General features: G+C 69.6%; 51 protein-coding genes and 1 pseudogene (2 of these 52 cut by a window edge). 28 read left to right on the top strand and 24 right to left on the bottom strand.

Annotation, left to right across the window (positions count from 1 at the left end):
* On the bottom strand, positions 1 to 584 hold the 5' portion of the coding sequence (locus ACU6XJ_RS28405; RefSeq protein WP_476318286.1) for a DUF6319 family protein. Its footprint begins 136 nt before the window's first position; only the first 584 of its 720 coding nucleotides appear in the window; its start codon is at positions 582 to 584; the stop codon falls past the left edge of the window.
* A 174-nt stretch (positions 585 to 758) separates the two neighbouring features.
* Here ACU6XJ_RS28405 and ACU6XJ_RS28400 point away from each other — a divergent pair, with 174 nt between their 5' ends.
* Complete coding sequence (locus ACU6XJ_RS28400) at positions 759 to 1,964, top strand: MFS transporter (protein ID WP_476318284.1); 1,206 nt, start codon at positions 759 to 761, stop codon at positions 1,962 to 1,964.
* A 31-nt stretch (positions 1,965 to 1,995) separates the two neighbouring features.
* On the top strand, positions 1,996 to 3,168 hold the full coding sequence (locus ACU6XJ_RS28395; RefSeq protein WP_476318282.1) for a 4-hydroxybenzoate 3-monooxygenase: 1,173 nt from the start codon (positions 1,996 to 1,998) through the stop codon (positions 3,166 to 3,168).
* Here the strand turns inward: ACU6XJ_RS28395 and pcaC are convergent.
* From pcaC to ACU6XJ_RS28360, 7 genes are read right to left on the bottom strand one after another with little or no spacing between them, the layout of a single operon-like run.
* A complete protein-coding gene (gene pcaC / locus ACU6XJ_RS28390; RefSeq protein WP_476318280.1) occupies positions 3,144 to 3,566 on the bottom strand; it encodes a 4-carboxymuconolactone decarboxylase in 423 nt (140 codons plus the stop codon). The genes ACU6XJ_RS28395 and pcaC overlap by 25 nt on opposite strands.
* Positions 3,550 to 4,326: a 3-oxoadipate enol-lactonase gene (pcaD, locus tag ACU6XJ_RS28385; RefSeq protein ID WP_476318278.1), complete on the bottom strand. Its 777-nt coding sequence runs from the start codon at positions 4,324 to 4,326 to the stop codon at positions 3,550 to 3,552. Before pcaD ends, pcaC begins: the two co-directional genes overlap by 17 nt.
* A complete protein-coding gene (gene pcaB / locus ACU6XJ_RS28380; protein WP_476318276.1) occupies positions 4,323 to 5,660 on the bottom strand; it encodes a 3-carboxy-cis,cis-muconate cycloisomerase in 1,338 nt (445 codons plus the stop codon). The genes pcaD and pcaB overlap by 4 nt, the downstream gene beginning before the upstream one ends.
* A complete protein-coding gene (pcaG, locus tag ACU6XJ_RS28375) occupies positions 5,635 to 6,210 on the bottom strand; it encodes a protocatechuate 3,4-dioxygenase subunit alpha (RefSeq protein WP_476318274.1) in 576 nt (191 codons plus the stop codon). The genes pcaB and pcaG overlap by 26 nt, the downstream gene beginning before the upstream one ends.
* Complete coding sequence (gene pcaH / locus ACU6XJ_RS28370; RefSeq protein WP_476318272.1) at positions 6,203 to 6,940, bottom strand: protocatechuate 3,4-dioxygenase subunit beta; 738 nt, start codon at positions 6,938 to 6,940, stop codon at positions 6,203 to 6,205. Before pcaH ends, pcaG begins: the two co-directional genes overlap by 8 nt.
* On the bottom strand, positions 6,937 to 7,644 hold the full coding sequence (locus ACU6XJ_RS28365; protein ID WP_476318685.1) for a CoA-transferase subunit beta: 708 nt from the start codon (positions 7,642 to 7,644) through the stop codon (positions 6,937 to 6,939). The genes pcaH and ACU6XJ_RS28365 overlap by 4 nt, the downstream gene beginning before the upstream one ends.
* A gap of 17 nt (positions 7,645 to 7,661) precedes the next feature.
* Complete coding sequence (locus tag ACU6XJ_RS28360) at positions 7,662 to 8,465, bottom strand: CoA transferase subunit A (RefSeq protein ID WP_476318270.1); 804 nt, start codon at positions 8,463 to 8,465, stop codon at positions 7,662 to 7,664.
* A 128-nt stretch (positions 8,466 to 8,593) separates the two neighbouring features.
* Here ACU6XJ_RS28360 and ACU6XJ_RS28355 point away from each other — a divergent pair, with 128 nt between their 5' ends.
* From ACU6XJ_RS28355 to ACU6XJ_RS28340, 4 genes are all read left to right on the top strand, one after another.
* Entirely contained in the window at positions 8,594 to 9,364 is a 771-nt protein-coding gene (locus ACU6XJ_RS28355; protein ID WP_476318268.1) for an IclR family transcriptional regulator, read from the top strand.
* A 160-nt stretch (positions 9,365 to 9,524) separates the two neighbouring features.
* Positions 9,525 to 10,946 (top strand): MFS transporter, encoded by a 1,422-nt coding sequence (locus tag ACU6XJ_RS28350; RefSeq protein ID WP_476318266.1) that lies wholly within the window; start codon positions 9,525 to 9,527, stop codon positions 10,944 to 10,946.
* Complete coding sequence (locus ACU6XJ_RS28345; RefSeq protein ID WP_476318264.1) at positions 10,943 to 12,556, top strand: thiamine pyrophosphate-dependent enzyme; 1,614 nt, start codon at positions 10,943 to 10,945, stop codon at positions 12,554 to 12,556. Before ACU6XJ_RS28350 ends, ACU6XJ_RS28345 begins: the two co-directional genes overlap by 4 nt.
* Positions 12,557 to 12,579: 23 nt before the next feature.
* Complete coding sequence (locus ACU6XJ_RS28340) at positions 12,580 to 14,040, top strand: benzaldehyde dehydrogenase (RefSeq protein ID WP_476318262.1); 1,461 nt, start codon at positions 12,580 to 12,582, stop codon at positions 14,038 to 14,040.
* Between the two features lie 59 nt (positions 14,041 to 14,099).
* Here ACU6XJ_RS28340 and ACU6XJ_RS28335 read toward each other — a convergent pair whose 3' ends face one another.
* Positions 14,100 to 15,749 (bottom strand): glutamate--tRNA ligase, encoded by a 1,650-nt coding sequence (locus ACU6XJ_RS28335; protein WP_476318260.1) that lies wholly within the window; start codon positions 15,747 to 15,749, stop codon positions 14,100 to 14,102.
* 133 nt (positions 15,750 to 15,882) lie between these two features.
* A complete protein-coding gene (locus tag ACU6XJ_RS28330; protein WP_476318258.1) occupies positions 15,883 to 16,398 on the bottom strand; it encodes a lytic polysaccharide monooxygenase auxiliary activity family 9 protein in 516 nt (171 codons plus the stop codon).
* A 499-nt stretch (positions 16,399 to 16,897) separates the two neighbouring features.
* On the opposite strand from ACU6XJ_RS28330, the gene ACU6XJ_RS28325 reads away from it, so the two are divergent.
* Positions 16,898 to 17,320, top strand: coding sequence for a CBS domain-containing protein (locus ACU6XJ_RS28325; protein WP_476318256.1), 423 nt, complete (start codon positions 16,898 to 16,900; stop codon positions 17,318 to 17,320).
* Positions 17,321 to 17,401: 81 nt separating this feature from the next.
* Here ACU6XJ_RS28325 and bldD read toward each other — a convergent pair whose 3' ends face one another.
* Positions 17,402 to 17,890, bottom strand: coding sequence for a transcriptional regulator BldD (bldD, locus tag ACU6XJ_RS28320; protein WP_476318254.1), 489 nt, complete (start codon positions 17,888 to 17,890; stop codon positions 17,402 to 17,404).
* Between the two features lie 251 nt (positions 17,891 to 18,141).
* Between bldD and pyrR the strand changes: the two genes are divergently transcribed.
* Genes pyrR through carB form a run of 6 tightly spaced genes read left to right on the top strand, consistent with a single transcriptional unit; the run spans position 18,142 to position 25,914 of the window.
* Positions 18,142 to 18,732 (top strand): bifunctional pyr operon transcriptional regulator/uracil phosphoribosyltransferase PyrR, encoded by a 591-nt coding sequence (gene pyrR, locus ACU6XJ_RS28315; RefSeq protein WP_476318253.1) that lies wholly within the window; start codon positions 18,142 to 18,144, stop codon positions 18,730 to 18,732.
* A complete protein-coding gene (locus ACU6XJ_RS28310) occupies positions 18,729 to 19,667 on the top strand; it encodes an aspartate carbamoyltransferase catalytic subunit (protein WP_476318251.1) in 939 nt (312 codons plus the stop codon). Before pyrR ends, ACU6XJ_RS28310 begins: the two co-directional genes overlap by 4 nt.
* Entirely contained in the window at positions 19,664 to 20,971 is a 1,308-nt protein-coding gene (locus ACU6XJ_RS28305) for a dihydroorotase (RefSeq protein WP_476318249.1), read from the top strand. The genes ACU6XJ_RS28310 and ACU6XJ_RS28305 overlap by 4 nt, the downstream gene beginning before the upstream one ends.
* On the top strand, positions 20,968 to 21,495 hold the full coding sequence (locus ACU6XJ_RS28300) for a PH-like domain-containing protein (protein ID WP_476318247.1): 528 nt from the start codon (positions 20,968 to 20,970) through the stop codon (positions 21,493 to 21,495). Before ACU6XJ_RS28305 ends, ACU6XJ_RS28300 begins: the two co-directional genes overlap by 4 nt.
* On the top strand, positions 21,492 to 22,616 hold the full coding sequence (gene carA, locus ACU6XJ_RS28295; protein ID WP_476318245.1) for a glutamine-hydrolyzing carbamoyl-phosphate synthase small subunit: 1,125 nt from the start codon (positions 21,492 to 21,494) through the stop codon (positions 22,614 to 22,616). Before ACU6XJ_RS28300 ends, carA begins: the two co-directional genes overlap by 4 nt.
* Positions 22,609 to 25,914, top strand: a complete 3,306-nt coding sequence (gene carB / locus ACU6XJ_RS28290; protein ID WP_476318243.1) for a carbamoyl-phosphate synthase large subunit — start codon at positions 22,609 to 22,611, stop codon at positions 25,912 to 25,914. Before carA ends, carB begins: the two co-directional genes overlap by 8 nt.
* Positions 25,915 to 26,306: 392 nt before the next feature.
* Here the strand turns inward: carB and ACU6XJ_RS28285 are convergent, their stop codons facing one another.
* The 6 genes from ACU6XJ_RS28285 to ACU6XJ_RS28260 all read right to left on the bottom strand — a co-directional run bounded on the left by ACU6XJ_RS28285 (position 26,307) and on the right by ACU6XJ_RS28260 (position 32,447).
* On the bottom strand, positions 26,307 to 27,014 hold the full coding sequence (locus ACU6XJ_RS28285) for a FadR/GntR family transcriptional regulator (protein ID WP_476318242.1): 708 nt from the start codon (positions 27,012 to 27,014) through the stop codon (positions 26,307 to 26,309).
* Positions 27,011 to 27,778 carry a 3-oxoacyl-ACP reductase gene (locus tag ACU6XJ_RS28280; RefSeq protein WP_476318240.1) on the bottom strand — a complete coding sequence of 256 codons (768 nt, stop codon included), beginning with the start codon at positions 27,776 to 27,778 and terminating at the stop codon, positions 27,011 to 27,013. The genes ACU6XJ_RS28285 and ACU6XJ_RS28280 overlap by 4 nt, the downstream gene beginning before the upstream one ends.
* Positions 27,779 to 29,143: an aldehyde dehydrogenase family protein gene (locus ACU6XJ_RS28275; protein ID WP_476318238.1), complete on the bottom strand. Its 1,365-nt coding sequence runs from the start codon at positions 29,141 to 29,143 to the stop codon at positions 27,779 to 27,781.
* Entirely contained in the window at positions 29,140 to 29,868 is a 729-nt protein-coding gene (locus tag ACU6XJ_RS28270; protein ID WP_476318236.1) for a gamma-glutamyl-gamma-aminobutyrate hydrolase family protein, read from the bottom strand. The genes ACU6XJ_RS28275 and ACU6XJ_RS28270 overlap by 4 nt, the downstream gene beginning before the upstream one ends.
* Positions 29,849 to 31,213 carry a glutamine synthetase family protein gene (locus tag ACU6XJ_RS28265; RefSeq protein WP_476318234.1) on the bottom strand — a complete coding sequence of 455 codons (1,365 nt, stop codon included), beginning with the start codon at positions 31,211 to 31,213 and terminating at the stop codon, positions 29,849 to 29,851. Before ACU6XJ_RS28265 ends, ACU6XJ_RS28270 begins: the two co-directional genes overlap by 20 nt.
* A 151-nt stretch (positions 31,214 to 31,364) precedes the next feature.
* The gene (locus ACU6XJ_RS28260; RefSeq protein ID WP_476318232.1) at positions 31,365 to 32,447 is read right to left on the bottom strand and encodes an alpha/beta hydrolase; all 1,083 of its coding nucleotides are present in this window, start codon (positions 32,445 to 32,447) and stop codon (positions 31,365 to 31,367) included.
* 396 nt (positions 32,448 to 32,843) lie between these two features.
* On the opposite strand from ACU6XJ_RS28260, the gene ACU6XJ_RS28255 reads away from it, so the two are divergent.
* The 8 genes from ACU6XJ_RS28255 to metK all read left to right on the top strand — a co-directional run bounded on the left by ACU6XJ_RS28255 (position 32,844) and on the right by metK (position 41,709).
* Positions 32,844 to 35,678 (top strand): helix-turn-helix transcriptional regulator, encoded by a 2,835-nt coding sequence (locus ACU6XJ_RS28255; protein WP_476318230.1) that lies wholly within the window; start codon positions 32,844 to 32,846, stop codon positions 35,676 to 35,678.
* Between the two features lie 124 nt (positions 35,679 to 35,802).
* Positions 35,803 to 36,702 (top strand): hypothetical protein, encoded by a 900-nt coding sequence (locus tag ACU6XJ_RS28250; RefSeq protein ID WP_476318228.1) that lies wholly within the window; start codon positions 35,803 to 35,805, stop codon positions 36,700 to 36,702.
* On the top strand, positions 36,699 to 37,517 hold the full coding sequence (pyrF, locus tag ACU6XJ_RS28245) for an orotidine-5'-phosphate decarboxylase (RefSeq protein ID WP_476318226.1): 819 nt from the start codon (positions 36,699 to 36,701) through the stop codon (positions 37,515 to 37,517). Before ACU6XJ_RS28250 ends, pyrF begins: the two co-directional genes overlap by 4 nt.
* 272 nt (positions 37,518 to 37,789) lie before the next feature.
* Positions 37,790 to 38,107 (top strand): integration host factor, actinobacterial type, encoded by a 318-nt coding sequence (gene mihF / locus ACU6XJ_RS28240; protein ID WP_476318224.1) that lies wholly within the window; start codon positions 37,790 to 37,792, stop codon positions 38,105 to 38,107.
* An 8-nt stretch (positions 38,108 to 38,115) separates the two neighbouring features.
* Positions 38,116 to 38,718, top strand: a complete 603-nt coding sequence (gmk, locus tag ACU6XJ_RS28235) for a guanylate kinase (protein ID WP_476318683.1) — start codon at positions 38,116 to 38,118, stop codon at positions 38,716 to 38,718.
* A gap of 20 nt (positions 38,719 to 38,738) precedes the next feature.
* Positions 38,739 to 39,032: a DNA-directed RNA polymerase subunit omega gene (gene rpoZ / locus ACU6XJ_RS28230; RefSeq protein ID WP_476318222.1), complete on the top strand. Its 294-nt coding sequence runs from the start codon at positions 38,739 to 38,741 to the stop codon at positions 39,030 to 39,032.
* A gap of 161 nt (positions 39,033 to 39,193) precedes the next feature.
* On the top strand, positions 39,194 to 40,471 hold the full coding sequence (coaBC, locus tag ACU6XJ_RS28225; protein ID WP_476318220.1) for a bifunctional phosphopantothenoylcysteine decarboxylase/phosphopantothenate--cysteine ligase CoaBC: 1,278 nt from the start codon (positions 39,194 to 39,196) through the stop codon (positions 40,469 to 40,471).
* Between the two features lie 53 nt (positions 40,472 to 40,524).
* A complete protein-coding gene (gene metK / locus ACU6XJ_RS28220) occupies positions 40,525 to 41,709 on the top strand; it encodes a methionine adenosyltransferase (RefSeq protein ID WP_476318681.1) in 1,185 nt (394 codons plus the stop codon).
* 208 nt (positions 41,710 to 41,917) lie between these two features.
* Here the strand turns inward: metK and ACU6XJ_RS28215 are convergent, their stop codons facing one another.
* Together ACU6XJ_RS28215 and ACU6XJ_RS28210 are read right to left on the bottom strand one after the other, a co-directional pair.
* Entirely contained in the window at positions 41,918 to 43,135 is a 1,218-nt protein-coding gene (locus ACU6XJ_RS28215) for an NADH:flavin oxidoreductase/NADH oxidase family protein (protein ID WP_476318218.1), read from the bottom strand.
* Positions 43,132 to 43,932 (bottom strand): SDR family NAD(P)-dependent oxidoreductase, encoded by an 801-nt coding sequence (locus tag ACU6XJ_RS28210; RefSeq protein ID WP_476318216.1) that lies wholly within the window; start codon positions 43,930 to 43,932, stop codon positions 43,132 to 43,134. The genes ACU6XJ_RS28215 and ACU6XJ_RS28210 overlap by 4 nt, the downstream gene beginning before the upstream one ends.
* A 122-nt stretch (positions 43,933 to 44,054) precedes the next feature.
* On the opposite strand from ACU6XJ_RS28210, the gene ACU6XJ_RS28205 reads away from it, so the two are divergent.
* Positions 44,055 to 44,699 (top strand): TetR/AcrR family transcriptional regulator, encoded by a 645-nt coding sequence (locus tag ACU6XJ_RS28205; protein ID WP_476318214.1) that lies wholly within the window; start codon positions 44,055 to 44,057, stop codon positions 44,697 to 44,699.
* Here the strand turns inward: ACU6XJ_RS28205 and thpD are convergent.
* From thpD to ACU6XJ_RS28185, 4 genes and pseudogenes are all read right to left on the bottom strand, one after another.
* On the bottom strand, positions 44,692 to 45,600 hold the full coding sequence (gene thpD, locus ACU6XJ_RS28200; RefSeq protein ID WP_476318212.1) for an ectoine hydroxylase: 909 nt from the start codon (positions 45,598 to 45,600) through the stop codon (positions 44,692 to 44,694). The two genes, ACU6XJ_RS28205 and thpD, sit on opposite strands and share 8 nt — an antisense overlap.
* Positions 45,597 to 45,986, bottom strand: a pseudogene (locus ACU6XJ_RS28195) (ectoine synthase). Before ACU6XJ_RS28195 ends, thpD begins: the two are co-directional and overlap by 4 nt.
* Before the next feature lie 228 nt (positions 45,987 to 46,214).
* Positions 46,215 to 47,429 (bottom strand): M23 family metallopeptidase, encoded by a 1,215-nt coding sequence (locus tag ACU6XJ_RS28190; protein WP_476318210.1) that lies wholly within the window; start codon positions 47,427 to 47,429, stop codon positions 46,215 to 46,217.
* A gap of 342 nt (positions 47,430 to 47,771) precedes the next feature.
* On the bottom strand, positions 47,772 to 48,716 hold the full coding sequence (locus ACU6XJ_RS28185) for a M23 family metallopeptidase (RefSeq protein WP_476318208.1): 945 nt from the start codon (positions 48,714 to 48,716) through the stop codon (positions 47,772 to 47,774).
* 317 nt (positions 48,717 to 49,033) lie between these two features.
* On the opposite strand from ACU6XJ_RS28185, the gene ACU6XJ_RS28180 reads away from it, so the two are divergent.
* From ACU6XJ_RS28180 to ACU6XJ_RS28155, 6 genes are all read left to right on the top strand, one after another.
* A complete protein-coding gene (locus ACU6XJ_RS28180; RefSeq protein ID WP_476318206.1) occupies positions 49,034 to 49,930 on the top strand; it encodes a helix-turn-helix domain-containing protein in 897 nt (298 codons plus the stop codon).
* Between the two features lie 64 nt (positions 49,931 to 49,994).
* Positions 49,995 to 52,016, top strand: coding sequence for a primosomal protein N' (locus ACU6XJ_RS28175; RefSeq protein ID WP_476318204.1), 2,022 nt, complete (start codon positions 49,995 to 49,997; stop codon positions 52,014 to 52,016).
* 904 nt (positions 52,017 to 52,920) lie between these two features.
* On the top strand, positions 52,921 to 53,472 hold the full coding sequence (gene def / locus ACU6XJ_RS28170) for a peptide deformylase (RefSeq protein WP_476318202.1): 552 nt from the start codon (positions 52,921 to 52,923) through the stop codon (positions 53,470 to 53,472).
* Positions 53,473 to 53,477: 5 nt separating this feature from the next.
* On the top strand, positions 53,478 to 54,404 hold the full coding sequence (gene fmt / locus ACU6XJ_RS28165) for a methionyl-tRNA formyltransferase (RefSeq protein ID WP_476318200.1): 927 nt from the start codon (positions 53,478 to 53,480) through the stop codon (positions 54,402 to 54,404).
* Positions 54,405 to 54,537: 133 nt separating this feature from the next.
* Complete coding sequence (locus ACU6XJ_RS28160; protein ID WP_476318679.1) at positions 54,538 to 55,881, top strand: RsmB/NOP family class I SAM-dependent RNA methyltransferase; 1,344 nt, start codon at positions 54,538 to 54,540, stop codon at positions 55,879 to 55,881.
* Complete coding sequence (locus ACU6XJ_RS28155) at positions 55,881 to 56,510, top strand: GNAT family N-acetyltransferase (protein ID WP_476318198.1); 630 nt, start codon at positions 55,881 to 55,883, stop codon at positions 56,508 to 56,510. The genes ACU6XJ_RS28160 and ACU6XJ_RS28155 overlap by 1 nt, the downstream gene beginning before the upstream one ends.
* A gap of 382 nt (positions 56,511 to 56,892) precedes the next feature.
* Here the strand turns inward: ACU6XJ_RS28155 and ACU6XJ_RS28150 are convergent, their stop codons facing one another.
* A protein-coding gene (locus tag ACU6XJ_RS28150; protein ID WP_476318196.1) for a DUF3574 domain-containing protein crosses the window boundary here: on the bottom strand, positions 56,893 to 57,274 show its 3' portion. The gene runs 86 nt beyond the window's last position; only the last 382 of its 468 coding nucleotides appear in the window; its start codon lies off the right edge, out of view; it ends in the stop codon at positions 56,893 to 56,895.

Below are 57,274 nucleotides of genomic sequence, written 5' to 3'. Positions count from 1 at the left end.
TTGGCGATCTTGGACATGGCGGCGGGGGCGACCTGCACGGGCCGCACCTTCTTCCGCGCACCCGCCACCTCGGCCAGCCATTCGCCGTCCAAAGTGGAGCTCAGGGTGACGGTGAGTCCGGTGGCGGGCTGCTTGCGCACCGCCGGGGAGTCGCTCACCTGGGTCCTTCCGCCGCTGCGTGGTTTGCGTGCCGGTTTGTCCACCGGGGGATTGTCCGCCTGCTCCGGTTCCTCCGCAGCGGGAACCGCCGACACGGCAGGGGGAGCGGTCGGGGTGATGAGAGGTTCGCCTGGCGGCTCGTCCTGCCGCGCCTTGGCGGGGGTGCGCTTGGGTGCCGCGGCGGGCTTGCGCGCGGGCCGGTCCAGCGTCACCTCCTCGGGCGAGAACGACAGCACGTCCTTGGAGCCCGTCGGCCGCACCTGGATGTAGTCGCCCTCGGGGGGATCGCCGAAGGACAGCACCTTCGCCGAAGCGCCGGACTTCACACCGACGGCGGCCGCCGTGAACCAGACGGTCGGATTGCGCCCCGCGAGGACCTGCTCCCGCAGCAGCTGTTCTTCCTGACCGGACAGTGCACGCGCCATGGTTCACCTCGCAATCGAATTGGTGTGGTGCGCAGCTTGCCCTACACCCCTGACATTCCGCACAGCCGGGTCCGCGTGGCCGTCGAAATTGCGAGGATTGTTGCAGTTCAAGGCCATCAACGGTGACCATGCTCGCGTTGCCGCCGCTCGCGAGGCCTGCGTAAGGTCGGTGCGATGTCGCGCGGCGCCAAGGGTAGCGAACCGGCCCGTCGGGCCTCGCTCTGGTGGATCTTCTTCCTCAACGGCACGGTGCTCGCCGGCTGGGCGCCCCGCATCCCCCTTGTGAAGGAACACCTTCAGCTTTCCGATGCCATGCTGGGTTACGCCCTGTTCGGCGTCGCCGCGGGCTCGCTGCCCGCGCTGCTGCTCACCGGCCGCGCCCTGCGCACGGTGTCGGCCCGCCCCATCTGCCTCTGTTCCGCCGCCGTCCTCGCCGCGGGACTTCCGCTGATCGCACTGGCCACCGGCCCGTTCACGCTGGGTGCCGCGTTGTTCCTGATCGGAGCCGCCAGCGGCAGCCTGGACGTGGCGATGAACACCGCCGCGGTGCAGCTGGAACGCACTCAGCGCCGTACCCTGCTGCCCGCCATGCACGGCGGGTACAGCGCGGGTGTGCTGGTCGGTGCGGCGGCGGGGACCCTCGCCGCGGGCGCCCACCTCGGCATCGGTGTCCACTTCGGACTTGCCGCTGGCACGCTGCTGCTCCTGCTGGCGGCGGTGGCCAGGTCCGTGCCGGGCACCGAGCGGGTCGCGGCCGAACCCGGCAGGCGGCGCCGCGGCGTGAAACCGGCGCTGCCGGTGGTGTTGTTCGCCCTCGCCGCGTTGCTGGCCGAAGGCGTGGTCATCGACTGGGCCCCCGTGCTGGCCCGGCAGGAACGCGGCAGTAGCGCCTTCCTCGCCGCTGCCTGCGTCGCGGTGTTCAGCGCGGCGATGGCCGCCTCCCGGCTGCTCAGCCACCGCATCACCGGGCGCTTCGGTGTCGGCGCGACCGCGCTCGGCGGTGCCGCGTTGATCGCCGCGGCGCTGCCCGCCGCGGTGTGGCAGCCGAGCGTGCCCGTACTGCTGGTGGGGGTGCTGCTGGCCGGGCTGGGGGTGGGGCCGCTGTTCCCGCTGGCCATCAGCATCGCGGGCGCCGAGGCGGGCGACCGCGCGGGCGAGGTCACCGCGGCCTTGTCCGCCTGGGGATACCTGGCGCTGCTCGGCGGGCCGCCGCTGGTGGGCAGCCTGTCCGAGGCACTCCGGCTGCCCGCCGCGTTGTTGTCGGTCACGGCCGCGGCGGGCCTCCTGGCCGTGATCACGGGACTTTTCATACGGAAGCGCAGCCAATTCCTTCCGCACGTCGGAAGTCATGTCGTCGAAGAGCCCGACCCGGCAAGGTAGAAGAAGGCAACAGATCCGGAGGGAACGTCGCATGCGCACACAGGTGGGAATCGTGGGCGCCGGGCCCGCCGGGTTGCTGCTCTCGCACCTTCTGCACCTGCGGGGCATCTCCTCGGTGGTGCTGGAACGCCGCAGCCAGTCCTACATCCTCGGCCGGGTCCGCGCCGGCGTGCTGGAGCAGGGCACCGTCGAACTGCTCCGCGACGCGGGCCTGGCCGAACGCCTCGACCGGGAGGGCATGGTCCACCACGGCCTGGAACTGCGCTTCGGCGGTGTGGGACACCGCATCCCGCTGAGCGAACTCACCGGCGGTCGCACCATCACCATCTACGGCCAACAGGAGGTCGTCAAAGACCTCATCGCCGCCCGCCAAAATGCAGGCGGACAGCTGGCGTTCGAGGTGGACGACGTGAGCGTGCACGACCTCGACACCGGCTCCCCGCTGATCCGATACCAGGCCAACGGAAGACGCCAGCAGTTGGTGTGCGACTTCGTCGCGGGCTGTGACGGCTTCCACGGGGTGTGCCGTTCCGCCGTGCCGGATCTGCGCGGCTACCAGCGGGACTACCCCTACGGTTGGCTCGGGGTGCTCGCCGCGGTGGCGCCGTCCACGGAGGAGCTGATCTACGCCTACCACGAGCGCGGATTCGCCATGCACAGCATGCGTTCGCCGACGCTGAGCCGCTTCTACCTCCAGGTCGGATCGGACGACACCGTCGAGAACTGGCCGGACGACCGGATCTGGGACGAACTGGGCGTGCGGTTGGCCACTGTGGACGGTTGGGAACTGCGCAGCGGACCGGTGGTGGAGAAGAGCATCACCGCCATGCGCGGCTTCGTGGCCGAGCCGATGCGGCACGGGCGCCTGTTCCTGGCGGGCGACTCGGCGCACATCGTGCCGCCCGCGGGCGCCAAGGGCCTCAACCTCGCCGTCGCCGATGTCCGGCTATTGGCCAGGGCGCTGGGGGAGTACTACGCGAGGCGCGACACCACGCTGCTGGACAGCTACTCGCAGGACTGCCTGCGGCGGGTGTGGCGGGTACAGGACTTCGCGAACTGGATGACCACACTGCTGCACCGCGAACCCGGCGAACAGGGCGCCTTCGACGGGAAGCTGCAACTGGCCCGGCTGGCGGGCGTCGTCGGCTCGACCGCGGCGGCCACCGCGCTGGCCGAGAACTACGTCGGCCTGCCGCTGGACTGAGCACGTCCGTGGTCGGCGGCGGCCAAGCGCTCGGCTTCGGCGATCACCTTGGCCGCCACCGGGAACGCCGAGTTCGCGGCGGGCAGGCCCGCGTAGAGCCCGGTGTGCAGGAGGACCTCGGCGATTTCCTCTTGGCTCACCCCGTTGCGCAGGGCGGCTTTGACGTGCATCGCAAGCTCGGATTCGCGCCCCAACGCGGTGAGCACGGCCAGCGTGACGCAGCTTCGGGTGCGACGGTCCAGTCCCGGCCGGTCCCACACCTCGCCCCAGGCGTAGCGGGTGATGAAGTCCTGAAAGTCCGCGGTGAACGGCGTCGTCGCGGCGACGGCGTTGTCGACGTGCTCGTCGCCGAGCACCTCGCGGCGCACCCGCATGCCGCGGTCATGGGCGTCGGTCACGGTCTGCCTCCAGGTGTTCCAGCAGCAGCCTGGTCACCTGCTCTGGCTGCTCCACGTTGGCCAGGTGCGCCGCGCCGGGCACGATCTCCAGCCGCGCGTTCGGGATCGCCGAGGCGATGGCCTTGCCGTGCTCGGGTGGCAGCGCGATGTCGTCGGCGCCCGCGATGACCAGTGTCGGCGCGGCGATCAGCGGCAGCCTGCCACGCAGGTCCATCTCCCGCAGCGCGGCACAGCAGCCGAGGTAACCCTCGTCGGGGGTGGCGACCAGCATCCGCCGGTGCGCGGCGACCACCTCGGGGTCCCGCGTGCGGAACGCGGATGTGAACCAGCGCTCCAACGCCGCGTCCGCGATGCCTTCGGTGCCCTTCGCCCGCACCGCCTCCATCCGCCGTGTCCACGCCTCGGGCTGGTCGGGGAAGGCGGAGGTGCACATCAGCACCAGCCGGTCCACCCGCCATGGGGCGTGCGCGGCCAGCCACATGCCGGTCATGCCGCCCAGCGACAGGCCGCAGAACGAGGCCCGCACGATGTGCAGTTCGTTGAGCAGCGCCACCACATCGCGGCCGAGGTCCTCGATGGCGTACGGGCCTGGCGGCACCGGTGGACCGAGGTGCCCGCGGTGCTCGTAACGCAGCACCCGGAACCGGGCGGTCAAGGCCGCAAGCTGCGGCTCCCACAGGTCCGAGGTGGTGCCGATGGCGTTGGACAGCACCAGCACCGGAGCGTCCTGGGGCCCGTCCAACCGGTGTGCGGGGATCACGGCCGCTCCTGGTGGGCGGCCAGCACGCGGTCGATGAAGACCCCGGCAGAGCCGAGGTAGCCGGCGGGCCGCAGCGCGTCGTCCACTTCGGACGCATCCAGGTGCTCGGTGACGGTCTTGTCGGCGAGTAGCACCTCTCGCAACGGGAGGCGTTCGTGCTCGGCCTGCCTGCTCAGCGACGCGACGAGTTCCTCGGCGCTCGAGCGGCCCAGAGCGGGGGCGAGCAGCGACACGATCTTCTCCGCGAGCGGCAGACCGCCGGTGGCATCCACATTGACCCGCATCCGGGCCGCGTCCACCCGCAATCCGGGCAGTACCTCGCGCAGCCTGCGCGCGGCGCCCGCGACCAGCCGCAGCGCCTCGGCCAGCACCTCCCACTCGGCGTGCCAGGCTCCCGCGGCGCGCTCGTGCTCGGCGAGCATCGAGCCGTACAGGGTGGCGGCCAACGCGGGCACCCGCCGGGCGGCGGCGACCACCGCCACCGAGCCCGCGGGGTTGCGCTTGTGCGGCATGGTGGACGAGCCGCCGCCCGTACCTTCGGCGACCTCGCCGACCTCGGTCTGCGCCAGCAGCACGATATCCTGCGCGATCTTGCCCAGCGCGCCCGCCGTCTCGGCCAGCGCGGCGCCGAGACCGGTGACCGGCCAGCGGGTGCCGTGCCAGGGCAGGAGCGGCTCGGCCAGGTCCAACTCGGCGGCGAACGCCGACAGCACCGCGGGCCCCGCTTCGCCCAGGGAGGCCAACGTGCCCGACGCACCACCGAACTGAACCGGCAGCGCGGCAACCGCGTCGGCCAGGCTGGTGCAGGCGTGGTCCACACCGGACAGCCACACCGCGGCCTTGAAGCCGAAGGTGATCGGCACGGCGTTTTGCAGCAGTGTCCGGCCGGGCATCAGCGTGCCGCGGTGCTCCTGGGCCAGGTCGGCGCAGGCCGTGGCGATCGCGTCCAGGTCTTGGCGCACCGGCCCCAGCACCTCGCGGGCCAGCAGCACCATCGCGGTGTCCAGGATGTCCTGGCTGGTGGCGCCGCGGTGCACCGCGTCCGCCGCGTCCTCATCGACCTTGGCTCGCAGCGCCCACACCAGCGGCGGCACCGGGTTGCCCGTGGACGCCGCGGACCGCACGATCTCCGCGACGTCGAAGCCGTCGACGTCGCAGGCCGCGACGACCATGTCGGCGGCCTTGGCGTCGACCACGCCCGCCGTCTCGCATGCCCTGGCCAGCGCGGCCTCCACATCGAACAGCGCCCGCACCCAATCCGCCGCCGACAGGGCGGACGCACCGAAGACGCCGTCGAAGGGGCCGGGGTCAGAGGTCGAAGAAGGTGGTCTCATGAGCGCCCTGCAGTCGGATGTCGAAGCGGTAGCCGTCCTCCCAGACCTGTGCGACCAGACTGGAGCGGGCCTGCTCGTCCAGCGCGGACAGCACCGGGTCGGTGCGGTTGGCTTCGGGCTCGTCGCCGAAGTAGATCCTGGTCACGACCTGTTTGAGCAGGCCGCGGGCGAACACGGTGACCGCGATGTGCGGTGCCTCCAGCACCCCGCCGGGCGCGGGCACCCGGCCCGGTTTGACCGTGACGATCCGGTACCGCCCCGCAGTGTCGGTTCCGCAGCGGCCGAACCCGCACAGGCCGGGGGAGGGGCCGCGCGGGTCGTCGGGGTGGTCGAAGCGGCCGTGCTCGTCGGCCTGCCAGGTCTCCACCACGGCATCCGGGATCGGCTCGCCCGCACCGTCGATCACCAAGCCGGAGATGACGATCGCGCCGGGGTGGTCCGTCGGCACGACGAACGGCCCGTCCGGCCAGGTCAAGCCGATCGCGAAGTACGGTCCGACGGTCTGCGACGGGGTGACGGGCAGCTTCGATTGTCCACAGTGGTCAATCATCGTGCTCGTCCTCCATCGGGGTGGCCTCCCTGCCCCGCAGCACGATGTCGAACCGGTAGGCCAGCGCCCACTCCGGCACCGTGCGCTCATGGTCGAACTCGCAGATCAGGCGCTCGCGGACCGCCGGGTCGCGAACCGCGTTGAAGATCGGGTCCTGGGAGAACAGCGGATCGCCCGGGAAGTACATCTGGGTCACCAGCCGCTGGGTGAAGGAGCGGCCGAACACCGAGAAGTGAATGTGCGCGGGCCGCCACGCGTTGTGGTGGTTGGGCCAGGGATAGGCGCCGGGCCGGATCGTGGTGAACTCGAACTCGCCGTCCGCGCCGGTCAGGCACCGGCCCGCACCCGAGAAGTTGGGGTCTAGCGGCGCCGGGTGGTGGTCGCGGTGGTGGGCGTAGCGGCCCGCGGCGTTGGCCTGCCACACCTCCACCAGCGTGTGCGGCACCGGGCGGGCGTTCTCGTCCAGCACCCGGCCGTGCACGATGATCCGCTCGCCGATCGGCTGCCCCGCGTGCTGCCCGGTCAGGTCGTTGTCGCCGGGTGCGACCCGGTCCTCGCCCAGCACCGGACCGGTGATCTCGGTGAGCAGATGCGGCAGCGGCACCAGCGGTTTGCTGGGCACGCGCAGCAGGGTGGAGCGGTATTCGGTGACGTCGTAGGGCGGGTGGACCAGCGCGGACTCCCGGCGGTAGCCGGGCAGCCGCAGGCCGTTCAACGGGGTAGCCGTCATCGCCTTGCCTCCACAGAGGAGTTGTTCTCCGATGCGGTCTGAAGCTGCCGCAGCGTCAGCAGTTCCGCCTCGGACGGTACGGCGGTCCGATGCGGGTTCTCGGCAACGGCCAGTTGCCATTCGGTTGCGGAGCGGACCTGGTCCGGCTCGACGCCGGGGTGGATGTCGGTCAGGGTGAGCTCACCGGTGTCCTCATCCGGCCGCAGCACCCCGAGATCGGTGATCACCATCTGCGGTCGGCCCGCGGAGGTGACGAAGTCGACCTTCTCGACGAAGCTGCGTCTGCTGTGCCTGGTCACCACGATGACCTCCCGGCAGCAGGCCGCGATCTCCGGTGCGCCGCCCGCACCGGGCAGCCGCACCGCCGGGTCGCGGTAGGAGCCGATGACGGTGGTGTTGAGGTTGCCGAAGCGGTCCAGTTGCGCGGCGCCGAGGAACCCGATGTCGATGCGGCCGGGCTGCAACCAGTAGTTGAACATCTCCGGCACGCTGACCACCGCGTCGGCGGTCTCGGCAAGCACACCGTCCCCGATGGACAGTGGGAGCCGGGGCGGTTTGGCGCCGATCGTGCCGGATTCGTAGATCAGCACCAGGTCCGGAGCGTGCAGCCTGCGCGCCAGATTCGCCGCCGTGCTGGGCAGTCCGATGCCGACGAAACAGCGGGCGCCATTGCGCAGTTGCCGGGCGGCGGCGATGGTCATCATCTCGTCCGGGCGGTACTTCACGACCCCACCAGCTTCCGAAGCCAGCCACCGAACGCGGCGCGGTCCCGGCTGATCGCGTCCCACGCCCGGTAGAAGTCGTTGTCCCGCTCGGAATACCCGTGTGCGTACGACGGATGCGCCCCACCAGCCACTTCAGCCACATAGGTGAGCGCCCACGACGGCAGCACGACCGCACCGGGACGGTCGTCGAGGTGATCCACCACTTCCTCGACGGTGACCAGCGACCGCCGGGCGGCGAGCACGGCTTCCTTCTGCACGCCCGTGATGCCCCACAGCTGCACATTCCCGGCGCGGTCGGCGCGCTGCGCGTGCACGATGGTCACATCGGGGTTCAGCGCGGGCACCGCGGCGAGCCGTTCGCCGGTGAACGGGCAGGTGATCGGCTTGATCGTGTCGGTGTACGCGGGCAGGTCGGTGCCGTGGTAGCCGCGCAGCACCGCGAACGGCAGCCCGGACGCACCCGCGACGTAGCGGTTGGCCATGCCCGCGTGGCTGTGCTCCTCGATCTCCAGCGGCGCGGGCCAGCCGTGCTGCACGGCGTCGCGAAAGCGGTGCAGCGATCCCACACCGGGATTGCCGCCCCAGGAGAAGATCAGCTTCCTGGCGCAGCCCGCGCCGATCAGCTGGTCGTAGATGACGTCCGGGGTCATCCTGATCAGCGTCAGCCCGCGGCGCCCCTGCCGGATGATCTCGTGCGCCGCGGTGAACGGGATGAGGTGGGTGAAGCCCTCCATGGCCAGGCTGTCGCCGTCGTGGACGAGTTCCGCGACGGCATGCGCCAACGTCACCACCTCGGCCACGAGCGATCTCCTTGTGTTTGCGAAGCTGAGTGCCCCTGTCGGGAACGTAGACAGCTTTTCCAACCGGCCTCTGTACAACGCTTCCGCTGGATGAAAGGGTGGGGCCCTCGTGTCGAGGAGGTCACGCGATGGCTGGAAACACCCGTGATCCCGGGAAATCCGTGGTATCACGCGCGTTATCGATCCTCGACGCGTTCACTCCGGATCACCCGGCGCTGTCGCTGTCCGAACTGGCCCGCGCCTCCGGCCTCCCGCTGACCACCGTGCACCGGCTGGCCGCCGAGCTCACCGAATGGGGCGCCCTGGAACGCGGCGTCGACGGCCGCTACCACGTGGGCCTGCGGCTGTGGGAGGTCGGCATGCTGACCCCCACCAGCGTCGGGCTGCGCGAGACGGCGTTGCCGTTCATGCAGGAGCTGTACGAGATGACCAGGGAGAACGTGCACTTGGCCGTCTGCGACGCCTTCACCGTGCTCTACCTGGACCGCCTCACCGGCCACCGCTCGGTGCCGATCATCTCCCGCGCGGGCACCCGTCTGCCCATGCACTCCACCGGCGTCGGCAAGGCGCTGCTGGCGTACCAGCCCACGGACTTCGTTCGCCAGTACTGCCGCCGCCCGCTGCAACGCTGCACGCGGTACACCATCGTCGAGCCCGGCAGGCTGCTGCGTGAGCTGGAAAGCGTCCGAGCCAGGGGATACGCGCTGACGTCGGAGGAGATGACGCTGGGTTCCTGCTCGGTGGCCGTCCCCATTCGCGACGCCGAGGGCAACGCCCTGGCCTCGTTGGGCATCGTGGTGCACAGCGTCCGCGCGGACCTGGCGAAGCAGGCCCCCGCCATGCTCGCCGCCGCCCAGGGCATCGAACAGCGCCTCGCCGCCCGCGCCGCCGCTTCCTGACCTGCGTCTTCGCGCCCGGCCAGTCCTTCGGCGAGGCCATAGCCCCGGCAGGCGTGCCGGGTGCTTAACCCGCGGATTCCGGGCAGTGGAAGATGTGACTGCATCTCGGGCGTGATGGGGACGACAGTACGTCGCGTTCGAATCTCTCCAAGGAGGCGGCGTGGCGTCCTTGTCGGTGACCGGTACACGGCCCTGGTACGGAATCTGGGGTTGGCTGCTGCTCGGCTGGGCGGTGAGCGCGGCTGACCGGGCGCTGACCGGACCGGTCATCACCTGGATGATCGAGCACAAAGTGTCCTTTTTGGAGGGTGTGCCCAATCCGTACGGCCTCGGCGGCCTGATCGGCGGGCTGTTCTTCGCCGGGTACATGCTCACCCAGTTCCCCGGCGGCTACCTCGGCGACCGGTACGGCCACCGCACGCTCATCGTGGTGTCCCTGCTGTGGGCGGGCATCGCGACCGTCCTCACCGGACTGCTCACCGGTCTCGTCGCGTTCGTCGCGATGCGGGTGATCACCGGGCTCGGCGAGGGCGCCTTCTACTCCAACGACCGCACGCTGATCACCGAGGTCACCCCGCTGCGGCAGCGCAGCCTCGGCATGGGCGTGGTGATCACCGGCCTGTCGCTGGGCATCGTGATCGCCACCGTCGGCACGCCGCCGCTGATCGACTTCGGCAGCACACTGCTGCCGAACGACGAATCGTGGCGGATGCCGTTCCTGGTGCTCGGCCTGATCACCACCGCGGTAGCGCTGGCGACCTGGCGGCGCTTCCGCCGCGACGGCCGCGCCATGCCCGTCGGCCGGGCCGGGCTGCATCTGGTGGGCTACGCCGCGATCTTCTTCGTCGCCGTGATGGCGATCTACCTGGCGGGCACCGAGTTCGGGCTGAGCTCGCTGTGGATCGCGATCCTGGAGGTGCTGCTCGCGCTGGGCCTGGTGGTGTTCATCCTGATCCGCCGCGGCACCGAACTGGCACCTGTGGTCCGCAACCGCGACCTGGTGCTGGTCTACATCGCGGCCTTCGCGATCCTGTGGAACCTCTGGTTCACCAGCTTCTGGGCGGTCTCCATCATCTCCGGCGCCGCCAAGTCCTCCTTCCTCCAGGCCGCGCTGATCGCCGGGTTCACCGCCGCGGCGGGCATTATCGGCTTCCCCGCGGGCGGCTGGCTCTCCGACTACAGCGCCCGCCGCGGCTGGGGCCGCAAACCGCTGCTGCTGGTCTTCACCGCGTTGCAGGCGGCGTTGACCTTCGCCTTCGGCTGGTACTCCTCGCAGACCGGGCCGAGCGTGGCGATCCTGGCCGCGCTGCTGTTCCTGGCGAGCCTGTTCTTCAACGCCCTGCAGCCGTTCTCGCACGCGCTCACCGCCGATCTGGCCGCCGACGCGCACCGCGGCTCGGCCTTCGGGATGTGGAACCTCATCGGCGAGATGGGCGCGGTGTTGGCGCCCGCGATCAGCGGCGTGCTCCGCGACGCCACCGGCAACTGGACCGCCGCGATCTACCTGGACGCCGCGATCGTGCTGGCCAGCCTGTTCATCCTGATCCCGGTGCGGGAGAACCGGGCGGCGGTGGCCGCATGAGGACGGTCCGCGACGCCACCCTGGACGTGTTCCGCCAGTGCGGCCTGACCACCATCTTCGCCAACCCCGGCTCCACCGAGGTGCCGCTGCTGGCCGACCTGCCCGACGACTTCCGCTTCGTGCTAGGACTGCACGAGAACGGGGTGGTCGGCATGGCCACCGGCGCCGCCCTGGCCACCGGTCGCCCCGCGCTGGTCAACCTGCACACCGTCGCCGGGCTCGGCAACGCGGTGAGCGCGCTGGCCACCGCCCGCCAGAACCGGGTGCCGCTGGTGGGGGTCGTGGGGGAGCAGGACCGCAGGCACAGCGCGTTGGCGCCGTTCCTGTCCGGCGAGGTGGACGGTCTCGCGGGCGACTACCCCGTGTGGGTCAACCGCCCGCCGCGGGCCCAGGATGTGCCAGGGGCGATTCGCCGCGCCTGCCACGAAGCGAGCGGTTCGCTCGGTCCTGCGCTGGTCATGGTGCCGATGGACGACTGGTCGGCGCCGTACGAAGAGTCCCAGGTGGACGCCGCCGCCGTGCGGGTGGTGCGGGCGGCGGGCGCCGACCCGGAGGCGGTGGCGCTCGTCGCGCAACGGCTGACAGCCGCCAAGGCCCCGGCGCTGGTGGTGGGCGCGTTGGCCGACGACCCTGGCTGCTGGGAGCCGCTGGTCGACCTGGTCGGCCTGACCGGCGCCCCGGTGTGGCAGGAGTCCTTCGGCGCCAGGGCGGGCTTTCCCCAGGACCACCCGGCGTTCGCCGGGCACCTGCCCGCCGAGCGGGACCGACTGCGGGAGGCGCTCTCCGGCCACGACCTTGTGCTGGTGGTCGGCGCACCGGTATTCCGCCAGTACAACTACCGTCCAGGCCCACTGGTGGCGACGGGCACCGAGATCATCCTGCTCACCCCCGACGCCGCCGAGGCCCACCGCTCACCTGCGATGCTGGCCGTGCACACCCCGCTTGGCCCGTTCCTGGCGGCGCTGGCAGGCCGGGTTCCCGCCCGCGCCGTCGCGCCGTGGCCCGACCGTCCACAGCAGACGTTCGATGTGGACGGCGATGCGCCGCTGCGACCTTCCGACGTGTTCACCGCGCTGGCGCAGCGGCTGCCGAGGGAGGCCGTGGTCATCGAGGAGACCCCGTCCAGCAGGCCGCTGCTGCACGCCTTGCTGCCTGCCCGCAGCCCGATGGGCTTCGTCTCCGCGGCGGGCGGCGGGCTGGGCTTCGCGATCCCCGCCGCGATCGGCATGCGGCTGTCCGCCGTCGACCGCCCCGTGGTGGCGGTGGTCGGCGACGGCTCGTCGCTGTACTCGATCCAGGCGCTGTGGAGCGCGGCCCGCTACGGCGCTGGCGCATTGATCCTGATTCTCGCCAACGGCGGCTACGCGATCATGAACCGGCTCGCCGAGAACCACTCGCCGGGCGCCAAGCCGCCCTGGCCGGACTTCGCCGATGTCGACCTCACCGCGGTGGCCCGCGGCTTCGGCTGCCCCGCGCGGCGGGTGGCCTCGCGCGCCGAGTTCGCCTCGGCGTTGGACGAGGTGCTGCCAGGGCTCGCCGCCCGCACCGAGCCGCTGGTGCTCGTGGTCGACGTCGCGGCACCGGAAACCCACCAGCTCATGACCACCTGACCCCACTGATCGGAGAAGGGGCGATGACCTTGCTCGATCCCGCGGACTGGACCGCGGCGGTCTACTCCCGCGGCTGGCGGCCCGCCTCGCTCGGCGAGCTTGTCGTGTACGAACCCGCCACCGGAGAGCGGTTGACCACCGCGGGCGAGGCCGGGCCGCCCGATGTGGCCGAGGCGAGCGCCGCGGCCGCAGCCGCCCAGCAGGACTGGGCGCGTGCCTCCGCCGAGGAGCGCGCCGCCGTACTGCGCCGGGCGGGCCTGTTGTGGGAACAGCACGCCGAGGACCTCCTGAGCTGGGTGGTCCGCGAGACCGGCTCCATCCCGCCGAAGGCCAAGGTGGAGCTTCGGCTGGCCGCCCAGGAGTGCTACGAGGCCGCCGGGCTGGCCACCGCCCCGTACGGCGAACTGCTGCGCAGCGCCCAACCCCGGCTGTCGATGGCGCGCCGCCGCCCGGTCGGCGTGGTGGGCGTGATCGCCCCCTTCAACTTCCCGCTGGTCCTCGCGATGCGCTCGGTGGCCCCCGCGCTGGCCCTGGGCAACGCGGTGATCATCAAGCCGGACCCGCGCACCCCGGTGTCGGGCGGCCTGATGGTGGCGCGCATCTTCGCCGAGGCGGGCCTGCCCGACGGCCTGCTGCACGTGCTGCCCGGCGGCGCGGAGGTGGGCGCGGCCTTGGTGGCGGACCCGCTGGTCAGGGTCATCTCCTTCACCGGTTCCACCGCGGCGGGCCGCAAGGTCGGCGAACTCGCCGCCCGCCACCTCAAGCGGGCCCACCTGGAACTGGGCGGGAACTCGGCGCTGATCGTGCTCGACGACGCCGACCTCGACCTCGCGGTGTCCGCGGGCGCTTGGGGGTCGTTCCTGCACCAGGGCCAGATCTGCATGACCACCGGGCGCCACCTCGTGCACGAGCGGGTGGCCGCCGACTACACCGAACGCCTGGCAGCCAAGGCCGATTCGCTGCCCGTCGGCGACCCGGCCACCGAGCAGGTCGCGCTCGGCCCGCTCATCGACGCCCGCCAGCGCGATGCCGTGCACGAGTTGGTCACCGCGTCCGTGGATGGCGGGGCCAAGCTCGCCGCGGGCGGCACCTACCGCGACCTGTTCTACCGGCCGACCGTGCTTACCGACGTCACCCCCGACATCCCCGCCTACGCGAGCGAGGTGTTCGGCCCCGTCGCGCCCGTGCTGACCTTCGCCACCCCCGAGGAAGCCGCGGCGCTGGCCGCCGACAGCGAATATGGCCTGAGCCTCGGCATTCTCACCGCGGACGTCTCCCGAGCCCTGGAGTTGGCGGAGCGAATTCCGGCCGGAATGGTGCACATCAACGATCAGACCGTCAATGACGAATCTGTCGCACCTTTCGGCGGAGTAGGCGATTCCGGAACTGGTTCACGTTTCGGCGGAACCCAGGCGAATGTGGAAGCGTTTACCGAAACGCAATGGGTAACGTTGCGCGGCACCATCGCCCGATATCCCTTCTGACGTACACCGAATGGGCGATGTCAGGCAGGCACGCGGGCCTGATCCGCCTGTGAGTCCGGTCAGGCCGCGAGGGCGCGTAGCCGCCGCACGACCTCCTCGGCGCCTAGGGCGTGGGCGACCGCGTACAGGTCGGGGCTGCGGGTGGCGCCGGTCAGCGCGACCCGGATCGTCTGCGACGCTTCCTTGATCGAGCCGGGGTAGGCGTCCGGGTTCTTCTTGTGCTCCTTGGGGCTTGGCGCGAACCCGTGCCGAGCGGCCAACTCGCGGATCTGGTTGAACCACTCCTGCGCATCGTCGAGCGGCCGGTAGTTCTCCGCGAGGTCGGCGGCCAGCGCCCGCAGCATCTCCGCCGACAGCCCGACCGCGGCGAGCCGCTCGTCGTCCGGCCCGGCCATCGGGGTGAACAGCGAGGGGTAGAAGAAGCCGTAGGCGGGTCGGAAGTCCGACCACTTGCGCAGGTCCTTGCGCGGGTTGTCCACGCCTTCGCGTTCCACGGCCAGCGCCCGCAGTGTGAGCTCGGGCTCCTTGTCCAGCACCGCGGCGACCTCGGCGTCGTAGGTCTGCGCCCAGGTGCGGACCGCGGCGGCTATCTGCTCGCCGGACAGCGTCGCGATGTGGTCCGCGCTGATGTCCTCCAGCTTCACCAGGTCCACCAGCGGCCCGGCGACCCCGCACTCGGCGAGGCTCAGCGGCTCGTCCAGCGCCTGCGCGAGCGGCAGTTCGGCGAGACGGCCGTTGATCAGGCCGCGCAGGTAGTACAGCACCGCCTCGACCGGGTAGCCCGCCTCGATGTAGAAGTCGACGGAGGCCTCGGGGTCCTTGCGCTTGGACAGCTTGCGCTTGCCGCCGGGGATCTGCTTCATCAGCGGCGCGATATGCGCGTACGGCGTCGGCTCGAAGCCCAGCGCCTCGAACAGCTGTAGGTGGGTCGGCACCGAGGAGATCCACTCCTCGCCGCGCACCACCAGGTTCACCCGCATCAGGTGGTCGTCCACCGCGTGCGCGAAGTGGTAGGTGGGCAGCCGGGGCGACTGCTCGGAGCTCTTGAGGATCACCACGTCGTTGCGGTTGTTCTCATGCTCCAACTCGCCCCGGATCTCGTCGGCGAACTTCACGCGGCGCGGCGCGTCCTCCGGTGCCCGGAACCGCACCACATAGGACACGCCTTCGTCCAGTTTGGACTGCACCTGCTCGGGGGTGGCGTCCCGCCAGATCGCCCACTTGCCGTAGTAGCCGGTGGGCAGCTTCGTCGCCTGCTGGCGGGCCGTGATGTCCGCGAGCTCGTCCTTGGTGGCGAAGCACGGATACGCCTTGCCCGCCCGCAGCAGCTCGCGCACATAGGTCAGGTAGATCCGCTCCCGCGCCGACTGGTGGTAGGGCCCGTACTCGCCCTTGGTGTCGTCCTCGTCGGAGCTGATGCCGAAGTACTCGAAGGCCTTGGTGAACTGCTCCACCGCACCCTCGACCTCACGTGACTGATCGGTGTCCTCCACCCGCACGATGTAGCGCCCGCCGGAGCGGTGCGACAGGTCGCGGTCGATCGTCGCCACATAGATCCCGCCGATGTGCACAAACCCCGTCGGCGACGGCGCGAACCGGGTCACCTTGGCGCCCTCGGGCAGATCCCTGGCCGGGTAGCGCTGTTCCCAGTGCTCCGGCTCCTCCAGATCGGCGGGGAAGAGGGCGTCGATGACAGCGCGATCCAGCATCGGATTCTTTCCGGTCGGACTACTCGAAGATGGGCAGCCAACCGTATCAACCAGCACCCGCGGTCCTTCGCGCGCCGACCGATGCGGGTCGTGCCCCGGAGTGAGGGCGCCCGGGGCACGACCCGCGGTCGTCCTAGCGGATGTCGACGTCGATGCAGGCGTAGAAGGCGTTGGCGGTGTCGGCGATGTTCCACACCGCGAGCACCTTCTGGCGGCCTGAGGAACCCAGGTTCACCGAGTGCGAGACGGTGGATGGCGGTTGCTGGTTGTTGCCGCTGAACTCGCCGACCTTGCGGCCGCCGACGTAGTACACGTAGTTCGTCGTGCGGTGCCGGGCGGTGAAGGTCCAGGTGAAGGTGGTCGTGCTGCTCACCTGGGTGGCCGTCCAGCCCTTGCCGTCGTCGTCAAGCTCACGGAAGCGGGCGTTGCCGCCGCTGCAGCTCTGCAGGCCCTTCGGGCCTTCGACGCTCTGCGGCTCGTACTTGATCGCACCGCACTGCACGGTGCCCTTGGCGCACTGCGCCTGCCTGCTCGGCGGCGAGTTCACATAGCCGTGGGCGTAGGCGTTGCCCGCGGGCAGCACCACGACCAGCAGCGGCGCGAACGCGATACCCGCGACCACGCCTGCGATCTTGCGAGCGAAACTCATTCTCAGGCTCCTTCTCGGTGCCTGCAGTTCCAGGTGATGGTGAGAACGGCACAGGTATGCGCCGATTCCTGAATAGCCACTGCAGGGAGGGACAATTGTCGGTTCGGCGAAAACCGGGGCAGGGGACCCCGTTCCACCTGGCCGACATAAACCGTATTGACTCTTTACCGTTGCGTCAACAAGGAGCGTTCACGCTGGCAGGCGGGCGACTTCCGGCATTGAAGGTCGAAAGTTGATTCAGCGCTAATGGTGGGCAATGTCTGATTCAATTAACAATATTCAATTGGAATAGGTTAAGAGGACACCCCTGGTTGACATGATCGTGGGCCTCCACGATCGGGTGTGATCGTCCGTATCCCTCGGATCAGGTGGTACGGCCGCGCCCGAGATGGTTTAACCGGAGGAGCACAGACCTTTGGGCGACAGACCGCGGTTTCGAGTTGCCCGGGCACTGAGCTGGGGTGACGGTGTTCTCCGGCGGACAACGAGAGGAGTTTTCATGAGAACCGCACGAGAGATCATGCACCGCGGCGCCCAGTGCATCGGCGAGAACGAGACCATGGACAAGGCAGCACGGATGATGCGCGACCTCGACGTGGGCGCTCTGCCCATCTGCGGCGACGACAAGCGGCTGAAGGGCATCATCACCGACCGGGACATCGTGGTCAGGTGCCTCGCCGCGGGCATGGACCCGGCGACCTGCAAGGCGAGCGACCTCGCGCAGGGCACCCCGGCCTGGGTCGACGCGGACGCCGACGCCACCGAGGTGCTGCAGCGGATGCAGCAGCGGCAGATCAAACGGCTGCCCGTCATCGACGAGAACAAGCAGCTTGTGGGCATGATCAGCGAGGCGGATCTGGCCAGGAACATGTCCGAGGACCAGATCGCCGGCTTCGTGGAGAGCGTTTACGGAAGGGCGTGAAAGTGCAAGACCGAACGGCATGCCAAGCACAGGCGTGCCGTTCGGTCACGTCTCGACCGAGCTATCCCCAGGTTGTTATGGTCAGTCTTCCTTGGAAGGGCGCGCTTCGGGAGGGAGCACACCCCAGTCGATGAGCTGTTCGGTCAACTCGCCGGGTGTCATGTCGTAGATGATCGCCAGCGAGCGCAGGTCCTCGGTGCGAATGGACAGCACCTTGCCGTTGTAGTCGCCGCGCTGGCTCTGGATGGTCGCGGCATAGCGGGCCAGCGGGCCCACCTTCTCCGCGGGCAACTGCTGGAGCCGTTCGAGGTTGATGACGACCTTGGTGGCCGGTTCGGCACCGGAGGGAACGCGGCCTTCCGGGAGCAACTCGGCGACAGGCACGCCGTAGAAGTTCGCGAGTTCGGCCAGTTTCTGCACGGTCACGGCACGATCGCCACGCTCATAGGAACCGACGACCACTGCCTTCCACCGGCCGCCGGACTTCTGCTCGACGCCATGCAGTGACAATCCCTGCTGCTGGCGGATGGCGCGGAGCTTCGCGCCTAGCGCCTTGGCGTAATCGCCCATGTGGCGGTTCTCCGTTCGTTAGCCCCGTCAGCCGGTTGACTAGGGCCGCGGGGTAGCTCAGATCGATACGCAGAGTAATGGTCGCTCGCTGTCGTCACCAGGTCAAGCTGATGGCACTGCGGCATGCGGGGGAGTTTCCCGACACCACCCGGAAGGTTGACGGAGAGTGGCTGATACGGTCTTTCCTGGGTCGGTATGCAGACCCCACATCCTTTAAGGCCCGTCCCGTGAGGCGGGGAAGGAGACCCTCCGTGGCACCACGCGACCGCGTGGGTGCGGCGGACGCGGCCGGTGAGCGCCAGTTGCTCTCCGCCGCCGATGTCGCACGCACGATCGCCCGAATGGCCCATCAGGTCATCGAGAAAACGGCTCTCGACGGGGCCGCCGACTCGGCCGTTCCCGTCCTCCTCGGCATCCCCACCCGCGGCGCCCCGCTGGCCACCAGACTGGCCGCGCGCATCGCCGAATTCAGCGGTGTGCGAGTCCCCGTAGGTGCGATAGACGTCACGCTGTACCGCGATGACCTGCGCCGACGCCCCGCCCGCGCCCTGGAGCCCACCAACCTCCCGCCGACCGGCATCGACGACCGCGTGGTCGTGTTGGTCGACGACGTGCTCTTCTCCGGCCGCACCGTGCGAGCCGCCTTGGACGCCCTCCGCGACGCGGGCCGCCCGCGCAGCGTGCAACTCGCGGTGCTGATCGACCGCGGGCACCGGGAACTGCCGATCCGCGCCGACTACGTGGGCAAGAACATCCCCACGGCGCGCAGCGAGGAGGTCGCGGTGCTGCTCGCCGAGAACGACGGCCGCGACGCCGTGCTGCTCCGGCGAGGTGAGACGTGAAGCATCTGCTCTCCACCGCGGGCCTGAACCGTGATGAAGCTGTAACCCTGCTGGACACCGCGGCGCGGCTGAAGCAGGCGCTGCTGGGCCGCGAGGTGCGCAAGCTGCCGACGCTGCGCGGCCGAACGGTCATCACGATGTTCTACGAGAACTCCACCCGGACGCGGGTCTCCTTCGAGGTCGCCGGGAAGTGGATGAGCGCCGACGTGGTGAACGTCTCGGCGGGCGGCTCCTCGGTGAACAAGGGCGAGTCGCTGCGGGACACCGCGCTGACCCTGGCCGCCGCGGGCGCGGACTGCGTGATCGTGCGCCATCCCGCTTCCGGCGCCGCGCACCGGCTGGCGGAATGGCTCAAACCCGCCGGTACGAGCGTGATCAACGCGGGCGACGGCATGCACGAGCACCCCACCCAGGCCCTGCTGGACGCGGCCACGCTGCGGGAGCGGCTCGGTGAGCTGGCCGGGCGGCGCATCGGCATCGTCGGCGACGTGCTGCACAGCCGGGTCGCCCGGTCCAACGTGCATCTGCTGCGCGCCCTGGGCGCCGAGATCGTGCTGGTCGCCCCGCCGACGCTGGTGCCCGACGGCATGAGCAGCTGGCTGGACGAGGAGAAGGTGCCGATCAGCCACGACCTGGACGCCGAGCTTCCCCGGCTGGATGCCGTGATGATGCTGCGCGTGCAGGCCGAACGCATGCACGGCGGGTTCTTCCCGTCCGCGCGGGAGTACTCCATCGCCTACGGCCTCAACGAGCGCAGGCTGGCCGCGCTGCCCGAGCACGCCGTCATCCTGCACCCCGGCCCGATGCTGCGCGGCATGGAGATCGCCGCGGCGGTGGCCGACTCGCCGCGGGCGGCGATCACCCAGCAGGTCAACAACGGGGTCCATGTGCGGATGGCCGTGCTCTACCACCTACTCGCGGGGGAGGAACTGTGACGCTCATCCGGGGCGTGAAGCTCTACGGCGAGGGCGATCCGGTCGACCTCCGCCTCGCCGACGGTGTCATCGCCGAGGTCGGCGCCTCACTCGACGGTGCCGAGGCCATCGACGCGGACGGCCTGATCGCGCTGCCCGGCTTCGTGGACCTGCACACCCACCTGCGCGAACCCGGCCGCGAGGACACCGAGACCATCCACACCGGCTCGGCCGCGGCGGCGCTGGGCGGCTACACCGCGGTGTTCGCCATGGCCAACACCAGCCCCGTCGCCGACAACGCCGTGGTCGTCGAGCACGTGTGGCGCCGCGGCCGCGAGGTCGGACTGGTCGATGTGCACCCGGTCGGCGCGGTCACGGTCGGTTTGGCCGGAGAGCAGCTTGCCGAACTCGGCACCATGGCGGGCTCCGCGGCGAACGTGCGGATGTTCTCCGACGACGGGCACTGCGTGCACGACCCGCTGATCATGCGCCGCGCGCTGGAGTACACCAAGGCGCTGGGCGCCGTCGTCGCGCAGCACGCCGAGGAGCCTCGGCTGACCGAGGGCGCGCAGGCCCACGAGGGCGCGATGGCCGCCCAGCTCGGACTGGCGGGCTGGCCCGCGGCCGCCGAGGAGGCCATCGTCGCCCGCGACTGCCTGCTCGCCCAGCACATCGGCGCCCGCCTGCACATCTGCCACGTCTCCACCGCGGGCACCGCCGACGTGCTGCGCTGGGCCAAGGCCCGCTCGGAAGACGCCGCGCCGCGGGTCGGCGAGGCGGCGATCTCGGCCGAGGTCACCCCGCACCACCTGCTGCTCACCGACGAGCGGCTGTCCACCTACGACCCGGTCAACAAGGTCAACCCGCCGCTGCGCACCGGGCACGATGTGCGGGCGCTGCGCACGGCGCTGGCCGACGGCACGATCGACTGCGTCGCCACCGACCACGCCCCGCATGCGGCGCAGGACAAGGACTGCGAGTGGGCCGCGGCCCGCCCCGGCATGCTGGGCCTCCAAACCGCACTGTCCATCGTGGCCAAGACCATGGTGGAGGGCGGCCTGCTGGACTGGCGCGGCGTGGCCCGCGTGATGAGCGAGCGACCCGCCAGGATCGCCGGGCTCACCGACCACGGCAGGCCGCTGGCCGCGGGAGAGCCCGCCAACCTGGTGCTGATCGACCCCACCGCGAGGTGGACGGTGCGCGGCGCCGACTTCGCCAGCGTGGCCTCCAACACCCCGTTCGAGGGCCTTGAGCTTCCCGCCAAGGTCGTCGGCACGGTCCTGCGCGGGCGCATCACCGCGTTGGACGGAAAGGTGCAAGCGTGATCCGCTTCCTGCTGACCCTGCTCATCCTGGCGATATTCGCCTACTTCGTGTGGTCCATGCTGCGCGGCTGGCGCAACCGGGCCGCCCGCCAGGGCGCCCAACTGCCCGAGTTCCCCCGCATCCCCGCCGACCTGGCAGGCGAGCGCGCCCGCGAACTGCTGCCCGCCGCCACCGGTGTCTACGTCGGCACCACCACCGCGGGCGACTGGCAGGACCGCATCGCCATCGGCGACATCGGCCACCGCGCCGAGGGCACCCTGCGACTGTGCCGGGCCGGTGCCATGGTGGAACGGATCGGCGCGGGTCCACTGTGGATTCCCGCGGAGAGTCTGCGCAGCGCGCGGATCGCCACCGGCCTGGCCAACAAGGTGGTGCCGCGCGCCGGGATCCTCGTGGTCACCTGGCAGCTGGGACCGCACCTGCTGGACACCGGCTTCCGAGCCGACGAGAAGGAGGTCTACCCGGATTGGGTGGCCACCGTGCGAGGCATGACCGACGGAGCGATGGGGAAGGAGACGGCGTGAGCAGGCGTGAACCGGCGCTGCTGGTGCTGGAAGACGGCAAGACCTTTCCGGGGTTCGCCTACGGGGCGGTCGGGTCGTCGCTGGGCGAGGTGGTGTTCTCCACCGGCATGACCGGCTACCAGGAGACCCTGACCGACCCCTCCTACCACCGCCAGATCGTGGTGCAGACCGCGCCGCAGATCGGCAACACCGGCTGGAACGACGAGGACGACGAGTCCGACCGGATCTGGGTCTCCGGCTACGTGGTGCGCGACCCGGCGCGGACGCCGTCGAACTGGCGCTCGCGGCGCGCGCTGGACGACGAACTGGTGCGTCAGCGCATCGTGGGCATCTCCGGGGTGGACACCCGAAGCCTGACCCGGCACATCCGAGATCGCGGCGCGATGCGCGCGGGCATCTTCTCCGGTGAGGCCATCGCCGACCGTTCCGAGCTGCTCAAGCAGGTGCTCGGTGCCGCGGAGATGACCGGAGCCGACCTGGCGGGCGATGTCACCACCAAGCAGAACTACGTGGTGGCGGCCGACGGCGAGCGGCGCTTCCGGGTGGCCGCGCTGGACCTCGGCATCAAGTCGAACACGCCGCGGATGATGGCCCAGCGCGGCATCGAGGTGCACGTGCTGCCGGTGACCTCCACCCTGGAGGACCTGCTGGCGGTCGAGCCGGACGGGGTGTTCCTGTCCAACGGCCCCGGCGACCCGGCCACCGCCGACCACGCGGTCGAGGTCACCAAACAGGTGCTCGAGCGGCGCGTCCCGCTGTTCGGGATCTGCTTCGGCAACCAGATCCTGGGCCGCGCACTGGGCCGCGGCACGTACAAGATGCGCTACGGGCACCGCGGCATCAACATCCCGGTGATCGACGTGCGCACCGGCACCGTGGCGATCACCGCGCAGAACCACGGCTTCGCCGTCGAAGGCGAGCCGGGGGAGCGGTTCGACACCCCGTTCGGCGGTGCGCTGATCAGCCACTACTGCCCCAACGACAACACGGTGGAGGGACTCACCGCGCTGGAGATCCCGGCGTTCTCGGTGCAGTACCACCCCGAAGCGGCCGCGGGCCCGCATGACGCCGCGCCGCTGTTCGACCAGTTCTGCGAATTGATGGAGGCCCGGCGTGCCTAAGAGGACCGACATCCAGCATGTGATGGTGATCGGCTCGGGCCCGATCGTGATCGGCCAGGCCTGCGAGTTCGACTACTCCGGCACCCAGGCCTGCCGCGTGCTGCGCGAGGAGGGCCTGCGGGTCTCGCTGGTGAACTCCAACCCGGCGACGATCATGACCGACCCGGAGTTCGCCGACGCCACCTACATCGAGCCCATCACGCCGGAGTTCGTGGAGAAGGTCATCGCCCGCGAACGCCCCGACGCCATCCTCGCGACGCTGGGCGGCCAGACCGCGCTGAACACCGCGGTCGCGCTGCACGAGCGGGGCACCCTGGAGCGCTACGGCGTCGAGCTGATCGGCGCCGATATCGAGGCCATCCAGCGCGGTGAGGACCGGCAGCGGTTCAAGGACATCGTCCGCTCCGTCGGCGGCGAGGTGCCGCGCAGCGCGGTGTGCCGGTCGATGGAGGAGGTCCGCGCCACCGTGGACGACCTCGGCCTGCCCGTGGTGATCCGCCCCAGCTTCACCATGGGCGGCTTGGGTTCCGGCATGGCGCACACCCAGGAAGACCTGGAGCGCATCGCCTCCACCGGCCTCGCCGAGTCCCCCGTGCACGAGGTGCTCATCGAGGAGTCCGTGCTCGGGTGGAAGGAGTACGAGCTCGAGCTGATGCGCGACCGCAACGACAACGTCGTGGTCGTCTGCTCCATCGAGAACATCGACGCCATGGGCGTGCACACCGGCGACTCGGTCACCGTCGCCCCCGCCATGACGCTGACCGACCGCGAATACCAGCGGCTGCGCGACGTCGGCATCGACGTGCTCCGCGCGGTCGGCGTCGACACCGGCGGCTGCAACATCCAGTTCGCGGTGCACCCCGAGACCGGGCGCCTGGTCGTCATCGAGATGAACCCCCGGGTGTCCCGCTCCAGTGCACTCGCCTCGAAGGCGACGGGCTTCCCGATCGCCAAGATCGCCGCGAAGCTGGCCATCGGTTACACCCTGGACGAGATCCGCAACGACATCACCGGCGAGACCCCCGCCAGCTTCGAGCCCACGCTGGACTACGTGGTGGTGAAGGTGCCGCGGTTCGCCTTCGAGAAATTCCCCGGCGCCGACCCCACGCTCACCACCACCATGAAGAGCGTCGGCGAGGGCATGTCCATCGGCCGCAACTTCGTGGAGGCGTTGGGCAAGGCGCTGCGGTCGATGGAGACCAAGCAGGCCGGTTTCTGGACCACGCCCGATCCCGACACCTACACGCTGGAGTCCACTCTGGACGCCCTGCGCACCCCGCACGACGGCCGCCTTTACACGGCCGAACGCGCGTTGCGCCTGGGTGCCACGGTGGCGCAGGTGTCGGAGGCCTCCTTCATCGACCCGTGGTTCATCGACCAGATCCAGTCGCTGGTGGAGCTGCGCAAGGAGATCGTCTCCGCGCCCGTCCTGGACGAGGAACTGCTGCGGCTGGCCAAGCGCGCCGGTCTGTCCGACCGCCAGCTTGCCGCGCTGCGGCCCGAACTCGCGGGCGAGGGCGGGGTCCGCACGCTGCGGCACCGCCTCGGGGTGCGCCCGGTGTTCAAGACCGTGGACACCTGCGCCGCCGAGTTCGCCGCGAAGACCCCGTACCACTACTCCGCCTACGAGTTGGACCCCGAGGCGGAGACCGAGGTCAGCGCGCAGCGCGACCGCCCCAAGGTGATCATCCTGGGCTCGGGCCCCAACCGGATCGGGCAGGGCATCGAGTTCGACTACTCCTGCGTGCACGCGGCGATGGCACTGCGCGGCGCCGGGTACGAGACCGTGATGGTCAACTGCAACCCGGAGACGGTGTCCACCGACTACGACACCTCCGACCGCCTCTACTTCGAGCCGTTGACCTTCGAAGACGTGCTGGAGGTGGTGCACGCCGAGCAGCGCTCCGGCACGGTCGCGGGCGTCATCGTCCAACTCGGCGGCCAGACCCCGCTCGGCTTGGCCCAGCGCTTGGCGGATGCCGGGGTGCCGGTGGTCGGCACCCAGCCCGGCGCGATCCACCTCGCCGAGGACCGCGGCGCGTTCGGCGACCTGCTCACCAGCGCGGGCCTGCCCGCGCCGCGGTACGGCACCGCCACCTCGTTCCCCGGCGCCAAGCGCATCGCCGACGAGATCGGCTACCCGGTCCTGGTGCGACCGTCCTATGTGCTCGGCGGCCGCGGCATGGAGATCGTCTACGACGAGAAGTCGCTGGCGGACTACATCGCCCGCGCCACCGAGGTCTCCCCCGAGCACCCGGTGCTGGTGGACCGCTTCCTGGACGACGCGATCGAGATCGACGTGGACGCCCTGTGCGACGGCGAGGAGATCTTCCTCGGCGGCGTGATGGAGCACATCGAGGAGGCGGGCATCCACTCCGGAGACTCCTCCTGCGCGCTGCCCCCGATCACGTTGGGCCACACCGACGTCGAGGCGGTTCGCAAGTCCACCGAGGCCATCGCCAAGGGCATCGGCGTGCGGGGCCTGCTCAACGTGCAGTACGCGTTGAAGGATGACGTGCTCTACGTGTTGGAGGCCAACCCCCGCGCCTCCCGCACCGTGCCGTTCGTGTCCAAGGCCACCGCCGTGCCGCTGGCCAAGGCCGCCGCCCGGATCATGCTGGGTGCCTCGATCGCCGAGCTTCGCGCCGAGGGCCTCCTGCCCGCCACCGGCGACGGCGGGCACCTGCCCGCGGACGCGCCGGTCGCGGTGAAGGAGGCCGTGCTGCCCTTCCACCGCTTCCGCACCCCCGAGGGCGCGGGCGTGGACTCGCTGCTTGGCCCGGAGATGAAGTCCACCGGCGAGGTCATGGGCACCGACGTGGCGTTCGGGCCCGCCTTCGCCAAGTCCCAGACCGCGGCCTACGGCTCACTGCCCACCAAGGGCCGGGTGTTCGTCTCGGTCGCCAACCGCGACAAGCGCTCCATGGTGTTCCCGGTCAAGCGCCTGGCCGACCTGGGCTTCGAGCTCCTGGCCACCGCCGGTACCGCGGAGATGCTGCGCCGCAACGGTGTGCCGTGCACGGTGGTGCGCAAGCACTTCGAGGGCCCCGGCAACATCGTGGAGGAGATCCTCGCGGGCAAGGTCGACATGGTGCTGAACACGCCCTACGGCAACAGCGGCTTCCGCATCGACGGCTACGAGATCCGCACCGCCGCCGTCGCCAAGGACATCCCCTGCATCACGACCGTGCAGGGCGCCGCCGCCGCCGTCCAGGGCATCGAGGCGCTGATCCGCGGCGACATCGGTGTCCGACCCTTGCAGGAACTGCACGCCAGCCTGCAAGCGAAGCGCCAGTGAGGGTCGTGGGTGCGGAGTCGCGTTCTTGCGCGACTCCGCACCCACGACACCTCGGTGTCAGTCGCAGATGAGCAGGCTCAACGCGCTGTCGCATCCGACGACGCTGATGTTGCTCTGCGCCAGGGCCCGGAGTCCGTGCGATCGGCCTCCAGCGCCTGGAGTCGTAGAACTTCCTCCATGGAAATCACTCCTGTTCCGGATTGGGCGGCCAGGTGGGCCGCTGGTCGGGAAACGGCAGGGGTTTCCGTGGATTGATCAATCCCTTCCCCACTGTGCGGTCGCAGGTAAGCGCTCGCAAATCGGGTTCGGTGGTTCACCCATGCAGCGGAACGGGATCGGCAGAACCGTGCGCGTTGATCCGGATTGGGAAACCGTCGGTACTCCAGACCGTGCTAGCAGAGGAAGCCGCGCAGCAGCGCGGCGCTGCCGTCCAGGTGCTCGGCCATGGCGTGGCGGGCGGCGACCGGGTCGTTGTCGAGGATGGCGGCGACGATCGCGGCGTGTTGGTCGTTCGAGTGCTCGATGTTGGGCGGCAGCAGGGGAATCGCGTCGAGTAGGGCGTTGACGCGGCTGCGGACGTCGGCGACCGCGGTGGTCAGTGAGGGCGCGGCGGCGGCTTCGGCGATGGCCAGGTGAAGGCGGGAGTCGCGGCGGCGGTACTCCTCCATCGAAGCCGCGGCGCAGTCGTCCAGGCACTGGCTCAGCTGGCCGCGCACCTCGGGGGACAGGGCGCGTTCGGCGGCGGCCTCGGCCGCACCGGTCTCCAGCACCCGGCGGAGGGTCAGCACGTCCTCCACCTCGGCCGCACCGCCGAGAGCCGCCCGCTCCGACCGGGCGGGCGGCAGGGTGTCGGCGACGAAGGTGCCGCCGTAGCGGCCGCGGCGGGACTCCACATAGCCCGCCTGCTGCAACGCACGGATCGCCTCGCGCAGGGTCACGCGGCTGACCCCCAACCGGACGGCGAGTTCCCGCTCCGACGGCAGCCGGTCGCCGGGGCCGACGACGCCGAGGCGGATGCTCTGCAGCACCCGCTCGACGGTTTCCTCGAACGCGTTGCCGAACCGTACGGGCCGGAACAACGCGCTGGCGGCCGCTTTCACAGCGGCGTCACATAGGCGCCGGAGATCCCGCCGTCGACCAGGAAGTTCGACGCCGTGATGAACGACGCGTCGTCGGAGGCCAGGAACGCCACCGCGGCGGCGATCTCCTCGGGCTCGGCGAAGCGGCCCAGCGGGACGTGCACGAGCCTGCGCGCGGCGCGCTCCGGATCTTTCGCGAACAGTTCTCGCAGCAGGGGAGTGTTGACCGGGCCGGGGCACAGGGCGTTGACGCGGATGCCCTCGCGGGCGAACTGCACGCCGAGCTCCCGCGACATCGCCAGCACCCCGCCCTTGCTGGCGGTGTAGGAGATCTGCGAGGTGGCCGCGCCCATCACCGCCACGAACGAGGCGGTGTTGATGACCGAGCCCTTGCCCGCGCGCTGCATGTGCGGGATGGCGTACTTGCAGCACAGGTACACCGAGGTGAGGTTGACGCGCTGCACCCGGTCCCACGCCTCGATGCCGGTGGTGAGGATCGAGTCGTCCTCCGGCGGGGAGATGCCCGCGTTGTTGAACGCCACGTCCAGCCTGCCGAAGGTGTCCACCGCGGTCTGGAACAGCGCCTCGACCTCGGTCTCGCTGGTGACGTCGGTGCGCACGAACAGGCCGTCCACCTCGTCGGCGGCCGCCTTGCCGGTGTCCGGGTCGATGTCGGCGATCACGACCTTCGCGCCCTCGGCGGCCAGCCTGCGTGCCGAGGCCAGGCCGATCCCGCTCGCGCCGCCGGTGATCACCGCGACCCGGCCGTCGAAACGCTGCACCATCTAGTTCTCCTCCGTGCTGATGAAGACGTTCTTGGTCTCGGTGAAGGCGGCCAGGGCGTCCGGGCCCAGTTCCCGGCCGAGGCCGGACTGTTTGAAGCCGCCGAAGGGCGTCGAGTAGCGGACCGAGGAGTGCGAGTTGACCGACAGGTTGCCCGCCTCCACACCCCGCGACACCCGCAGCGCGCGTCCGACGTCGCGGGTCCAGATCGAGCCGGACAGGCCGTACTCGGTGTCGTTGGCGAGCCGCACCGCATCGGCCTCGTCCTCGAACGGCAGCACGGTCACCACCGGTCCGAAGATCTCCTCGGTCACCGCCCGGTGCGTCGGGGACACCGGGGCCAGCACCGTCGGCGGGTACCAGAAGCCCTTGCCCGTTGGCGCGTTGCCGCGGAAGGCCACCATGTCGTCGTCCACAAAGGACTCCACGCGGGTGCGTTGCGCGGCGGAGATGAGCGGGCCCATCTCGGTGGACTCCTCGCCGGGAGCACCCACCACGACGCCCTTCACCGCCGGTTCGAGCAGTTCGAGGAACCGGTCGTGCACGCTGCGCTGCACCAGGATGCGGGATCGGGCACAGCAGTCCTGCCCGGCGTTGTCGAACACCCCGTACGGGGCGGTGGCGGCCGCGCGTTCCAGGTCGGCATCGGCGAAGACGATGTTGGCGCTCTTGCCGCCGAGCTCCAGCGTCACCCGCTTCACCTGCTCGGCGCAGCCCGCCATGATCTGCTTGCCGACCTCGGTGGAGCCGGTGAAGACCACTTTGCGCACCGCGGGATGCGTGACGAAGCGCTGCCCCACCACAGAGCCCTTGCCGGGCAGCACCTGGAACACGTCCTCGGGAATCCCCGCCCGCCGTGCCAACTCCGCCAGTCGCAACGCGGTCAGCGGGGTGAGCTCGGCCGGTTTGAGCACCACCGTGTTGCCCGCCGCCAGCGCGGGCGCGAAGCCCCATGCGGCGATGGGCATCGGGAAGTTCCAGGGGACGATGATGCCGACGACGCCCAGCGGTTCGGCGAAGGTCACGTTCAGTCCGCCCGCCACCGGGATCTGCCTGCCGAACAGGCGTTCCGGCGCGGCCGCGTAGTAGTGCAGCACGTCCCTGGCGTTGCCCGCCTCCCACCTGGCGTTGCCGATGGTGTGCCCGGCGTTGGTCACCTCCAGCCGCGCCAGGTTCTCCAGGTCGCTGTCCACCACCTCTGCGAAGCGCCGCAGCAGCCGCGCCCGGTCGGCGGGCGCGACCGCCCGCCAGGCAGGCAGCGCCCGGTGAGCGCGGCCGATGGCCTCGTCGGTCTGCTCCAGGGAGGTCAGCTCGACGGTGTCCACGACCTCCTCGGTCGCGGGGTTGATCACCTGAAAGGCCGTCACTGGGCGGCTCTCCTTGTCTCGGCGGCGGATACAAGCGCGGTGAACAGCCGCAGATCGTCGGCGGTCTGCTCGGGGTGGTACTGCACACCCAGCACGAACGGCTCGCCTGGCATCTCCAGAGCTTCCACGGTCCCGTCGGGGGAGTGCGCGACCGGGACCAGGCCATCGCCGAGCCGGTCGATGGACTGGTGGTGGTAGCAGCGGACGGCGGCGCGGTCGCCGAGTACGGCGGCCGCCAGGCTGTCCGGCGCCACCTTGATCTCCAGTTCGCCGAACACTCCGGGTGCGGGCTGGTGGCAGGTGGTGCCGACCACCTCGGGGGTGTGCTGGTGCAGGGTGCCGCCGAGCGCGACGTTCAGCAGCTGCGCGCCGCGGCACACCGCGAGCAGCGGGATGCCCAGTTCCAGCGCGGCCCGCAGCAGCGCAAGCTCAGCCTCGTCGCGTTCCCGCGGCGGCGCATCCGTGGTCGGATGCGGTTCGTGGCCGTAACGGGCGGGGTCCACGTCCGGGCCGCCGGTGAGCACCAGCCCGTCCAGCCAGCCCACCGTGGACGGACGCCAGTCGCCGACGGGGGAGAGCAGCACGGGGTTGCCGCCCGCCCGGAACACCGAGTCCAGGTAGGGCCGGTGCAGCACCGCCGACTCCGCGTCCCAACGCCCGAACCGCGCCCGCTGAAGGTAGGTGGTGACGCCAATGAGCGGGATGTCAGAGCCGTTCGAAGCCACGCACCCGCTCCCAGTCGGTCACGGCCGCGTCGAAGGCGGCCAACTCGATGCGCGCCGCGTTGCGGTAGTGCTCGACCACCTCGTCGCCGAAGGCTTTGCGGGCGATCTCGCTGCCGCCCAACAGCTCCGCCGCCTCCCGCAACGTGGTCGGCACCGTCGGCAGGTCCGAGGCGTAGGCGTTGCCGGTGAACTCCGGTACCAACGGGAGCTCGTTGTCGATGCCGTGCAGGCCCGCCGCGATGGACGCGGCCACCGCCAGGTAGGGGTTGACGTCCCCGCCGGGCACCCGGTTCTCCACGCGCAGCGACTCGCCGTGCCCCACCACGCGCAGCGCGCAGGTCCGGTTGTCGGTTCCCCACGCGACCGCGGTGGGCGCGAACGAACCCGGCACATAGCGCTTGTAGGAGTTGATGTTCGGCGCGAGGAAGTACGTCAGCTCCCGCAGGCACGCCAGCTGGCCCGCCAGGAAGTGCTCCATCAGCGGGGAGAACCCGCCCGGCCGGTCACCGGCCAGCACCGGGGTGCCGTCGGTGTCGCGCAGGCTGAGGTGGATATGGCAGGAGTTGCCCTCCCGCTGGTCGAACTTGGCCATGAAGGTCAGGCTCTGCCCGTGCTGGGCGGCGATCTCCTTGGCGCCGGTCTTGTAGATGCTGTGGTTGTCGCAGGTGGTCAGCGCGTCGGCGTAGCGGAAGGCGATCTCGTGCTGCCCCGGCGCGCACTCGCCCTTGACCGATTCGACGTAGAGACCCGCGCCGGTCATGGCGTTGCGGATGGCCCGCAGCAGCGGCTCGATTCGCGCGGTACCCAGCAGCGAGTAGTCCACGTTGTACTGGTTGGACGGTGTCAGGCCGTGGTAGGAGCGCTGCCAGGCTTGCTCGTAGGAGTCGTCGAAGACGATGAACTCCAGCTCCGTGCCGACGAACGCGGTCAGTCCTCGCTCGGCGAGCCGCTCCAGCTGCCCGCGCAGGATCTGCCGCGGAGACGCGACCACCGGACCGCCGCCGACCTGCTCCAGATCGGCCAGCACCAACGCGCTGCCCTCATGCCAGGGCAACAGCCGCAGCGTGTCCACGTCGGGGCGAAGCACGAAGTCGCCGTACCCGCTCTCCCACGAGGACATCCGGTAGCCGTCCACGGTGTTCATCTCGACGTCCACGGCGAGCAGGTAGTTGCAGGCCTCGGTGGCGTGCGTCAGCACCTCGTTGAGGAAGAACCGCGCCCCGCAGCGCTTGCCCTGCAGACGGCCCTGCATGTCGGTCATCCCCACCAGCACCGTGTCCACGGTGCCCGCGTCCACCAGCGCCCGCAGCCGCTCGACGGTGAGCATTCCGCCGCCATGAGTCATCCGCAGCCCTTCCCTGGAGCTTAAGGATCAGAATTAGCCCATTGGAATGCTGGCAGGACGTACAGGGGTGCGCAAGGGGGGCGAAACCATGAGCGGTAAGGCGAGTCGAGCTCGCCTTACCGCTCACAGGTGTTCAACCAGGGGACACCCGCTACTGCTTGGGCGCGCCCCAGTTGTTCGGGCAGGACGCCGGTGTCTGGCCGACGACGTGGCGGAGGAAGTCCTTCAGGTCCTCGGTCCAGTACCGCCAGGCGTGGCTGCCGGCGCCGGAGCAGTAGCGCGGCAGCACACCGACGCCCTTGAGCTTGTTGAACAGCCGGTCGGTCTGGGCCTTGGCGCCGATCTCGATCGCATCGCCACCTTCACCGGTGTAGAGGCCGACCTTGATGTTGTTCTGCTTGAACACGTTGACCAGTGCGTGTGGGTTCTTCGGAGCCCAGGTGTTGTAGGGACCGAACACGTCCTGGACGTCCTTGGTCAGGTAGTTCTGCTGGCCGTACTGCGCCTCCGTGATCGCCGAGCCGATGCCGATGGTCACCGCGTTGGAGATGATCAGCTGGTTGACCAGCGGGTCCTCGATGTCCGGCGAGCCCGAGTAGGCGCCGACCGCGGAGAACAGGTTCGGATGGCGTGCCGCATAGGCCAGTGCTCCGTAGGAACCCATGGACAGGCCGGTGATGATCCGGCTGTCCCGGTTGGCGATGGTGCGGAGGTTGGTGTCGATCCACGGCACCAGCTGTCCGATGTGGAAGGTCTCCCACTTCGGCTGGTGGCCGCCCTTGTCGGGGTTGACCCAGTCGGTGTACCAGCCCGCCTTGCCACCCTCGGGCATCACCACGATGCCCTGCCACGGCGAGCCGTCCACCACGGCGGAGGCGTTGCCGAAGCGCTGCCAGTCGCCGGAGTTGTCGTCGCCCGCTTTGTCCGCGGTGCCGTGCAGCAGGTACGCCGACGGGTAGCGCCTGCTCGGGTTGGACGCGTAGTCGGCGGGCAGGTAGATCTTGACGTGGATCGGCTGGTAGAGCGCCGCCGTGGTGAAGGTGACGTCCAGCAGCCGCGGGCTGACCTCGGTGATGTTGTTCATCGTCAGACCGTGCGAGTTCGGCGCGGGCAGCGGCGGGACCGCCGCCGTCGCCGCCCCGGGCGCCAGCACGCCGAGCGCCAGCCCCGCCCCGGTGACCGCCGCCAGCAGACGGCGGGTGAAGCGCGTGGTTCTCCGTGAGCGTGTGCTCATCGAAACCCCCCAGTGTCGGTTGATTTCCACTGTGCCAGAAACCGTTTCCGCATGTCGGAGCCCTGCGGGGTGAACCTGATCATCACTCTTCCGCCGTAGTCCGACCGCCATTCAACGCATAACTCCGGCCCGTTTCTGTCTCCCGCATGAGTGGACGCGGACCGGCTTTCGTGGGTTTCGGAGTCCTTTCACCGACGACCGATGGCCGGGCTCGACGCGGCTGCGGGCTTCCCCTGTAAGCGGTTGCTATTTCAAGGAACGCCGAACATCCCTCTACTGCCGGATGTGTCTGAATGGGCGATTGCGGTAGTACTGCGGCTGTTCGGGTTTGTTCATGCCGGGGGTGGCGCCAGCAGCACGAGGCCCCGGTGTGATCGGGGAGGGACAACCTGAGGAGTGACAGACCACCCACCCCTGGTCGGCAGAGACTCCGAGTTGGCCACCCTCACCGTCATGCTCGACCGGCTCGCCGCCGGTGATCGCGTCGCGTACCTGCTGCGCGGCGAACTGGGCATCGGAAAGACCAGGTTGGCCGCCGAGATCGCCGATCGGGCACGTGACCGAGGCTTCGCCGTGTTCGTCGGCGGCGCCAACGACCTCGGCGTCCGCTATGTGTTCGGCTCACTGGCCACCGCGCTGGCCGACGTGTTGGACGAGGCCGGGCTGGGCGAGGTTGTCGTCGGCCCCGCCCCCATCGGTGAGCCAGGGCCGGTGTCGGTCGATGTGGCCGCGCTGTACGGGGATACCGGAATCCGTGCAGGCGAGCGGGTGCTCGCGTTCCTGGAACGACGCTGCCTTGACCAACCGGTGCTGCTGGTGCTCGAGGACCTCCAGTGGGCCGACCCCGCGACGCTGTGGGTGCTGCGCAGGCTGCTGCGCGGTATGGCGGGCCTGCCGTTCGGGCTGCTGTGCACCATGCGTCCCGGTCCGCTGCGGCCGGAGTCGGCGGCCGTGCTGGACAGGCTGCTCGCCGAAGGCGTCGAAGTGCTCCAGGTGTTGCCGCTGAGCGGCAGCCAGGTGTTCCGGCTGGCTACCGCCATGGGCCTGCCTCCCGGCCCGGTCCTGAGCCGCCGCCTGACCGCCGCGGGCGGCAACCCGCTGTGGATCGTGGAGTACCTGCGGTCGCTGCGCGCCGAGCAGGCCGTGCGTTTCGCCGAAGGGCGCGCCGAGACCGACGACCGCGAACTGCCGCTGGAGTTCCGGCGGCTCATCCTGCGCAGGCTGTCGCAGGTGTCGCCGCGGACCGTGGAGTTCCTCCGCGTCGGCGCCGTTCTCGGTGTCGGCTTCGGGCTGGCGGAGGTCGCCACCATCACCGGCAGCAGCGCCGTGGGCTGGCTGCCCGCCCTGCACGAGGCCATCGAGGCGGGCCTGATCACCGAGACAGGCGGACGGCTGTCCTTTCAGCACGCGTTGATCCGGCAGGCCATCTACCAGCAGGTGCCGCCCGCTGCCCGCCGCGATCTGCACCGCGAGGTCGGCAAGGTGCTGGCGGAGGCGGGCGCGCCCGCGCTGCGCGTCGCCGAGCAACTGGAGTTGGGTGCGGCCGAGGGTGACACCGAGGCGGTCTCGTGGCTGTACCGGGCGGCCCGCCAGACCATCTCCCGTTCCCCGGCCACCGCGGCGCGACTGCTGGAACGCGCGAAGGCGCTGTCCGGTTCGGACAGCGCACTGCTGCCGCTCATCGTCGCCGAACTCGCCCCGCTGCTCATCCTCGTCGACCGCGTTGACGACTTCGAGGCGCTGTACGGCAGCCAGCGGCGGCTCGGCGTCAACAGGCTGGCCGCGGCCAGGATGAAGATGGGCCTGCTGCATGTGCTTATCCGGCGCGGTCAGTGGCACCGCGCGGTCCGGCTGTCCGAACAGGACGACCCGGACAGGCTGATGACGCGTATTCACGCCCCCGCCGCCCTCGTCCAACTGCTCACCGGCAACGTCATCCGGGCGGCGGGCATGGCGGACCGCGCACTGATCAGGGCCCGCGGCCGTGGCGACCCGCTGGCCGCCGCCATCGCGCTGAAGACCCTCACCTGGTGCCACGCCGCCCGCGGCGACCTGGCCGAGGCGATCCACTGCGGGCGCGAGGCGGTCGAGGTGTCCCGGCTGGCGAGGGCACCCTGGCGCAGCTTCCTGTTCCCGCAGCTCAGCCTCGCGGGCGCATTGTTCGACGCGGACCGCTTCACCGAGGGCGAGCAGGCCCTGTTCGACGGCCTGCGCACCGCCGAGCGGATCGGCAGCTACGCGTGGCGGCCGTACTACTACGGCGGCCTCGCACTGGCCAGGTTCCACCGCGGCGACTGGGACGACGCCCTCGCGGCCGCCAGGACCGCGCTGGAGCTGGCCGATGAGACGGGCACCGAGTGGGCCACCTTCCCCCAGGCGATCATCGCGCGCATCAGCCTCGCCCGCGGAGCCATCGACACCGCCGAGTCGGCGTTGGCCACGCTGAGGCTGGATGGCCCGCCGGTACTGGCCACGCACTGGGCGCTGTGGGTGGACGCCCTGCTGCGCAAGGACCGCGGCGAAGTGACGCACGCGTGGCAACGCCTGCGGGCCGCGTGGACCTGCCTGCCCGAACTCCGCCACCTCTTCGGCATGCGGACCCTGGCATTCGACGTGGCGAGGATGGCGCTGCGCACCGGCAACCGTGGTGTTGCCGAGGAAATCGCCACCGAACTCACCGCCTACGCGCAGCGGGCGGGCACCCCCGGCGCCACCGCAGCAGGCCTGCTCTGCGCGGCACTGGTCGCGGGCGACGCCGACCTGGCGTTGCGTGCTGTCGACGGCTACGAAGCGGTCCCACGCCCCTACGAGCGGGCCATCGCCACCGAGGTGGCAGCGGAGCTTCTCGTCGCAGCGGGCCGCCGCGACCAGGCCAGGCAGCTGTTCGGCCGCGCCCTGTCCACCCTCGACTCGCTCGGCGCCATCCGCGACGTCGCCCGCCTCCGCGCCACCGCCCGCCAGCACCGCTTCCGCCTCGGCAGCCGCGGCCCCACCACCACCGCGTCCCACGGCTGGTCCGCGCTCACCGCCCGCGAACTCGAGGTGGCCGAACTCGTCCACCGCGGCATGAGCAACGCCGAGATCGCGGGCGAGCTCTTCACCTCCCGCCACACCATCGAGACGCATATGAAGAACATCTTCCGGAAACTCGCCATCAACAAGCGCTCAGCCCTGATCACCCTCTGGGTCCAGCACAACCCTGCCGACCAACCCCACCCACAGGCCCCGTGACGGGAGGGAGACCGCGCTCGGTTTCCGGTACTGAGGTAGAGCGCTCGCAAATACCGGAATTCAGTGATGTTCGGAGCGAAATCCACGGACAGGCTGGAAACAGCCGACGTGGAAGGAGCCGATCATGCAGGGGCAGCTCATCTCATTGGCTCGGATGGGAGACCGGGCCTCGATCGAAGCGATCTACCGGCGTTTCGCCAGGGATATCTACAACCGGTGCGCTCTGGTGGCGGGGCCGCAGGTGGCGGTCGCGCTGACCGTGGACGTGTTCGCGGGGCTGGCCTACCTGCCCTCCGCCGTGGACGACGACCTCGACCGGCTCGCGGAGTGGTTCGACCGCCGCACCGCGATCGTGCTGGGCGAGCACCTGCCCGACATCCCCCCGCCACTCGAGCCGAGCCCGGCGGACTTCTACCCGAAGCTGCTGGCCAGGGTGCTGGCCCGGTTGTCGCGACGCGACCGGGCAATGGCGCCGTTCTTCCTGGAGGTCGTGGCGGGCGTCCGCGACCTGGAGGCATTCGCCTCGGCGGCAGGCGTCGGTTCCGACAAACAGGGCGACTTCCTGCGCACGCTCAACGTGCGGTTCGCCAACGCGCTGCTCGCCGCGTACACCGAGACGGCCCGGGAGCCGCGCTGCCAGGTGCTGGCCGCAGTGCTCACCGGCCACCCGCCCGGATCCGACCGCCGTGCCGCGGTGGCCGCGCACATCGCCGACTGCCTGGTCTGCAGGCGTTGGCGGCGCCGGGTGTTGGCCATGCTGCCCGGTCTCGCCGCCTGCCGACCCACGGACACCCCGCCCGACCTGCTCCGCGAGTTGGTGCTCCGCAGGCTCCTCGCGAGTGGTCCCTCGGTTCGAGACCGGCTCGCCCGCTGGGTGGCCGGTGGTGTGGTCTGCCTCGGCCTGCTCGCCGCCATCGGGGCTGCCACCGGGGTGATGGCGATGTGTGTCACCGCTGTCGAGGTGGGCTGGCTTTTAGACTGGGCCGACGCGACACCGACGGCGGACAGGGGCATGTGGGCATGACGGGTTTCGGAGAGCGGTTGACCAAGGCCATCGCGCAGCGCGGACCGCTGTGCGTTGGCATAGACCCGCACCCGAACCTGCTGGCTTCCTGGGGGCTTGACCGAACCTCGGCCGGACTGGAGCGATTCGCGATGACCGCGGTCGAGGCACTCGCCACCGAGGTCTCGGTGATCAAACCACAGTCGGCGTTTTTCGAGGCATACGGGTCGGCGGGCATCGCGGTGCTGGAACGCGTGATCAGCCAGACCCGGCAGGCGGGCGCGTTGGTGCTGCTGGACGTCAAGCGCGGCGACGTCGGCTCCACCATGGCCGCCTACGCGCAGGCCTACCTCACCGACGGCTCCCCGCTGGCCGCCGACGCCGTCACGCTGTCCCCGTTCCTGGGCTTCGGTTCGCTGGAGCCTGCCTTGGCGGCGGCGGAAGCCTCGGGCCGGGGAGTGTTCGTGCTGGCGCGGACGTCCAATCCGGAGGGTGGCTCCGTGCAGCGGGCCACTGTGGGCACCGTCTCTATTGCACAGTCCATTGTGGATGCCGCAGGGGAGCGCAACGCGGGGGCGGAGCCACTTGGCTCGGTCGGGTTGGTGGTCGGGGCAACGGTCGGCGACCACGGGCTGGACCTGTCCGCGCTCAACGGCCCCATCCTGGCGCCCGGAGTGGGTGCTCAGGGTGCAGGTATGGCGGAATTGCGACAGGTTTTCGGTCTCGCCCTGCCTGCGGTGCTGCCCACCACCTCCCGCGATGTTCTCCGGCACGGTCCGGACCCGCTCGCGCTGCGCGAAGCGGCACGTCGTGCCGCGAATGAGCTCACCGCCTGAATGCTTGGTTGACCCGGCAATCTGATCTCCTGTTCGCTTAGCGAACACTGATCAAAGCGGTTCTGGCCTGGGCTTATACCGGTGATCATGGCGACCCGGATACGGCCATAATGGTTAATCCGTACGGCCATCCGGGTGGGTACTTGACGTGGTGCGGCGCAGGTCACCAAACCCGCCGTTGCCAGATGTCGGACCCGTGTTGTGCCCCGTAACTCGAGGTCGGTACGGTCGCCGCACCGATTTAGCTAATAACCCACACCACGGAGGAAATCGTGGCCCTTCCCCAGCTGACCGAGGAGCAGCGGGCCGCAGCGCTGGAGAAGGCGGCTGCTGCCCGCCGCGCCCGGGCTGAGCTCAAAGAGCGCCTCAAGCGCGGCGGTACCAACCTCAAGGAGGTGCTGGCGGCTGCGGACAGCGACGAAGTTTTGGGCAAGATGAAGGTCTCCGCCCTTCTGGAGGCGCTGCCAGGCGTCGGCAAGGTGCGCGCGGCACAGATCATGGAGCGGCTTGAAATCGCTCCCAGCCGCCGACTGCGTGGCCTCGGTGACCGGCAGCGCAAGGCGCTGCTGACCGAGTTCGGCGGCGAGTGACTCGCAACATAGCCGGATGTGAGCCGGGGCAGGTCCTAGCGGACCGACCCCGGCTCACGGTTGTGTCCGGCCCGTCCGGCGTCGGCAAGTCGAGCGTTCTTGCCGAAGTGCTGGCCGCGGCGCCGGAGATCTTTCTCAGTGTTTCGGTCACCACCCGGACTCCGCGGCCCGGTGAGGTCGACGGAGTGGACTACCACTTCGTCTCCCGCGGCGAGTTCGACAAGCTGGTGGCAGCGGGTGCGCTCCTCGAACACGCCGAATACGCGGGCAACTGTTACGGCACCCCGCGGGAACCCGTCGAGCGGATGCTGGCCGCGGGGCGCCCCGCCGTATTGGAGATCGAACTTCAGGGTGCCCGCCAGGTCCGGGCCGCGATGCCGCAGGCCCAGCTGGTGATGCTGATGCCGCCGTCGTGGGAGGTGCTCGTCGACCGGCTCACCGGGCGCGGCACCGAGGACCCGCTCGTCGTGCAGGCGCGGTTGGACACCGCGAAGGCCGAATTGGCCGCCGCCGACGAGTTCGACGCGCGCATTGTGAATGCCGACGTGCGGGCATGCTCCCGCGACTTGCTAGCCTTGATAGCCGGCCCCCGCGCCGGTCAACGGACTTGATCTTACTTTCAGGAGCACGCGTGACCCTTCCCGTAGAGCTCGGTGCTCTCGGCGAACCCGCCACCACCGGCCCCGAGGGCATCACCAACCCGCCCATCGACGACCTGCTCAACAAGGTCAGCTCGAAGTACGCGCTGGTCATCTACTCGGCCAAGCGCGCGCGTCAGATCAACGACTACTACGCCCAGCTTGGCGAAGGCCTGCTGGAGTACGTCGGCCCCCTCGTCGAGCCCGGCGCCCGCGAGAAGCCCCTCTCCATCGCCCTCCGCGAGATCCACGCGGGGATGCTGGAGCACACCGAGGGCGAGCAGTAGACCTCTCCGGTGCTCGGTGCCCGGAGCTTTAGCCACCAGAAGACCAAGATAACGGCGTTATTTGGGTTTTCTGGTGGCTAAAGCACGTCAGGGGGCGACCCGGATGTGGCTTTCCGGACAGACGGAGCGTGGGTACCGCGGGTGAGTGGGACACTGGATCAGTGACGACCAGCAAAACCGCGCCGAACGTGGTGCTCGGAGTGGGTGGCGGGATCGCCGCCTACAAGGTGTGCGAGGTGCTGCGGCGGCTGACCGAGGGCGGTCATTCGGTTCGGGTGGTGCCCACCGAGGCGGCGCTGCGCTTTGTCGGTGCCGCCACCTTCGAGGCACTGTCCGGGCAACCGGTGCGCACCGGTGTCTTCACCGACGTTCCCGAGGTGCCGCATGTGCGGATCGGGCAGACCGCCGACCTGGTGCTGGTCGCCCCCGCCACCGCGGACCTGCTGGCCAAGGCCGCGCATGGGCTTGCCGACGACCTGCTGACCAACACGCTGCTGACCGCGCGGTGTCCGGTGCTGATGGTGCCCGCGATGCACACCGAGATGTGGGAGCACCCCGCCACCCAGGCCAATGTCGCGTTGCTGCGCGGCAGGGGAGTGGTGGTGGCCGAGCCCGCCAGCGGCAGGCTGACCGGTGCTGACACCGGCAAGGGCAGGTTGCCCGAGCCCGCCGAGATCACCGAACTGGCCAGGTTGCTGCTGCACCGCGGCGATGCGCTGCCCCGCGACCTCGAGGGTGTCCGTGTCGTGGTCTCCGCCGGTGGTACGCGGGAACCGCTGGACCCGGTGCGCTTCCTCGGTAACCGTTCCTCCGGCCTCCAGGGCTATGCCGTCGCGCGGGTCGCCGCGCAGCGCGGTGCCCAGGTTGTGCTGGTCGGCGCCAACACCACCGGCCTCGCCGACCCGGCGGGCGTCGAGGTGGTGCGGGTGGAGACCGCCGTCGAGCTTCGCGACGCCGTGCACAAGGCCGCGCTGGACGCCGACCTGGTCGTGATGGCTGCCGCGGTGGCGGATTTCCGCCCGGCGGACACCGCCACGTACAAGATCAAAAAGGGTGACACGGAGCCGGACCCGGTGCGGCTGGTGCGCAACCCCGATGTGCTGGCCGAGTTGGTGCGGCGCCGGTCCGCGGGCGAGTTGGACACCAAGGTCATCGTGGGCTTCGCCGCCGAGACCGGCGATGAACAGGGCGATGTGCTGGCCCACGGCCGAGCCAAGCTGGCCCGCAAGGGCTGCGATCTGCTGGTGGTCAACCTGGTGGGCGGCGGGCACGCGTTCGAGCAGCCGGACAACGCCGGCTGGCTGTTGGACACCGCAGGCAATGAGACGCACGTCCCACATGGGCCCAAGACACTGCTGGCAAGCGCAATGCTGGACGCAGTCATGCCGCTGTTGCAGCAGTCTTGCGGACTCAATGGAAATGTGACGGTATCCCGGTAGCCTGTTTGGGTGCGCGGCCGGTTTCTAGGAAGGGGCGGAGCTTGACCCGTCGTTTGTTTACATCAGAGTCGGTGACCGAGGGTCATCCCGACAAGATCTGCGACGCGATCAGCGACTCAATCCTGGATGCGCTGCTGGCCAAGGACCCGCGTTCGCGGGTGGCGGTGGAAACGTTGATCACCACCGGCCAGGTGCACGTGGCCGGTGAGGTCACCACCGACGCCTACGCAGACATCCCCACGATCGTTCGCGAGCGGATCCTGGAGATCGGCTACGACTCCTCGGCCAAGGGCTTCGACGGCAACTCCTGCGGCGTGAACGTGGCGATCGGCTCCCAGTCGGTCGACATCGCCCAGGGCGTCAACGAGGCGCACGAGTCGCGCGTCGAGGGTGCCGACGACGAGATCGACCGCCAGGGCGCGGGCGACCAGGGCTTGATGTTCGGCTACGCCTGCACCGACACGGCCGAGCTCATGCCGCTGCCGATCGCGCTGGCTCACCGCCTCGCGTGGCGGCTGACGAAGGTCCGCAAGGACGGCGTGCTGCCCTACCTGCGCCCCGACGGCAAGACCCAGGTCACCATCGAATACGCGGGCGACCAGCCGGTCCGCCTGGACACGGTCGTGATCTCCTCCCAGCACGCCGCCGACATCGACCTGGAGCGCATGCTCGCGGTGGACATCCGCGAGCACGTCATGCGCCCCGAGTTGGAGGCCCTGTCGCTGGACACCGAGGCGGTTCGCCTGCTGGTCAACCCCACCGGCCGTTTCGTCATCGGCGGCCCGATGGGCGACGCCGGTCTGACCGGCCGGAAGATCATCGTGGACACCTACGGCGGCATGGCCCGCCACGGTGGTGGCGCGTTCTCGGGCAAGGACCCCTCCAAGGTGGACCGCTCGGCGGCCTACGCGATGCGGTGGGTGGCCAAGAACGCCGTCGCCGCAGGCCTGGCGACCCGGCTCGAGGTGCAGGTGGCCTACGCCATCGGCAAGGCCGCGCCGGTCGGCTTGTTCGTAGAGACCTTCGGCACCGAGACTGTGGACCCCGCCAAGATCCAGCAGGCCATCACCGAGGTCTTCGACCTGCGGCCCGCGGCGATCATCCGCGACCTCGAGTTGCTGCGCCCCATCTACGCCCAGACCGCGGCCTACGGCCACTTCGGCCGGTCCGACATCGAGCTGCCCTGGGAGAGCACCAACCGCGCCGACGCGCTCAAGTCGGCCGCAGGCCTCAGCTAGCCAACGCATAAAAGGGGGCGTCGCCTGCGCAGGCGACGCCCCCTTTTATGCGTCTGGTACTGGTCGGCGGCTCCGGCCTCTGCGTTCCAGCCGTGACGAGTTGGAGTTCCTCGGCACCGACCGGGCCATCCGGTCCGCGCTGTCCCTCGGCGCCACCGAGCACCTCGCGCGGCCCCGGTCGTTCCCGCCGTTGCCGAGGTCACCCATGTCAGCTGGGGATGACGATCTGGGAAAGAGCGGACTTCGCGGTTCGACCCACCGCGCGGAGGACCGTGCCCAGGTTGGGATCGGTCTGCGGTGAGCGTCCGCCCGCGATGCGATGCATCTGGTGGTTGTGCCAGACCAGCTCCAGGTAACCGTTGGCCGGGCGGTAGCCCGTGCGCGGCGGGCCTGCGGGCAGCCGCAGGTCGGGCTCACCGGCGAGTATCCGCGCCGGGTAGTCCGGCACGAACGCGAACGGTCGGGCCAGCCCGATGACGTCGACCACGTCGAGGGCCTGTTCCATCGCCTGCCTGCTGCGCAGGCCACCGGTCAACATGAGCCGCAGCGGCACCAGCTCGCGGACCTTCCTGGCGTACTCGACGAAGTACGCCTCTCCTGCCCCGGCGTGGTGGGTGCCCTCCATCGCGGGTGCGGCGTAGTTTCCGCCCGAGATCTCCAGCAGATCGACGCCCGCGTCGTGCAGCGCCAAGGCGACCTCCACCGACTCCGCCTCGGTGAGACCGCCGTACTGGAAGTCCTTGGAGTTCAGCTTCACCGACACCGGGACACCGCTGCCCACCGCGGCCCGCACCGAGGCGACGATGTCGAGCAGGACCCGCCTGCGGCGCTTGGCGTCGCCGCCGTACTCATCGTCGCGGGTATTGGCCAGCGGGGACAGGAATTGCGAGAGCAGGTAGCCGTGGGCGGCGTGGATCTGCACGCCGCTGAAACCCGCGCCGACCGCCAACTCGGCGGTCCTGCCGAAGCGGCGCACCAGGTCCTGGATCTCCGGCCGGGACAACTGCCGTGGCTTGCGGAGGTTGAAGCCGGGCACCCGTTCGCGGGTGGCCGACGGCGCCACCGGGCGGCGGTTGAACGGCACCGTGGCGACTCGACCAGGGTGGTTGATCTGCATCAGCACCTCGGCACCGCCTGCACGGGCCGCGGCGGCCCAGCGGGACAACTCGGCCTGCGACCGGTCGTCGTCCAGGATGACGTTGCGGGGCTCGCCGACGCTGCGCCGGTCGACCATGACGTTGCCGGTGATCAGCAGACCCGCGCCGGAGCGGGCCCAGGTCGAGTACAGGCGCTCCAGGCCGGGTGTGGGGCGTCCCTCGCGGGTGGCCAACTGCTCGCTCATGCTGGCCTTGGCGAGGCGGTTGGGCAGCTCGATGCCGCAGGGCAGTCGCAGCGGCGCGGCCAGCGCCGTGGTCCCTGCGCTCATGAGACCTTCCCGTACGCCCAGCGCAGCACCGGCCCGACCAGAGCCTTGGGCAGGAACGGCGCGGTCGCGGTGGAAATCTTCGCGGGCAGCCCGGGGGCGACCCGCCGCTTGCCCGCGGCCAGGCCCGCCACCGCCTGCCGGGCGACGCCGCGGGCGGAACTCCAGATGAAGTCCGGCACCAGCCGGTCGGCGGCGGAGGCATTGGCCGAGGCGGCGAACTCGGTGCGCACCGGGCCCGGTGCCAGCAGCGTGCAGCTCACGCCGGTGCCCTTCAGCTCGGCATGCAGCGATTCGGCGAAGACGTTGTCGAAGGCCTTGGTCGCCGCGTAGGTGGCGTTGTTGGGGCCGGGTTGGTTGCCCGCGATCGACCCGGTGATCAGGATCGCGCCGGATCGGCGGGCGAGCATGCCCGGCAGCACCGCCAGCGTCAACTCATGCACCGCGACCACGTTCAACTCCACCTGCAGCCGCTCGCGGTCCAGGTTCAGCCGGGACAGCGACCCGTAGCTGGCGAAACCGGCGTTGTTGCAGAACACCGAGATCTCGCGATCGGCGAGGTCCTTGGCCAGACGGGCGCGGGCTTCGCGGTCCTCGAGATCACAGGCCAGCACCTCGACGGTGACGCCGTGCGCGGCGGCCAGCCGGTCGGCCAGTGCGCGCAGCCGGTCCTCGCGGCGGGCGACCACGATCAGCGAATGCCCTCGACGGGCGAGCTCCTCGGCGATGGCCTCACCGATGCCCGAGGAGGCACCGGTGATCAAAGCCCGGTTGTGGGGTGTTGGCGCTGGAAGGCTCATATGAACTCCCGTGCTGAATGGGCGTAGATCCGTACTCCGTTGCACAGCATGTCGCCCACCTCCTCCAATTGCTACACGACTGTAGCTACACGCCTGTAGCTTCACAAGGTTAGGATCCGGACATGACCTCGGCGGCCACTCCCAAACGCCCCTACGCCCCTCGGATGCCCGCCGAGCAGCGTAGGGAAAAGCTGCTGGACGCCGCCCTGGAGATCATCAACAACGCGGGCGTTGGCGCGGTCACCATCGATGCCGTCGCCAAGGCCGCGGGGGTCACCCGGCCCGTGGTGTACGGCCAGTTCACGGACGCGGGTGATCTGCTGAAAGCGCTGCTCCAGCGCGAGGAGCAGCGGGCCTTGGCGCAAATCGCGAACCTGGTCCCCACCGACCTGGAGGGCGCCGGTCCGGTCGACACGTTCGTCTCCGCGGCCAGGGGTTTCGTGGCGGCCGTACGCGAGCGGCCCGCGACCTGGCGGGCGATCCTGCTGCCCGTCGACAGCGTCCCGGAGGCGGTGTGCAGGCAGAAGCAGCGCAGTGAGCTGATCGTGCTGCGCCGCTTCGAGGAGGTCCTGCGCTGGTTCCTGCGCGGCAGGCGCAACGCCGAGGAGGTCGATGTCGAGCTGATGGCCCGCAGCTCCCTGATGCTCATGGAGCAGGCGGGTCGACTGCTGCTCACCGACCCGGAGAACTACCCCCCGGAGCGGATCGTTGCGTTCGCCGAGTCCATCGTCACGGCCTTCTACACCCGCTACCCGCTGATCAGCTGATCGCTCGAAAGTCCCGGCCTGCGGCGAATGCGGGCCTGCGCTTGGCCGCGGCGAACGGTTCGACGAGGGCGTTTTCCACGCTGTTGAACACCAGGAAGATGTTCGACCGAGGCAACGGCGTGATGTTGCTCCCCGAGCCGTGCATCGTGTTGCAGTCGAACAGCAGGGCGTTGCCCGCCGGTCCGGTGAACTGGGCGATGCCATGTCGTGCGACGAGTTGGGTGAGGCTCTCGCGGTCCGGTGTGCCGATCTGTTGTTCCTGCAACGAGGACTGGTAGTTGTCCTCCGGGGTGGCCCCGACCCAGGGAATGAACGTGCGGTGCGAACCAGGCACCACCATCAGCCCGCCGTTGTACGGGTGGTTGTCGGTCAGCGCGATCGACATGCTGACCGCCCGCATCGCGGGCATGCCGTCCTCGGCGTGCCAGGTCTCGAAGTCCGAGTGCCAGTAGAAGCCCTTGCCGTCGAATCCGGGCATGAAGTTGACCCGGCTCTGGTGGATGTAGACCTCCGAACCCAGAACCTGCCGCGCTCGGTCCAGCAACCGCGGATCCCGAACGAGTCCGGCGATGACCGGGCTGATCCGGTGCACATCGAAGATCGACTTCACCGTGTGGCTCGACTTCTCCACGATGACCCGCTTGTCGCTCGCCAATGCCTCGTCCGCCGCCAGTCGTCGCACTTCGCTTCGAAAGGCCTGCACCTCCTCAGAGCTGATCAGACCCTCGATGATCGTGAAGCCGTTCTCCTCGTAACCGGCCAGGACGTCCGAGCCCATCGGCCCGGTCTTGCCCGGCCATACGGTGGGCTCTTGCCGGGGAATGGGTTTCAGCGGGGTCGCGACCCTGGTCGGACAGCCATCCAGCGCCCTGGCGTCCGTGGCGGAGCGCAGGGCGGTCATGGCCTGCTCCACGCGAGCAGCGGATAGACACGTTCTCGTCGTGCACCTCAGGGCCGACGACAGGCGGGTTGAACACACAGACCATGCGGACGTCGGTGTGGCAGCCGATGACGCTCGTTGCCGTCGAGAAGGTACAGCGTGCCAGGCCCCACCCGGTGGGCCTCGTCGGTCTCTCGGTTCACCAACTCGCCATGGCCCTCGACGCAATACACCGCCTCGATGTGGTTGGCGTACCACCAGTCGTTCACGGTTCCGGCATAGGCCACCGTGTCGTGCAGTGAGAAGCCGACGCCTTCCCTGGCCAGCACCAGCCTGCGGCTCCGCCAATTCGGCGTGCGTACCTCGCTGCTGGTGCCCTCGACCTCCTGCACGGTGCGGACGATCACGGCGCCTCCTTCCGCTGGCCCTCCACAACAGAGTCGAGCAGAACCGCGCGGGATCACATCCGAGGATGCGCTTACCACCGTTTCGAAGTACCCCTGATGGCATGACCACAGAGGCCACGCAGACCGAAGTGGTGATCGCGGTGTCAGTGCCGGACTGGCCCGCTTTGGTGGGAGAACCCGTGAGCGGCAACCGACGCTGGGAGGTCGATTGCCGCTCACGGGTTTGTCTCAGCAGGCCGCGGCGACCGGTTCGTTGGAGCCGGTGTCCAGGAAGCCGTCACTGATCCACTTGCCTGAATCCAGCTTGTTCCAGATGTCGGTCTTGCCCCACACGCCGTCCACGGACTCGCCGCGGGTGTGGCAGGCGATGTTCACGACCGCGCCGTTGGCGACGGTCCCGACCGAGTCGTAGGACAGGCCGGGGCCGGAGCGGAGGTTGACCGTCGTGTTGTCACCGCCGTTGACGGTGCCGGTGGGCAGCGACGGTGTGCCGCCGGTGCCGCCGTAGTTGGTGACCTTGCCGCCGCGCGAGACGCGGACGCCGTTGCGCTCGGCGTAGCCGCCGTAGGCGCTGCTGCCCTCGAAGAAGGTCCAGCCGCCGATCTTCATGTTGTTGACGCTGATGTGGGTGTTCCCGCGCAGCAGCGAGAAGTGCACGTGCGCACCGGAACTGGAGCCGCCACAGGGCAGTTCGTTGCCGATGTGGCCGAGGTAGGTGCCGGTCTGCACGGTGCTGCCGTCGGCGAGGTTGGTCAGGTCGTACATGTGGTAGTAGGTGGTGGAGTAACCGTTCTCGTGCACCACCTTCACCAATGCGCTGCGCCCGCGAATGCAGCTCTTGTAGACCTTGCCCGGCCCGGCGGCCAGCACCCGGCCGTCGCCGCCGTTGAAGTCGATCGAGCTGAACGGGCGGCTCTGACCGCTGTTGCCGTGCGGGCCGCCGCCCATCCACCAGGCCACGTTCTTCGGCCACGGCAGACCAAGCCCGGTGTCGGCTTGGACCTGGGCGGACTTGGACGCCTGGTAGTTCCGCTCGAAGAGTTGCCTCTCCTCGGCGCTGACCACCGGTGCCTGCTTGGCCAGCTCGACGAAACCGGCGGTTCCGTCGAGTTCGACCCGCCAGACGCCGTCCTCGCGGCGAGCGATGAACAGTGCCGACTCCGGCGTTGCGTGCTGCACCACCGGCAGGGGGATGGTGGTGCTGCCGAACGCCCAGCCGGACTCGGATCTGGTCGGCTCGACGATCGGCTGGGACAGCGTGTTCACGCCGTACTCGTTGCGGGCGGTTGCGCCGCGCTGGGCAATCATGGTGCCCGCCACCGTGGTGGCCAGATCGGTGCCTTCGGATGGAGCGCCGACGGCGTTGGGAACGACAAGCATTCCCGCGCCGGCCAGCAGCCCGACGGCGAGTGTGCAGGCTCGCCTCAGTTTCGTCAGATGCATCTGCTTCTCCCCGGGAAAAGCGTCGCAGGGGCAGGGACACGGAACGGATGGCGATACCGGCCGAGCAGAGTGCAGGGGTTGGGCCGGATCGCGTAGTTCCGTGACCGCAAAGAAATACTCGCCGCGAGACGCAGTCAACGAATGCCTGGTGCAAGGACGTTATCTGTGAACCCGGCCTGAAAAACTGTTGATGCCACGACGGCACCCACCTGGGGCTGGGCGGTTATGTGCCAGGCAAAACTGTTTTCCTCAACAGACGAGAGAGCAAGGAAAACGCCTACCTGTGACGGGTGGCCGTGATCACTCGAGCACGGCCACCCGCACGATGGAGCTCAGACGCGGTCAGTTGCCGATCCAGCCGCCCACGTTGACCCGGGTGCTGCCGCGCTGCGCGTAACCCTGGTAGGCGGCGCTGCCCTCGTAGAAGGTCCAGCCGCCGATGGTCTGATTGTGGACGGAGACGTAGCTGTTGCCCTTCAGCAGCGAGAAGTGGACGTGGTCGCCGGAGGTGTTGCCGCCACAGGGCAGCCCAACGCCGACCTCACCGAGATAGGTGCCGGTTCTCACGGTGGAGCCGTTGGCCAACTTGGTGAGGTTGTCCATGTGGTAGTAGCTGGTGGTCCAGCCGTTGTCGTGCACGACCTTGACGATCGCGCTGCCGTTCTTGATGCAACTCAGGTAGACCTTGCCGGGGCCCGCCGACAGCACATCGCCGTTGTTGGCCCAGAAGTCCAGCGAGCTGAACGGCTTCTCCTTGCCGCCGTAGCCGTGCGGACCGCCGGTCATCTTCCAGCTGGTCCCGCTGGCCCAGGGCAGCGCCAGGCCGGTGTTCTCCGCCGCCGGGCCCGCCTGCCGCGCGGCGAAGTTGCGCTCGAAGAGCTGCTTCTCATCCGCGCTGACCACGCCCTCGGGGGCTTTCTTGATCAACTCGATGAACCCGGCGGTTCCCTCGAGCTCGACCCGCCAGTTGCCGCGGTCGAGCGTGGCGATGAAGAGGTTGGACTCGGGCACGGCGTGCCCGAAACCCGGCATCGGGATGGTTGCGGCGCCGAACGACCAGCCGGGCTGGGACTTCGACTCCTCGACCAGCGGCGCGGTTAGGTGGTCGACCTGGTACCGCTGCTTGGCGACCTCGCCGCGGGTGGAGATCATCTGGTCTCGGACGACGGTGGACAGGTCTTCGGCGGGGGCGTCCGCGCCCGCGTTGGGCACCAGAAACATGCCGATGCCCGCGAGCAATGCCGCGCCGAGCACCAAGGCGCGGCGCGCCGATTGTGAAACACGCATCTGCTTCTCCTTGAAGAAAAGCGCGAGATGGGCAGGGACGGACGTGCAGGCACCGATTGGGCTGAATAGATCAACAGGGAGAAGACCATTCCGCCCAGTGCTTGCCTGTCCGCTGAGCCAAGTGATGCCTCGAGCGGCGATCCCGTCAATGTTTGACCTGGTAAACGTGCGTATCTTTGAATAGGGTCGCCATGACTCTTAACGGCGTAGCGGGGTTGAGCTGGGAGTAGGGAAGAGCGTGCCGCCGAAACTGTGTTTCGTCAGAGATGGCTGGTAAGAGACTGAAGACGGGCCCGGAGCGTTCGGATACTGAGACGTTGCTGCGGACCGGCCCGTTCCACGAGGCCCTCCGGGCCGCTATCGAGGACAGCGGCCTGACCCTCGACCGCCTCTGTGACCGGCTCGCGAAGCGCGGAATCCGCGTCAGTCCCGCCAGCCTCAGCTATTGGCAGCAGGGCCGCAGCAGGCCGGAACGGGCCGACTCGCTGCGGGCCGTGCAAGCCATCGAAAGCATCCTCGGCCTGCCGCGGTACTCGCTGCAGGTGCTGCTCGGCCCGCCCAAACCCCGTGGCCGGTGGGCCACTCGGCAACAGCACCTCGGCTACGAAGGCATGATCGAACCCGCCCGCGAACTGGCCGAGGCGGCCACCGAGGTCTTCGGCCTCGAGGACGAGAAGCTGCGCATGTTCTGGCAGGAGACCGCCGTGACCCTGCGGGCGGACCGCACGATCGGCAGCGTGCGCTCCCGCATGATCGCCAGGGCCGTCGACGACAACGCCAGCCGCCATCTCGCCGTCTACTCGGCGGAACCGGGCACCGATCCCGCCGAGCTTTCCGTCCGGGCGATCGAGAACTGTAGACTCGGCCGGGTCCGCAGACACGCCAGCGCCCCGGTGATCGCCTCGGAGTTGCTGTTCGACCGCGGCATGCGCACCGGCGAAACGCACCTGTTCGAGTACGAGTTCCTCATCGGCACCAGCCCCGAGGTCTACGAGTACCGGCACGCCTTCCGCTACCGCGCCGAGAGATATGTGCTCAGCATCCGCTTCCACGAGGACGCCCTGCCGGTGCGCTGCTTCCGGATGTCGCAGGACTCGCCCGACGGCCAACTGCGCTCCGACGGCGAGTTGACGCTGAGCTGGGGTCGGTCGGTGCACGTCTGCGCGGGCGACATCGGCCCTGGCGTACTGGGTATTGGCTGGGAATGGGAATGACCACGCCCCGACTTCCGGCACGTCGCTGACGGGGCGGCCGAACACTCTGGTAGACCAGCGAGCTATGGCGGCGGGTGCGAAGCGGACGGGCAGCAGGCGGGGGGAGTGGCAGCCCGCCGAGGCACTGCCGGTCGGCCGCATCTGCGTGGACGTCCCGCTGCCGCACCTGGACCGGCCCTTCGATTACCTCATTCCGTGGCAGTTCGACGTCGATGCCGTGCCCGGCTGCCGGGTACGGGTGCGCTTCGCGGGTCAGCTCGTGGACGGCTACCTGCTGGAGCGTGTCGCCGAATCCGACCACAAGGGCAAGCTGTCCTGGTTGGACCGCGTCACCTCGCCGGAGCCGGTGCTCACCCCGGAAATCGCCGCACTCTGCCGTGCCGTCGCGGACCGGTACGCGGGCGGTCTGATCGACGTGCTGCGCTTGGCGATTCCGCCGCGCCACGCCCGCGTCGAGAAGGAACCGCCCGCCGAACCCGCCCCAGCGCCCACCCGACCGGAAGGTGCCGCCTGGGGCGAGTACCCGCGCGGCAACTCGTTCTTGGACGCCCTGTACGACGGCAAACCGGCACACGCGGTCTGGCAGGCCGCGCCCGGCGAGGACTGGCCGCAACGGCTCGCCGAGATCGCGGCCACCGCCGCCGCGGCGGGCAGGGGAGCGGTCCTGGTGCTGCCCGATCACCGCGATGTCAGCAGAGTGGCGGCGGCCTGCACCGAGTTGGCGGGCGGAGAGGCGGTGGTGGCGCTGGCCGCCGACCTCGGCCCCGCCGAGCGGTACCGCCGCTGGCTGTCGGTGCGCCGCGGCGCGGTGCGGATCGTGGTCGGCACCAGGGCCGCCGCGTTCGCGCCAGTGCGCGACCCCGGTGTGCTGGTCGTCTGGGACGACGGCGACGACATTCACGCCGAACAGCGTGCGCCATACCCGCACACCCGTGATGTGCTGATGATGCGAGCCCACGCGAGCGGCGCCGCGTTCGTGGTGGCGGGCTTCGCCCGCACCGCCGAGGCACAGTTGCTGATCGACACCGGCTGGGCCCACGAAATCGCCAGCACTCGGGATCGACTGCGTGCGCTGGCCCCCCGCGTGACATCCATCGGCGAACACGAGTCGCAGCTTGCGCGTGATCCGGCGGCTCACGCCGCTCGATTGCCGTCGGTCGCGTTCGAGGCGGCCCGCGCTGCGCTGGGCGCGGGCGCTCCGGTGCTGGTCCAGGTGCCGCGCCGGGGGTACGTACCGGCGCTGGCCTGCGGCGGCTGCCGTGCGCCTGCCCGCTGTCGACGCTGCGCGGGCCCACTGGCGCTGCCCGACGGCGGCTCCGCCGGGGTGCCCAAGCCCGCGGCTTGCCGCTGGTGCGGCGCCAGCGAGGCGGCTTTCGTCTGCCCCAACTGCGGTTCGCGCAGGTTGCGGGCGGTGGTGGTGGGGGCGGGCCGTACCGCGGAGGAACTGGGCCGTGCCTTTCCCGGCGTGCCAGTCCGTACCAGCGGTGGAGCCGAGGTACTGGACGCGGTGCCCGCCAAACCCGCGCTGGTGGTCTCCACCGTCGGCGCCGAGCCTGTCGCGGAGTCCGGCTATGGCGCCGCCCTGTTGCTGGACGGTTGGGCGCTGCTCTCCCGCCAGGATCTGCGTGCCGCGGAGGAGACGCTGCGCCGCTGGCTTTCCGCCGCCGCCATGGTGCGCCCCGCCGCCGACGGCGGCCGGGTCGTGGTCGTCGCCGAGTCCGGGCTGGCGCCGGTGCAAGCGCTGGTGCGGTGGGACCCGGGCTGGCACGCCGCGGCGGAACTGGCCGCCAGGACCGAACTCGGCTTCCCCCCCGCGGTGCGGATCGGCACCGTGGACGGCTCCCCGGAGGCGGTCGCCGCCTTCCTGGACGAGCTTCGGCTACCCGACCGTGCCGAGGTGCTGGGGCCGGTGCCGCTGCCCGGCCCAGGCTCGGCCGACGAGGAACGCGAACGCCTGCTGATCAGGGTGCCGCGCACGGACGGCCGATACCTGTCGGCCGCGCTCGCCCAAGCCCAAGCGGTACGCAGCGCCCGTAAGGAGCCCAACCTGGTACGCGTCCGCTTGGACCCTCTCGACCTGCTGTGAGGCGCACCCCTCCCGCTCGTACCGGCATGGCGCTCCGCACCGTTCCAGTCGACTCTGGCAGGTGCGCATTTCTCGGCTGGATTCTCGCTTCGCCGTCGGCGTTGTTCGTGCACCTCGGAGCGCACCGGATCCGTGCCGCTCGGTTTTCTTGAGGCCTGGCGAGCAAGGCCTCGGGCAGTGAATTGCCAGGGACACCTTGTGGCTCTGTCGATGACCTTGGGCTGTCGCGGCTTCTGAAGTCGCAGGCCATTACAGGCTGTGCGACAGGTGGCCACGCTCTGCTGACTGTCGCGTATCAAGGCGCGGTCCGAACCTGCGACAAGCTGCGTTCACAGTTCGGCCTGACGGGTTTCGCCAGATGCGCGCCACTTTCGGGTTTTGTCACTCACGTGGGGGTATCAGGGGCGTTTCAGGGTCGGAGTCATACCTGGGAGTGACTTGCGCGCTTATGCAATCCCGCTTCCGGCCGATGTGCGTTGACCTGGGAATACGTCACTGTTGACAGGTAAGCGCCAGAGGGGGCGAAACATGAACGCAACGACTGTCCGGCTCAACGCCGGACCTGGGACCGGGAAGCCGGTCAGCAGGCGACACGGGGGTGTCGCGGAGCGGTTGAGGAAGGCCGCGCGATTCACGGGTCACTTTGCGGTCGCGCTGGTAAGCGTCTTCATCATCGGCTCGGAACACAGCAAGCACTGACCCATCCGCCTGACGCCAGGCAAATGTGGATCCGGATCCGGGGGGACCGGCATCCGGCGATATCCGACAACCATCGCGCGGAATCGCTGGTGGCAAGCGTGCTCGACCCATTCCAGGCCGGGCCCCGGATGCGGAGCGCGATTCGGATCCACCCACCACCCCACTACACTCGGCACCTCACATATTTGGCGTCGAGGGGAGACCCGTGACCGTCCAGCCGATTCGGCTCTTCGGTGACCCGGTGCTGCGCACCAGGGCCACCGAGGTGGTCGATTTCGACAAGGAACTCCGGGTTCTGGTCAAAGACCTCTGGGACACCATGGAGTCCCAGGGTGGAGCGGGCCTTGCCGCACCGCAGATCGGCGTCGGCTTGCGTGCCTTCACCTATCACTGCGACGGATTCGCAGGCCACGTGATCAACCCCAGCTTCGAGGTCGTCGGCGAGGACCTCCAGGACGGCCCCGAGGGTTGTCTCTCCATCCCCGGCATGTCCTGGAACTGCACCCGGCACCTGCACGTCGTCGCGCACGCCTGGAACATGCACGGCGAGCCGGTCACCATCGAGGGCAGTGAACTGCTGGCCCGCTGCATCCAGCATGAGACCGACCACCTTGACGGTGTGCTGTTCGTCGACCGCCTCGATTCCGAAACGCGCAAGGCCGCCATGAAGGCCATCCGCGAGGCGGACTGGTTCGCCGCGGGCGCCCCACCGATGATCAAGGAAAGCCCGCACGCCCTATTCGGTAAGCGCGGCTGACGCAAATGAAGCTCGTCTTCGCAGGCACGCCCGAGGTCGCACTCCCTTCGCTGCGGCTGCTGATCGAATCCCCCCGACACGAGGTCGTCGCCATCGTGACCCGCCCCGACGCCCCGGCGGGCCGGGGACGCAAACTGGTCCGCTCACCGGTCGGCGCGCTGGCCGACGAACACGGCATCGAGGTGCTGACCCCGCCCAAGGCCTCCGACCCCGAATTCCTGGCCCGGCTGCGGGAGATCGAGCCGGACTGCTGCCCCGTGGTCGCCTACGGAGCACTGCTGCCGCAGAAGGCACTCGACATCCCTCGGCACGGCTGGGTTAACCTGCACTTCTCGGTGTTGCCCTCTTGGCGCGGCGCCGCGCCGGTGCAGGCCGCGGTGCGCGCGGGAGACGACATCACCGGAGCCACTACCTTCCGAATCGTCAAAGAACTGGACGCGGGCCCGGTCTACGGCGTTGTCACCGAAGCCGTCGGCCGCCGAGACACCGCGGGTGGACTGCTGGACCGCCTCGCCGAATCCGGCGCCTCCCTTCTTCTATCTACAATGGACGGTATCGAGGACGGGCTGCTGGAGGCCAGGCTTCAGCCCGAGGACAGTACGACCTACGCGCCGAAGATCGAGGTCAACGACGCCCACATCGACTTCGGCGCCTCCGCCGACGTGGTGGACCGCCTGGTGCGGGCGACCACGCCGGAACCCGGCGCCTGGGCGGAGTTCCGCGGCGAGCGGCTCAAGCTCGGTCCGGTGCTGCCTGTCGTCACCGACGCCCTCAAGCCCGGTGAGGTGGTCGTGGAACGCAAGCGGGTGCTGGTCGGCACCGGCACCGACCCGGTGCAACTCGGCAAGGTGCAGGCGCAGGGCAAGAAGCGGATGAACGCGGTGGACTGGGCTCGCGGTGCCCGCATCGAGGCGGGAGAGTCGTTGTCATGAGCGCCGGTCCATATCCCAATCCCGGTTTGGTGGCCAGGACGTGAGCGGCGATTTCCGCGGTAATCGCCGCCCCGCCCGCGACCGTGGCCGGGCCCGCCCCGCGCCAAGGCGCGACGGCCCCCGCCGTCCACCGGTGACCGACGAAGCCAGGATGGCAGCGCTGGACACCCTCGCTGCCGTGCGCGAGCGCGATGCCTACGCCAACCTGGTGCTGCCCGGCCTGCTGCGAGACCGCGGCGTCACCGGCCGTGATGCCGCTTTGGCCACCGAGCTCACCTACGGCACCAGCCGAGCGGCGGGGCTGCTCGACGAGGTGATCGCGGCGTGCAGCGACCGGAGCCTGGAGGCCATCGACCCCGAACTTCTGGATGCGCTGCGGCTGGGCGCCTACCAACTGCTGCGTACCCGCATCCCGGTGCACGCCGCGGTGTCGGCGACCGTTGACCTGGTGCGCTTGCGGTTCGCTTCGTATGCGGCGGGCTTCGTCAATGCCGTGTTGCGACGCATCGCCGAGCAGGACGAGGCCGCCTGGGTCGAGCAGTTGGCCCCGGACGCCGACACCGACCCGATCGCCAACCTCGCCCTCCGGCACGCCCACCCGCGCTGGATCGCCAACGCCTTCGCCGCGGCGCTGGGTGACTCAGGCGACGAACTGGCCGCCGCCCTCGCCGCCGACGATGCTCGCCCCGCCGTGCACTTGGCCGCCCGCCCCGGGCTGGTCACCGCGGAGGAACTGGCCGCGATGACCGGGGGCGAGGAGGCTCCCTACTCCCCGTACGGAGTGCATCTCGATGCCGGTGCCGGCGATCCCGGCGATCTCGATGCGCTCCGTGAGGGGCTTGCGGTGGTGCAGGACGAGGGCAGCCAACTGGTTGCGTTGGCGCTGACCAGGGTTGGACTGGACGGCACCGACCAGCGATGGCTCGACCTGTGCGCGGGTCCCGGTGGCAAAGCGGGTCTGCTCGGTGCGCTGGTCGGATTGAACGGCGGCGAACTGGACGCCGTCGAACAGGCTCCGCACCGAGCCGACCTCATCGCCAAAGTCACCGCTGATCTCCCGGTCAACGTGCACGTCGCCGATGGCCGAGACCCTGGTCTGCCCGCGGGCACCTACGACCGGGTGCTGGTCGATGCCCCGTGCACGGGGCTGGGTGCCCTGCGCCGTAGGCCGGAGGCCCGGTGGCGCCGCCAACCTTCGGATGTGGCCGACCTCGCCCGGTTGCAGCGGGAACTGCTCACCTCGGCGTTGGCCCTGGTCCGCCCGGGTGGTGTGGTGGGCTATGTGGTCTGCTCACCGCACCTCACCGAGACCATCGGCGTGGTGAACGAGGTCGCCCGCAAGACCAAGGCCACCGTGCTCGATGCGCGCGAGTACTTCCCCGATGTGCCGGACCTTGGCGATGGCCCTCATGTTCAGTTGTGGCCGCACCGTCACGGCACGGATGCGATGTTTTGCGCTCTCCTCCAATCTTCTTGATGACTGCACCCGGTGACCCACGCTCCGATGACGAGATCAAGGCGATGACCAGCGACGACACGTCGACTCTGCGTGCAGGCGCCACCTCGATCCCGGCTTCCACCGGAGGTGAGTCCCGTGCGGGCTCTGACAAAACGGGGATGCTGGACTCGATCGTTATCCGCGGGCTGCGTCAAGAGGACTATCCCGAGATCATCGGCCAGGTCGATTCCTGGTGGGGGCGACCGGTGGCTCAACTGCTGCAGCGTCTGTTCTTCCGGCACTTCCAGCACACGAGCTTTGCCGCCGAGCGGGACGGCAACATCGTCGGCTTCCTCGTCGGCATCATTTCCCCCTCGGTGGCGGGGGAGGCGCACATCCACTTTGTTGCCGTTGCGCCCGACCAGCGGCGCTCCGGACTCGCGTCGACTCTCTACGAACGATTCTGCCGACTTGCGCGTGAGCATGGCTGCTCGAGGATCACCGCGGTGACTTCGCCGATCAACGAGCGCTCACAGCGTTTCCACCACGCGAACGGCTTCGAAGCGATGCCCGGACCGGCCACCACGGAGGTCCTCGGCCTGCCGTACTCGCCGGACTGGGACGGCCCCGGCGAGGACCGGGTCCGCTTCGCCCGTCAATTCGACTAAACCACAATTCCGATCAACGCGCTCTTACTCTTTCGGATGAACGCCGATGTCGTTCCGTGACAACGACATCGGCTCAGCGCATCGACTCTGCTGTTGTTCAAGCGGTCACACGATGGGCAGCCCACTCGTCGTGCGCCCGACCGCGAGATTGGAGCCGGGCGTTCGGATTTCAGCGTGCCACAAGGGAAATGCGTTCGCGGGGTCTCGCACTGTGCGCCACGTGGCTCTGCGTGTGACCGCGGAAGTCTTACATGACCACAGGGCGGACAATCGCGCCGGTCGTCACGGCGAGCCGGGTCCACGATCCACCCGGCATTCCGTACATCCCCGACGGACCCACGGGACCGCGTTGTCCCCGAGGGTTTTCGCTACATCGGCAGCGTCAGAACGACACCTTCTCCAAGCTGTCGGCTCGCAGTACCGCTTCCTGCTGGAACAGGTGCTTGTAATCGGTGCGGATTTCCTCGATCTCCCGCGTGGCCTCCTGCCGGTCGGCGGGGGGGTACAGCAGGATCACCACGTGGGAGGTCTCCCTGCTGATGGAACCGTCCTGGTTGCGCCACTGGCCCTTGCCGACCAGTTGGGTGAAGCCGTCCGGGAAGCGCGCGGATACCGACTTGTCGATGAAGAGGTTGAACTCCTCTTCGGAGACCTCGCCACCGCCGGGCTTGGACCGTCCGAAGTAGAGCTCGGTGCGGTGGTACAGCTGACCCGGCGACGCCGCCGATACCGAATTCTGCTGTGCCTCGGACCCTTCCGGCTGC

The sequence above is a fragment of the Actinorectispora metalli genome (genome assembly GCF_056323685.1).
Note: the sequence above shows the minus strand (reverse complement) of the source record. Positions and strands in the feature narration are given on the sequence as shown.

Bases quoted from the DNA above. Each gene is read 5' to 3' on its own strand.
- thpD (WP_476318212.1), bottom strand. From the start codon at position 45,600: ATGACCGCCCTGCGCTCCGCCACGGACGCCAGGGCGCTGGATGGCTGT.
- ACU6XJ_RS28365 (WP_476318685.1), bottom strand. From the start codon at position 7,644: ATGATGACCATCGCCGCCGCCCGGCAACTGCGCAATGGCGCCCGCTGT.
- ACU6XJ_RS28355 (WP_476318268.1), top strand. From the start codon at position 8,594: ATGGCTGGAAACACCCGTGATCCCGGGAAATCCGTGGTATCACGCGCG.
- pyrF (WP_476318226.1), top strand. From the start codon at position 36,699: ATGACGGGTTTCGGAGAGCGGTTGACCAAGGCCATCGCGCAGCGCGGA.
- ACU6XJ_RS28265 (WP_476318234.1), bottom strand. From the start codon at position 31,213: ATGACTCATGGCGGCGGAATGCTCACCGTCGAGCGGCTGCGGGCGCTG.
- ACU6XJ_RS28210 (WP_476318216.1), bottom strand. From the start codon at position 43,932: ATGAGCCTTCCAGCGCCAACACCCCACAACCGGGCTTTGATCACCGGT.
- ACU6XJ_RS28175 (WP_476318204.1), top strand. From the start codon at position 49,995: ATGGCGGCGGGTGCGAAGCGGACGGGCAGCAGGCGGGGGGAGTGGCAG.
- ACU6XJ_RS28345 (WP_476318264.1), top strand. From the start codon at position 10,943: ATGAGGACGGTCCGCGACGCCACCCTGGACGTGTTCCGCCAGTGCGGC.
- ACU6XJ_RS28260 (WP_476318232.1), bottom strand. From the start codon at position 32,447: ATGAGCACACGCTCACGGAGAACCACGCGCTTCACCCGCCGTCTGCTG.
- ACU6XJ_RS28335 (WP_476318260.1), bottom strand. From the start codon at position 15,749: ATGCTGGATCGCGCTGTCATCGACGCCCTCTTCCCCGCCGATCTGGAG.
- ACU6XJ_RS28340 (WP_476318262.1), top strand. From the start codon at position 12,580: ATGACCTTGCTCGATCCCGCGGACTGGACCGCGGCGGTCTACTCCCGC.
- ACU6XJ_RS28280 (WP_476318240.1), bottom strand. From the start codon at position 27,778: ATGGTGCAGCGTTTCGACGGCCGGGTCGCGGTGATCACCGGCGGCGCG.
- ACU6XJ_RS28325 (WP_476318256.1), top strand. From the start codon at position 16,898: ATGAGAACCGCACGAGAGATCATGCACCGCGGCGCCCAGTGCATCGGC.
- fmt (WP_476318200.1), top strand. From the start codon at position 53,478: ATGAAGCTCGTCTTCGCAGGCACGCCCGAGGTCGCACTCCCTTCGCTG.
- ACU6XJ_RS28215 (WP_476318218.1), bottom strand. From the start codon at position 43,135: ATGAGCGCAGGGACCACGGCGCTGGCCGCGCCGCTGCGACTGCCCTGC.
- bldD (WP_476318254.1), bottom strand. From the start codon at position 17,890: ATGGGCGATTACGCCAAGGCGCTAGGCGCGAAGCTCCGCGCCATCCGC.
- pcaG (WP_476318274.1), bottom strand. From the start codon at position 6,210: ATGATTGACCACTGTGGACAATCGAAGCTGCCCGTCACCCCGTCGCAG.
- ACU6XJ_RS28250 (WP_476318228.1), top strand. From the start codon at position 35,803: ATGCAGGGGCAGCTCATCTCATTGGCTCGGATGGGAGACCGGGCCTCG.
- pcaB (WP_476318276.1), bottom strand. From the start codon at position 5,660: ATGAGACCACCTTCTTCGACCTCTGACCCCGGCCCCTTCGACGGCGTC.
- ACU6XJ_RS28395 (WP_476318282.1), top strand. From the start codon at position 1,996: ATGCGCACACAGGTGGGAATCGTGGGCGCCGGGCCCGCCGGGTTGCTG.
- ACU6XJ_RS28330 (WP_476318258.1), bottom strand. From the start codon at position 16,398: ATGAGTTTCGCTCGCAAGATCGCAGGCGTGGTCGCGGGTATCGCGTTC.
- ACU6XJ_RS28185 (WP_476318208.1), bottom strand. From the start codon at position 48,716: ATGCGTGTTTCACAATCGGCGCGCCGCGCCTTGGTGCTCGGCGCGGCA.
- pcaH (WP_476318272.1), bottom strand. From the start codon at position 6,940: ATGACGGCTACCCCGTTGAACGGCCTGCGGCTGCCCGGCTACCGCCGG.
- ACU6XJ_RS28400 (WP_476318284.1), top strand. From the start codon at position 759: ATGTCGCGCGGCGCCAAGGGTAGCGAACCGGCCCGTCGGGCCTCGCTC.
- ACU6XJ_RS28155 (WP_476318198.1), top strand. From the start codon at position 55,881: ATGACTGCACCCGGTGACCCACGCTCCGATGACGAGATCAAGGCGATG.
- ACU6XJ_RS28190 (WP_476318210.1), bottom strand. From the start codon at position 47,429: ATGCATCTGACGAAACTGAGGCGAGCCTGCACACTCGCCGTCGGGCTG.
- ACU6XJ_RS28205 (WP_476318214.1), top strand. From the start codon at position 44,055: ATGACCTCGGCGGCCACTCCCAAACGCCCCTACGCCCCTCGGATGCCC.